This window comes from Streptomyces sp. NPDC051243, assembly GCF_044455405.1.
GTDB lineage: Bacteria > Actinomycetota > Actinomycetes > Streptomycetales > Streptomycetaceae > Streptomyces.
The window spans coordinates 113,069-167,450 of the sequence record NZ_JBITES010000022.1; the positions used below are offsets into that span (position 1 = coordinate 113,069).

38 protein-coding genes, 1 tRNA gene and 1 pseudogene (1 of these 40 only partly in view) are annotated in these 54,382 nt (G+C 72.4%); 22 read left to right on the forward strand and 18 right to left on the reverse strand.

All coding sequences use genetic code 11. The features are described from left to right. The 8 genes from ACIBAG_RS41145 to ACIBAG_RS41180 all read right to left on the reverse strand — a co-directional run. Window positions 1-383, reverse strand: the start of a protein-coding gene (locus tag ACIBAG_RS41145; protein ID WP_399112722.1) for a trypsin-like serine protease. The gene continues 1,429 nt to the left of window position 1, outside the view; 383 of the gene's 1,812 nt are visible here — the first part of the coding sequence; the start codon lies at window positions 381-383; its stop codon lies beyond the left edge, outside the window. 134 nt (window positions 384-517) lie between these two features. After that, on the reverse strand, window positions 518-2,515 hold the full coding sequence (gene rho / locus ACIBAG_RS41150; RefSeq protein ID WP_399112657.1) for a transcription termination factor Rho: 1,998 nt from the start codon (window positions 2,513-2,515) through the stop codon (window positions 518-520). A 408-nt stretch (window positions 2,516-2,923) separates the two neighbouring features. After that, the gene (gene thrB / locus ACIBAG_RS41155; protein ID WP_399112659.1) at window positions 2,924-3,841 is read right to left on the reverse strand and encodes a homoserine kinase; all 918 of its coding nucleotides are present in this window, start codon (window positions 3,839-3,841) and stop codon (window positions 2,924-2,926) included. Between the two features lie 441 nt (window positions 3,842-4,282). Further along, complete coding sequence (gene thrC / locus ACIBAG_RS41160; protein ID WP_399112660.1) at window positions 4,283-5,341, reverse strand: threonine synthase; 1,059 nt, start codon at window positions 5,339-5,341, stop codon at window positions 4,283-4,285. Between the two features lie 6 nt (window positions 5,342-5,347). Then, window positions 5,348-6,637 (reverse strand): homoserine dehydrogenase, encoded by a 1,290-nt coding sequence (locus tag ACIBAG_RS41165; protein WP_399112724.1) that lies wholly within the window; start codon window positions 6,635-6,637, stop codon window positions 5,348-5,350. Between the two features lie 160 nt (window positions 6,638-6,797). Continuing rightward, window positions 6,798-8,189, reverse strand: a complete 1,392-nt coding sequence (gene lysA, locus ACIBAG_RS41170) for a diaminopimelate decarboxylase (protein WP_399112661.1) — start codon at window positions 8,187-8,189, stop codon at window positions 6,798-6,800. 20 nt (window positions 8,190-8,209) lie between these two features. After that, window positions 8,210-9,256, reverse strand: coding sequence for an ArgS-related anticodon-binding protein NrtL (gene nrtL / locus ACIBAG_RS41175; protein ID WP_399112663.1), 1,047 nt, complete (start codon window positions 9,254-9,256; stop codon window positions 8,210-8,212). A gap of 216 nt (window positions 9,257-9,472) precedes the next feature. Next, complete coding sequence (locus ACIBAG_RS41180) at window positions 9,473-9,940, reverse strand: response regulator (RefSeq protein ID WP_399112664.1); 468 nt, start codon at window positions 9,938-9,940, stop codon at window positions 9,473-9,475. Between the two features lie 204 nt (window positions 9,941-10,144). Here ACIBAG_RS41180 and ACIBAG_RS41185 point away from each other — a divergent pair. Beyond that, window positions 10,145-10,216, forward strand: a tRNA-Arg gene (locus ACIBAG_RS41185). 299 nt (window positions 10,217-10,515) lie between these two features. Next, window positions 10,516-12,300 carry a trypsin-like serine protease gene (locus tag ACIBAG_RS41190; RefSeq protein WP_399112725.1) on the forward strand — a complete coding sequence of 595 codons (1,785 nt, stop codon included), beginning with the start codon at window positions 10,516-10,518 and terminating at the stop codon, window positions 12,298-12,300. A 52-nt stretch (window positions 12,301-12,352) separates the two neighbouring features. Here ACIBAG_RS41190 and ACIBAG_RS41195 read toward each other — a convergent pair whose 3' ends face one another. The 5 genes from ACIBAG_RS41195 to ACIBAG_RS41215 all read right to left on the reverse strand — a co-directional run bounded on the left by ACIBAG_RS41195 (window position 12,353) and on the right by ACIBAG_RS41215 (window position 15,173). After that, window positions 12,353-12,877, reverse strand: coding sequence for a hypothetical protein (locus tag ACIBAG_RS41195; RefSeq protein WP_399112665.1), 525 nt, complete (start codon window positions 12,875-12,877; stop codon window positions 12,353-12,355). A gap of 156 nt (window positions 12,878-13,033) precedes the next feature. Next, the gene (locus ACIBAG_RS41200; RefSeq protein ID WP_399112666.1) at window positions 13,034-13,672 is read right to left on the reverse strand and encodes a TetR/AcrR family transcriptional regulator; all 639 of its coding nucleotides are present in this window, start codon (window positions 13,670-13,672) and stop codon (window positions 13,034-13,036) included. A gap of 163 nt (window positions 13,673-13,835) precedes the next feature. Beyond that, window positions 13,836-14,063, reverse strand: coding sequence for a hypothetical protein (locus tag ACIBAG_RS41205; RefSeq protein WP_399112668.1), 228 nt, complete (start codon window positions 14,061-14,063; stop codon window positions 13,836-13,838). Next, the gene (locus ACIBAG_RS41210) at window positions 14,060-14,410 is read right to left on the reverse strand and encodes a hypothetical protein (protein WP_399112671.1); all 351 of its coding nucleotides are present in this window, start codon (window positions 14,408-14,410) and stop codon (window positions 14,060-14,062) included. The genes ACIBAG_RS41205 and ACIBAG_RS41210 overlap by 4 nt, the downstream gene beginning before the upstream one ends. A gap of 241 nt (window positions 14,411-14,651) precedes the next feature. After that, window positions 14,652-15,173: an ATP-binding protein gene (locus ACIBAG_RS41215; RefSeq protein WP_399112673.1), complete on the reverse strand. Its 522-nt coding sequence runs from the start codon at window positions 15,171-15,173 to the stop codon at window positions 14,652-14,654. Between the two features lie 260 nt (window positions 15,174-15,433). On the opposite strand from ACIBAG_RS41215, the gene ACIBAG_RS41220 reads away from it, so the two are divergent. Then, window positions 15,434-15,664, forward strand: coding sequence for a DUF397 domain-containing protein (locus tag ACIBAG_RS41220; protein ID WP_037639776.1), 231 nt, complete (start codon window positions 15,434-15,436; stop codon window positions 15,662-15,664). A gap of 147 nt (window positions 15,665-15,811) precedes the next feature. After that, a complete protein-coding gene (locus ACIBAG_RS41225) occupies window positions 15,812-16,732 on the forward strand; it encodes a helix-turn-helix domain-containing protein (RefSeq protein WP_399112675.1) in 921 nt (306 codons plus the stop codon). A 6-nt stretch (window positions 16,733-16,738) separates the two neighbouring features. On the opposite strand, the gene ACIBAG_RS41230 is transcribed toward ACIBAG_RS41225, so the two are convergent. Continuing rightward, entirely contained in the window at window positions 16,739-17,557 is an 819-nt protein-coding gene (locus ACIBAG_RS41230; RefSeq protein WP_399112676.1) for an SAM-dependent methyltransferase, read from the reverse strand. 192 nt (window positions 17,558-17,749) lie between these two features. On the opposite strand from ACIBAG_RS41230, the gene ACIBAG_RS41235 reads away from it, so the two are divergent. The 10 genes and pseudogenes from ACIBAG_RS41235 to ACIBAG_RS41280 form a co-directional block, all read left to right on the forward strand. Further along, window positions 17,750-19,297 (forward strand): MFS transporter, encoded by a 1,548-nt coding sequence (locus ACIBAG_RS41235; protein ID WP_399112678.1) that lies wholly within the window; start codon window positions 17,750-17,752, stop codon window positions 19,295-19,297. A gap of 2 nt (window positions 19,298-19,299) precedes the next feature. Then, window positions 19,300-19,506 (forward strand): MbtH family protein, encoded by a 207-nt coding sequence (locus ACIBAG_RS41240; RefSeq protein ID WP_399112679.1) that lies wholly within the window; start codon window positions 19,300-19,302, stop codon window positions 19,504-19,506. Then, window positions 19,499-23,089: an amino acid adenylation domain-containing protein gene (locus ACIBAG_RS41245; RefSeq protein WP_399112681.1), complete on the forward strand. Its 3,591-nt coding sequence runs from the start codon at window positions 19,499-19,501 to the stop codon at window positions 23,087-23,089. Before ACIBAG_RS41240 ends, ACIBAG_RS41245 begins: the two co-directional genes overlap by 8 nt. Beyond that, a complete protein-coding gene (locus ACIBAG_RS41250; protein WP_399112682.1) occupies window positions 23,080-24,147 on the forward strand; it encodes a MupA/Atu3671 family FMN-dependent luciferase-like monooxygenase in 1,068 nt (355 codons plus the stop codon). Before ACIBAG_RS41245 ends, ACIBAG_RS41250 begins: the two co-directional genes overlap by 10 nt. After that, the gene (locus tag ACIBAG_RS41255) at window positions 24,144-28,874 is read left to right on the forward strand and encodes an amino acid adenylation domain-containing protein (protein WP_399112684.1); all 4,731 of its coding nucleotides are present in this window, start codon (window positions 24,144-24,146) and stop codon (window positions 28,872-28,874) included. Before ACIBAG_RS41250 ends, ACIBAG_RS41255 begins: the two co-directional genes overlap by 4 nt. Then, complete coding sequence (locus ACIBAG_RS41260; protein WP_399112686.1) at window positions 28,874-32,740, forward strand: amino acid adenylation domain-containing protein; 3,867 nt, start codon at window positions 28,874-28,876, stop codon at window positions 32,738-32,740. Before ACIBAG_RS41255 ends, ACIBAG_RS41260 begins: the two co-directional genes overlap by 1 nt. After that, window positions 32,730-35,945: an amino acid adenylation domain-containing protein gene (locus tag ACIBAG_RS41265; RefSeq protein WP_399112688.1), complete on the forward strand. Its 3,216-nt coding sequence runs from the start codon at window positions 32,730-32,732 to the stop codon at window positions 35,943-35,945. The genes ACIBAG_RS41260 and ACIBAG_RS41265 overlap by 11 nt, the downstream gene beginning before the upstream one ends. Then, window positions 35,942-38,005 carry a beta-ketoacyl synthase N-terminal-like domain-containing protein gene (locus tag ACIBAG_RS41270; protein ID WP_399112690.1) on the forward strand — a complete coding sequence of 688 codons (2,064 nt, stop codon included), beginning with the start codon at window positions 35,942-35,944 and terminating at the stop codon, window positions 38,003-38,005. The genes ACIBAG_RS41265 and ACIBAG_RS41270 overlap by 4 nt, the downstream gene beginning before the upstream one ends. Then, window positions 38,002-38,754 carry a thioesterase II family protein gene (locus tag ACIBAG_RS41275; RefSeq protein WP_399112691.1) on the forward strand — a complete coding sequence of 251 codons (753 nt, stop codon included), beginning with the start codon at window positions 38,002-38,004 and terminating at the stop codon, window positions 38,752-38,754. The genes ACIBAG_RS41270 and ACIBAG_RS41275 overlap by 4 nt, the downstream gene beginning before the upstream one ends. A 132-nt stretch (window positions 38,755-38,886) precedes the next feature. Further along, window positions 38,887-40,143: pseudogene (locus ACIBAG_RS41280) on the forward strand (beta-ketoacyl-[acyl-carrier-protein] synthase family protein); the annotation flags it as partial. 12 nt (window positions 40,144-40,155) lie between these two features. Here the strand turns inward: ACIBAG_RS41280 and ACIBAG_RS41285 are convergent. Further along, the gene (locus ACIBAG_RS41285) at window positions 40,156-41,223 is read right to left on the reverse strand and encodes a Ku protein (RefSeq protein ID WP_399112693.1); all 1,068 of its coding nucleotides are present in this window, start codon (window positions 41,221-41,223) and stop codon (window positions 40,156-40,158) included. Window positions 41,224-41,294: 71 nt separating this feature from the next. On the opposite strand from ACIBAG_RS41285, the gene ligD reads away from it, so the two are divergent. Next, complete coding sequence (ligD, locus tag ACIBAG_RS41290) at window positions 41,295-42,176, forward strand: non-homologous end-joining DNA ligase (RefSeq protein WP_399112694.1); 882 nt, start codon at window positions 41,295-41,297, stop codon at window positions 42,174-42,176. 572 nt (window positions 42,177-42,748) lie between these two features. On the opposite strand, the gene ACIBAG_RS41295 is transcribed toward ligD, so the two are convergent. Beyond that, the gene (locus ACIBAG_RS41295) at window positions 42,749-43,558 is read right to left on the reverse strand and encodes a nuclease-related domain-containing protein (RefSeq protein WP_399112695.1); all 810 of its coding nucleotides are present in this window, start codon (window positions 43,556-43,558) and stop codon (window positions 42,749-42,751) included. A gap of 114 nt (window positions 43,559-43,672) precedes the next feature. Here ACIBAG_RS41295 and ACIBAG_RS41300 point away from each other — a divergent pair, with 114 nt between their 5' ends. The 5 genes from ACIBAG_RS41300 (at window position 43,673) to ACIBAG_RS41320 (ending at window position 49,256) form a co-directional block, all read left to right on the forward strand. Continuing rightward, window positions 43,673-44,179 (forward strand): dual specificity protein phosphatase family protein, encoded by a 507-nt coding sequence (locus ACIBAG_RS41300; protein WP_399112697.1) that lies wholly within the window; start codon window positions 43,673-43,675, stop codon window positions 44,177-44,179. A 93-nt stretch (window positions 44,180-44,272) separates the two neighbouring features. Further along, a complete protein-coding gene (locus tag ACIBAG_RS41305) occupies window positions 44,273-45,025 on the forward strand; it encodes a hypothetical protein (protein ID WP_399112698.1) in 753 nt (250 codons plus the stop codon). Beyond that, window positions 45,022-46,296, forward strand: coding sequence for an ATP-binding protein (locus tag ACIBAG_RS41310; protein ID WP_399112700.1), 1,275 nt, complete (start codon window positions 45,022-45,024; stop codon window positions 46,294-46,296). Before ACIBAG_RS41305 ends, ACIBAG_RS41310 begins: the two co-directional genes overlap by 4 nt. A 51-nt stretch (window positions 46,297-46,347) precedes the next feature. Then, window positions 46,348-47,781 (forward strand): FtsW/RodA/SpoVE family cell cycle protein, encoded by a 1,434-nt coding sequence (locus tag ACIBAG_RS41315; protein ID WP_399112702.1) that lies wholly within the window; start codon window positions 46,348-46,350, stop codon window positions 47,779-47,781. Next, entirely contained in the window at window positions 47,778-49,256 is a 1,479-nt protein-coding gene (locus ACIBAG_RS41320) for a penicillin-binding transpeptidase domain-containing protein (protein ID WP_399112704.1), read from the forward strand. The genes ACIBAG_RS41315 and ACIBAG_RS41320 overlap by 4 nt, the downstream gene beginning before the upstream one ends. On the opposite strand, the gene ACIBAG_RS41325 is transcribed toward ACIBAG_RS41320, so the two are convergent. Then, window positions 49,233-51,206 (reverse strand): nitrate- and nitrite sensing domain-containing protein, encoded by a 1,974-nt coding sequence (locus tag ACIBAG_RS41325; protein WP_399112705.1) that lies wholly within the window; start codon window positions 51,204-51,206, stop codon window positions 49,233-49,235. The two genes, ACIBAG_RS41320 and ACIBAG_RS41325, sit on opposite strands and share 24 nt — an antisense overlap. A gap of 168 nt (window positions 51,207-51,374) precedes the next feature. Between ACIBAG_RS41325 and ACIBAG_RS41330 the strand changes: the two genes are divergently transcribed. Further along, entirely contained in the window at window positions 51,375-51,893 is a 519-nt protein-coding gene (locus ACIBAG_RS41330; protein WP_399112707.1) for a DUF3291 domain-containing protein, read from the forward strand. 58 nt (window positions 51,894-51,951) lie between these two features. Here ACIBAG_RS41330 and ACIBAG_RS41335 read toward each other — a convergent pair whose 3' ends face one another. Then, the gene (locus ACIBAG_RS41335; protein ID WP_399112709.1) at window positions 51,952-53,058 is read right to left on the reverse strand and encodes a ferritin-like domain-containing protein; all 1,107 of its coding nucleotides are present in this window, start codon (window positions 53,056-53,058) and stop codon (window positions 51,952-51,954) included. A gap of 89 nt (window positions 53,059-53,147) precedes the next feature. On the opposite strand from ACIBAG_RS41335, the gene ACIBAG_RS41340 reads away from it, so the two are divergent. Beyond that, window positions 53,148-54,086, forward strand: coding sequence for a diiron oxygenase (locus ACIBAG_RS41340; RefSeq protein WP_399112711.1), 939 nt, complete (start codon window positions 53,148-53,150; stop codon window positions 54,084-54,086). The last annotated feature ends 296 nt before the right edge of the window (window positions 54,087-54,382 follow it).

Below are 54,382 nucleotides of genomic sequence, written 5' to 3' on the forward strand. Positions count from 1 at the left end.
TCGGCCTCGTCGGTGGTGCCCTGGTCGTCGTAGTACCAGAGCTGCGCCATCCACGGCGCCGAGGTGATGGTCGTCGTGGTGCCGCCGATGACCATGGGGCTCGCGGTGGAGTCGTCGGAGGTGCCGCTGGTGCTCGCGCTGTACGACGACTTCTGCGCCGTCTCCCCCGCGGTGTCGTCACCTTCGACGGCGCCGGCGACGCGCCGCTCCAGCTCGGCGAGCGAGGCGGAGCTGGTGGCCGGCTTCACGGTGGGCTCGGGCAGCGCGGTCGCGGCCCCCGCGGACGTGGTCAGCAGGGCGGCGGCGACGGCCGCGGCGACACCGACGGCGGCGACGGGCAGCCCGAAACGTATCCGGCGTCTGTGACGACCGTTGCCGGACATGGTGGTGGTCAAGAAAGTCCCCCCAGGGATGCATGAGTAGGAAGGGGCACACGGATGCCCCTGCTCCTCTCAGCGCCAAAAGGCCGCCGTACGTCACTGAGTGACGTACGGCGGCCTTTGCCGGGTGACTTGCGTCAGTCGCCGTTGCCCGGCGTCGGCGTCGTCTTCTGAATCTGCATCAGGAACTCGACGTTCGACTTGGTCTGCTTCATCTTGTCGAGCAGCAGCTCGATCGCCTGCTGCTGGTCGAGCGCGTGCAGCACCCGGCGCAGCTTCCATACGACGGCCAGCTCTTCGTTGCCGAGCAGGATCTCTTCCTTACGCGTACCGGACGCGTCGACGTCCACCGCCGGGAAGATGCGCTTGTCGGCGAGCTTCCGGTCGAGCTTGAGCTCCATGTTGCCGGTGCCCTTGAACTCCTCGAAGATCACCTCGTCCATGCGGGACCCGGTGTCGACCAGAGCCGTCGCCAGGATGGTGAGCGAGCCACCGTCCTCGATGTTCCGCGCGGCACCGAAGAAGCGCTTCGGCGGGTACAGCGCGGTCGAGTCGACACCACCGGACAGGATGCGGCCGGAGGCGGGCGCGGCCAGGTTGTACGCACGGCCCAGACGCGTGATCGAGTCGAGCAGCACGACGACGTCGTGGCCCAGCTCCACCAGCCGCTTGGCACGCTCGATGGCGAGCTCGGCGACCGTCGTGTGGTCCTCGGCCGGGCGGTCGAAGGTCGAGGAGATGACCTCGCCCTTGACCGACCGCTGCATGTCGGTGACCTCTTCCGGACGCTCGTCGACGAGGACGACCATCAGGTGGCACTCGGGGTTGTTGTGGGTGATCGCGTTGGCGATCGCCTGCATGATCATGGTCTTACCGGTCTTCGGCGGGGCCACGATCAGACCGCGCTGGCCCTTACCGATCGGCGACACGAGGTCGATGATGCGGGTGGTCAGCACGCCCGGGTCGGTCTCCAGACGGAGCCGGTCCTGCGGGTACAGCGGGGTCAGCTTGTTGAACTCCGGGCGGCCGCGGCCGTGTTCGGGCGCCATGCCGTTGACGGAGTCGAGACGGACCAGCGCGTTGAACTTCTCGCGCCGCTCGCCTTCCTTGGGCTGACGGACCGCACCGGTGATGTGGTCACCCTTGCGCAGGCCGTTCTTGCGGACCTGGGCGAGGGAGACGTACACGTCGTTCGGACCGGGCAGGTAGCCCGACGTACGGATGAAGGCGTAGTTGTCGAGGATGTCCAGGATGCCCGCGACCGGGATCAGGACGTCGTCCTCGGCGATCTGCGGCTCCTGCACGTCGTCGCGGCCACGACGGCCCCGGCGGTCGCGGTAGCGCCCGCGACGGCCACGACGGCCGCCCTCGAAGTCGTCGTCGTCCTGCTGCTGGCGGTCACGGTCCTGACGGCCGCCGCCCTGCTGCTGACCCTGCTGCTGGCCGCGCTGGCCGCCCTGCTGGTCGTCGCCCTTGCGGCGGTCGCCGCGGTCGCCGCGGTCACCGCGGTCACGGTCGCGGCCACGCTCACGGCGGTCGCGACGGCGGCCCTCGCCGCCCTCACCGGCGTCACCCTTGGCCTCGCCCTGCTGGGCCTGCGGCTGCGCGGGCGTCTCGGCCTTCGGCTCGCTCTTGGCCTCGGCGGCGACCGTCTCGGGGGCGGCCGCGGGGGCGCCCGCCTCGGCGGTGGCGCGGCGACGGCGGCGCTCGGCCGGCGCGTCCTCGCTGGCCGGCTGGCCGGGGATCTCGATCTGCTGCTGGGCCACGGCCTTCTCGGCGGGGGCCTCAGCCGCCTTCTCCGCCTTCTTCTCGGCGTCGTCGCCGGTACGGGCCTTGGAGGTGGCGCGGCGCTTGGGCTTGGTCTCGGTGGCGGCCTCCGCCTTCGGAGCGGCGGCACCTCCCCCGGCCTGCGCCTCCTTGATGACCTCGATCAGCTGGCTCTTGCGCATGCGCGCGGTGCCCCTGATGCCGAGGCCGGATGCGACCTGCTGCAGCTCGGCCAGCACCATGCCCTCGAGGCCGGTACCGCGGCGCCGCCGGGAGCCGGCACCGGTGGCAGGCGCGGAGGCGTCCGTGGCGGGCGCGGCAGCGGTCTCCTCGACACGTGCGCCCATCAGATCGGTGGTGTCGCTCACGAAGGGTCCTTCCCTGGAGCGGACGTCGGCCTGTCTGGCTCGGCGACCGGTTGTGCTGTCCGGCTTCGGTCCTTGGTGTGTGGACCGTGCCGGGGCGGTGGTCCGCCAAAGCGGCGGAGGAAATATCTGGTGATGACGCTTCCCAGAGCTGTGGCACTCAGTGTCTGTGTCACTCGGCTCGGTCGCGCCGGTTCCGGAGCGTGCCCGGCAAGTCGCTCAGCGCCCGCGTACGAGGTACTGCCCGCGTACGTCGTACGGAACACAGTGCGGCTTGGGAGGCTCCCGGAAGAATGTCTGTCCCGGACGGGGACACGAAGCACCTCGCCATGGTGGGGTCGGGTGCAGACTTGAGGTTAACACTACCGGATCCAACAAACATTCCCCCTCTCGAAATCCGGCAACCGTGTGTCAGGTCGCAAGCGGCAGCACGCTCGCTCCCTGGGCGTCCAGCTCGAGCCGGTTCGCGGCCCAGCCGTCGCCTGCCAGATGGGCGACCTTGTCGGCGCTGTCGTCGTCGACCAACGCCAGAACGGTGGGACCCGCGCCGGAGATGACCGCCGGGACTCCGTCGGCCCGCAGCCGCTCCACCAGGGCCGCGCTCTCCGGCATCGCGGGCGCGCGGTACTCCTGGTGCAGACGGTCCTCGGTGGCGGGCAGCAGCAGCTCGGGGCGCCTGGTCAGGGCCTCGACGAGCAGGGCGGCACGGCCCGCGTTGGTGGCGGCGTCGACGTGCGGCACGGTGCGCGGCAGCAGGCCGCGCGCGGTCTCGGTGAGGACCGGCTTTCCGGGCACGAAAACCACCGGAACGATGGAATCGGCGGGATCCATCCTGATCGCGCGGGCGGCGCCGCCCTCCATCCAGGACAGGGTGAATCCGCCGAGCAGACAGGCCGCGACGTTGTCGGGGTGGCCCTCGATCTCGGTGGCGAGCTCGAGCAGGGCCGTGTCGTCGAGCTTGGCCTCGCCGCCTATGGTCACGGCGCGCGCGGCGACGATGCCGGCGCTGATGGCGGCCGAGGAGGAGCCGAGGCCACGGCCGTGCGGGATGCGGTTGGCGCAGACGATCTCCAGGCCGCGGGGCTGGCCGCCCAGCAGATCGAAGGCGGTGCGCAGGGACCGTACGAGAAGGTGGCTTTCGTCACGCGGGAGCGTCTCGCTGCCCTCACCCGCGATGTCGATGTGCAGCCCGGAGTCGGCCACCCGGACGACGACGTCGTCGTAGAGCCCCAGCGACAGGCCGAGGGCGTCGAAGCCCGGGCCGAGGTTGGCGCTGGTGGCGGGGACGCGCACCCGGACGGCGGCGGCGCGGAAGGCTGGACCGGCCATCGCTCGATGACTCTCCTTGAGCTGCGTGATTGTCGAAGACATTCGATGACGTACGACGGACCCTGGAGCCGCGTCCGGCCGTGAGGCCGGCGGACGTCCCCCTGCCGCTCGCGGGCCGCGGAGACGGCGCGGCCACCTGCCCCATGCGGAGGCATATGCGGCGGGCGGGTTCAGTACAGCCTATCGAAGGTAGGTTCTGTGGCGACATAGGGCGCACAGGAGGCGCACGATGCGTGTCGTAAGCCCCCTGTGCACCCCCCGTAGGGAAGTTCCCCAGGTGAGCGCCCTCTGACTCGCTGACGCGAGCCTACTGCGACGGGGTGTGGTGTCGCTACGACGGGGTGCGGCGCCGCCACTGCGAGCGGGTGGGCGCCGCTCCGACGGGGTGCGGCACCCTCGTTCGCTCCGTTGCTCCGTTGCTCCGTTCGCCCCGTTCGCCCTTTACGCCAGCCCGAGCCGCTCGGCCGCCGTCGCCGCGTCGACCGGGACGGTGACGGGCTGCGGGGCGCCGGCGACGGCCCAGTCGGGGTCCTTGAGGCCGTTGCCGGTGACGGTGCACACGATGCGCTGGCCCGGGTCGACCTTGCCCTGCTCGGCGGCCTTCAGCAGACCGGCCACGGACGCGGCGGAGGCGGGCTCCACGAAGACGCCCTCCTGCGCGGCCAACAGCCGGTAGGCGCGCAGGATTTCACGGTCCGTCACCTCGTCGATGAACCCGCCGGACTCGTCCTTCGCGGCCAGCGCGAACTGCCAGGACGCCGGGTTGCCGATGCGGATGGCGGTGGCGATGGTCGACGGGTCCTTGACGACCTCGCCGCGCACGATGGGCGCCGAGCCGGAGGCCTGGAAACCCCACATGCGGGGGGTCTGCTTCGAGACACCGTCGGCGGCGTACTCCTTGTAGCCCTTCCAGTACGCGGTGATGTTGCCCGCGTTGCCCACCGGCAGGACGTGGACGTCGGGGGCGTCGCCCAGCATGTCCACGATCTCGAAGGCGGCCGTCTTCTGCCCCTCGATACGCACCGGATTGACCGAATTGACCAGCGCCACGGGGTAGTTGTCGCTCAGGTCGCGGGCGAGCGTGAGGCAGTCGTCGAAGTTGCCGTCGACCTGGAGGATCTTCGCGCCGTGCACGAGCGCCTGGCCCATCTTGCCGAGCGCGATCTTGCCCTGCGGGACGAGAACGGCCGAAACCATACCCGCGCGCACGGCGTAAGCGGCGGCGGAGGCGGAGGTGTTACCGGTGGAGGCGCAAATAACAGCCTTCGCCCCCTCCTCCTTGGCCTTGCTGATGGCCATGGTCATGCCGCGGTCCTTGAAGGACCCGGTGGGGTTGGCGCCTTCCACCTTGAGGTGGACCTCGCAGCCCGTGCGCTCGGAGAGCACCTGCGCGGGCACGAGGGGCGTGCCGCCCTCGCGGAGCGTCACGACCGGCGTGGTGTCGGAGACGGGCAGCCGGTCCCGGTACTCCTCGATGATTCCGCGCCACTGGTGGGTCATTGCTGGTTACTCTCCTTCAACCCGCATGATGCTGGCGACACCCCGCACGGTGTCGAGCTTGCGCAGCGCCTCCACGGTCCCGCCGAGGGCCGCGTCGGACGCTCGGTGGGTGACGACGACGAGGGAGGCCTCGCCGTCCTTGCCCTGCTGGCGAACCGTATCGATCGAGACACCGTGCTCCGCGAACACGGTGGCCACCTGGGCGAGAACACCCGGTTTGTCCGCCACGTCGAGGCTGATGTGATAGCGCGTGACGACGTCACCCATCGGCGAGACGGGCAGGGCGGCGTACGCCGACTCGCCGGGCCCCGTTGCCCCGCTGAGCCGGTTGCGGCAGACGGCGACGAGGTCGCCGAGCACGGCCGAGGCGGTCGGGGAACCGCCCGCGCCCGGGCCGTAGAACATGAGCTGACCGGAGGCGTCCGACTCGACGAACACGGCGTTGTACGCGCCGCGCACGGAGGCGAGCGGATGGGTCAGCGGAATCATCGCGGGGTGCACGCGCGCGGTGACCGACTGGCCGTCCCCGGCCCGCTCGCAGATGGCGAGCAGCTTGATGGTGCAGCCCATCTCCTTGGCGGAGGCGAAGTCGGCCGCGGTCACCTCGGTCATGCCCTCGCGGTAGACGTCGTCGAGGCGCACGCGCGTGTGGAAGGCGATACCGGCGAGGATGGCGGCCTTGGCGGCGGCGTCGAACCCTTCGACGTCGGCGGTGGGGTCGGCCTCGGCGTACCCCAGGGCGGTGGCTTCGTCGAGGGCCTCCTGGTACCCGGCCCCGGTCGAGTCCATCTTGTCGAGGATGAAGTTGGTCGTCCCGTTGACGATGCCGAGCACCCGGTTGACCTTGTCACCGGCGAGGGACTCGCGCAGCGGCCGGATCAGCGGGATGGCACCGGCGACGGCGGCCTCGTAGTAAAGATCCTTGTCGTTCGCCTCCGCCGCGGCGTGCAGGGCGGCGCCGTCCTGGGCGAGGAGCGCCTTGTTGGCGGACACGACGGAGGCGCCGTGCTCGAAGGCGGTGGTGATGAGGGTGCGGGCGGGCTCGATGCCCCCGATGACCTCGACCACGACGTCGATGTCGCCGCGTTTGACGAGGGCGGTGGCATCGGTGGTGACGAGGGCCGGGTCGATGCCCTCGCGGACCTTTCCGGGCCGCCGTACGGCCACCCCCGCGAGCTCCACGGGAGCGCCGATCCGGGCGGCGAGGTCGTCGGCGTGCGTCGTCATGATGCGCGCCACCTCTGAGCCGACAACTCCACAGCCCAGCAGCGCCACCTTCAGCGGACGCGTACGCATCATCCGACCTCGTTTCCTCATACCGTCTACGGTTGCACCAGTCTCACTCACCGGACGGGAGTTTCTGCCCTTCGTCCGGATCGTGAGACATCTATTTCATTTGTACGGGGGTGGAAGACAGGAGATCTTCCACCCTGCGCTTTTCCCGGGGCCTCGGGAACTAGCCGACGTCGAGACGCAGGAGGTCCTCCTCCGTCTCCCGGCGGACGATCACCCGGGACTCGCCGTCGTTCACGGCGACGACGGGCGGCCGGAGCACGTGGTTGTAGTTGCTGGCCATGGAGCGGCAGTAGGCGCCCGTGGCCGGTACGGCGATGAGGTCACCCGGTGCCAGGTCGGCGGGAAGGAACGCGTCCTTCACCACGATGTCGCCGCTCTCGCAGTGCTTGCCGACGACGCGCGCGAGCATGGGCTCGGCCTCGCTCGTCCGGGACACGAGGGCGACGCTGTACTCCGCGTCGTACAACGCCGTACGGATGTTGTCGGACATGCCGCCGTCGACGGAGACGTAGGTACGCAGCCCGACGAGGGGCTTGATGGTGCCGACCTCGTAGAGCGTGAAGGCGGTCGGGCCGACGATGGCGCGCCCGGGCTCGACGGAGATACGGGGCGTGCGCAGCTTGGCGGCCTCACACTCACGGGTGACGATCTCGGTCAGCGCCTTGGCGATCTCGTGCGGCTCACGGGGGTCGTCGTCACTCGTGTACGCGATCCCGAGCCCGCCGCCGAGGTCGATCTCCGGCAGCTCGACACCGTGCTCGTCGCGGATGTCCTTGAGCAGCCCGACGACGCGGTGCGCGGCGACCTCGAAGCCGGACATGTCGAAGATCTGCGACCCGATGTGGCTGTGAATCCCGATGAGCTCGAGCCCGTCGAGCTGAAGCGCCCGCCGCACGGCTTCCGCGGCCTGCCCCCCGGCGAGCGGAATGCCGAACTTCTGGTCCTCGTGGGCGGTGGCGATGAACTCGTGCGTGTGCGCTTCCACCCCGACGGTGATACGGATCTGGACGCGCTGCCGCTTGCCCAGGGACTGGGCGACATGGGCGACCCGCACGATCTCCTGGAAGGAGTCGAGAACGATACGCCCGACGCCGTTCTCGATGGCCCGGGTGATCTCTTCGGTGGACTTGTTGTTGCCGTGGAAGGCGATGCGGTCGGCGGGCATGCCGGCGGAGAGGGCGGTGGTGAGCTCGCCCCCGGAGCACACATCCAGGTTGAGCCCCTCCTCGTGCAGCCACCGCACGATGGCGCGGGAGAGGAACGCCTTGCCGGCGTAGAAGACGTCGGCGTCGGCCCCGAAGGCGCCGCGCCAGGCCCGGGCCCGGGCACGGAAGTCGGCCTCGTCGAGGATGTAGGCGGGCGTGCCGTGCTGCTCGGCGAGGGTCTTCACGTCGACACCGCCGACGGTGACCGTGCCTTCGGCGTTACGGGCGACCGTCTGGGCCCACACCTTGGGGTCGAGGTCGTTGAGGTCGGCGGGCGGGGCGGCGTAGTGGCCCTCGGGGAGGACGTCGGCGTGACGGGGCCCGGCGGGGTGTGCGGAACGGCTCATCGTTCTTCTCTTCGGCTCTCTCAGAGGTGTTCGGGTGCGTCGATGCCGAGCAGGGACAGGCCACCGGCCAGCACCGTCCCGGCGGCTTCGGCAAGGGCGAGCCGGGCACGGTGGGCGGCCGAGGGTTTCTCCGCGCCTCGGGGGAGGACGGCGGGCAGCAGGGGGAGGACGGCATCGGCGACGGTGACGAGGTGCCGGGCGAGACGGTCGGGGGTGCGGTGCGCGGCCGCCCGGGCGAGGACACGGGGGTGGTCGGCGAGCGCGACGTCGAGCTCACGGGTGCCGGGTACGGCGCCGGGTTCGGCGCCGAATCCCAGTTCGGCGGCGTTGCGCCGCAGGCCCCGGGTGCGAGCGTGGGCGTAGCGGACGCGGAAGAGGGGGTTGCTCTCGCGCTGGACCAGGTGGTCGTCGGTGATCCGGGGCCGGTCGTGGGCGGCGGGGTGGAGAAGGGCCCAGCGAGCGGCGTCGCGGCCGAGCGGGAGGGGGTCGGCGGGGGCCGGGACGGGTCGTACGTTGACGTCGAGGGGGGCGGGTGCGCCGGGCCGCCCATGCGCATCGACGCGCACGCCGAGCACGGTCTCCCACTCCGCCTCGGGCGGGGCCTCACAACTGGTGCGGACCACCGCGCCCTGGGAGCGCAGCAGCCGGGCGACGACAGCCATGACGACGACGGCGCGTACCTCGTGCGGACTGTGCAGCTGGACGACCTGCCCTGTGGGCCTGTCGGCGAACCCGTATCGCGGTCCGCGCCGCAGGATCTCCGCGACGAGCGCGGTGGGCGCGGTGTCACCCAGGCTGATGTTGATGAACCCCGGCCCGGTGACGACCACGTCACGTACGCCGTCGCTGTCGGCGAGCCGCGTCCTGAGGATCTCGGCGACGCGCAGGGGCGGCTGTCCGGCCGGGCGGGCGAGCTGGAGGGCGATGTTGGTGGCGTAGTCGCCACACCCACCGGGCCCGGGAGCGGTCACGACGGCCCGCTCCGGCACGGCGACCTGCAACTCCCCGTCATCGACAGCACGACGCACCGCGCGCAGCACGGTACGGGAGAGCTCGACGGGGGTCACGGGACAAGCGTATGGGAGGAGGGGGGTGGGTATGCGAACGGGTTTGGCGAGGGTCCCGCGATGTGGACGGGCGTGGGCGGGGTACGGCGGGTACGGCGGGCTCGGCAGGTAGGGCGGGCTGGGGCGTGGAGTGCCGAAGGTGCCCTCATGGGATTTGTCGGCATTCGGCTGGTGTGCCCACATCGGGTGTGCCCTCGAGATGTACCAGCGAGGGTGTCAGCCGCCGGCGCGCCCGGCGGCCTCCTCGGCCCCGAAGACGCCCCCGAGCACGGCATCGTCAGCGCCCCGGACGTCGACCCGCCCCTCCCCTCGCCCGTCGCCCCGGCCCCCCAGCTCCCGGCTCCGCTCGATCAATTGCCGCACAACGCCGATGAGTTCGGTGGGCTCGAAGGGCTTGGCGAGGAAGGCGTCGACGCCGACATCGAGGCCGCTGTCGACTTCGTGCTGGGCGCAGGCGCTGATGATGGCGAGGGGGAGGTCGCGGGTACGTGGGTCGGAACGCAGCCGAGCGGCGGTACGCAGCCCGTCCAGCCGGGGCATGACCACATCCAGGGTGATCACATCGGGCCGTACCTGATGAACGACTTCCAGACACTCGGCACCATCGGCCGCGGTCACGACCTCAAGCCCCTCCAGCTCGAGATTGACCCTGATCAGCTGCCGGATGACCTTGTTGTCGTCCACAACAAGCACCCGGCCCGAAGCGCCTGGCACAACTCGAGAGTAGGTCCAGACCGGCCACCGCGTCCGGGTTTTCCCCACTTCCACCCCCTGCGGGGGGAGCCACCCCAGGTGACGCCGGGTGCCACCGCCCGGAAACCCGTTCATGAACACCGCCCTGAAGCTGGTAGGGTTCTACCCGTCGCCGCCAAGCAAGGCGCCCGACACGCCCCCGTAGCTCAGGGGATAGAGCAACGGCCTCCGGAGCCGTGTGCGCAGGTTCGAATCCTGCCGGGGGCACTCGCCCGACCACCTGGGAAATTTCCTAGCTGTCGCGGGCGGATGCCGACACGAGAGAGCGGGACCCAGTTTCACCGGGTCCCGCTCTCTACTTATTGGGCCGACCTCCGTCATCAGTGACGGAGGTCGGCTTTTCGGCGCTGAGAGGGAGGGATGCGTCCGGTGTCCCTTCCGTCTCATGCTCCTCTGGGGGGACTCCCTTGACCACGACACCGTCCGGCGGCCGTCACAGACGTCGGATACGCATCGCTCTGCCCGTCGCCGCCGCCGGTGTCGCCGTGGCCGTCGCCGCCGCGGTGATGACGTCCTCCGCCGGTGCGGTCGGCGCCGCCGTGCCGACCCCGGCGGTCAAGCCGGCCATCGACTCGCCCTCGCTCTCCGCTCTGAAGAAGCGCATCGCGGGCGCCCTCGCCGACCACGCCACCGCGGGTGCGGCGACCGAGAATCCGACGACCGAGACGTCGTCGCCGGGCTCAAGTCCGACCACCTCGAGCGTCGAACCGATGATCATCGGTGGCAGCGAGACCACGATCAGCACGGCCCCCTGGATGGCCCAGCTCTGGTACTACGACGACAGGAACACCGTCGACACCAGCGACGACGTGGACTTCTTCTGCGGCGGTGCGGTCGTGGCGCCGACGAAGATCCTGACCGCCGCCCGCTGCCTCAGGGACGACAACAGGGACTACAACTGGCAGGCCCACGGCGCCGTCGTCACGGGTACCGACCAGCAGCCCACCACCGACTCCACCGGCACCACCGACCTGCACGGCGGGCAGGCCACGGCCGTGCTGCGCCAGTGGTGGCAGCCGGGGTACGACCCGGTGGACAAGGAGATCGGGAAGAACGAGAGCGACCTCGGCATGCTCACCCTGGCCGTCCCGGTCAAGGCCACGCCGATCCGCATGGTCACCTACGGCGACACCAACTCGTACGCCGCCGGCACCCAGGCCAAGGTCTACGGCTGGGGCCGTACCAGCTCCACCAGCCAGGACACCTCCCGGACGCTGCGCACGGCCACGCTGACCCTGCAGTCCGACAGCACCTGCTCCGGCGTCTACGACACGGCGTTCGTCGCGGGGCGCATGGTCTGCGCGGGCACCCAGAGCGGGAGCGACACCGGGACCAGCGCGATGTGCGACGGTGACTTCGGCGGCCCGCTCGTGGTGGGCGGCAGGATCGTCGGCGTGGCCTCCTGGGGCCATTTCACCGGGTGTGCGGCGCAGGGCTACTACAGCGTCTTCACCAAGATGAGTACGTACGCCGGTTCCGCCTATCGCCAGATCGACGACACGAACCTGAGCACCTTCAACAACAAGGCCGACGGCAAGGCCGACATCTTTGTCCGGGCCTCCTCCACGAAGACGGGATACGAGAAGGACTCCAGCGGCAGCTCCTTCGGCGCCCGCGTCTCCTGGGGCAACTGGAGCGGCGCCAACCTGGTCCTGCAGACGGACCTCGACCGGGACGGCTACCAGGACCTGATCTACCGGGTCAGCTCCACGGGTGACGTGTACTGGAAGCACTTCGTGCTCAACAGCGCCCGCACGGGCGGCTCGTGGGCCGACACGAAGATCTTCACCGGTTGGAAGACCCGCACCCGGATCATCGTGCCGGGCGACGTCACCGGCGACTACCTGCCCGACCTCCTGTCGGTGGACTCCGGCGGGACACTGTGGACCTACCCGGGCAAGGGCAACGGCACCTTCGGCTCGCGTTTCTCGGTCCGCACCGGCTGGAACCAGTACAACTCCGTCCGCGGCCACGGCGATTTCACCGGCGACGGCAGGGCCGACCTGCTCGCCCGCCAGTCCAGCACCGGCGACCTGTACCTCTACAAGGGCACCGGCAAGGCCGGATCCGAGGCCTTCTCCTCCCGGATCAAGGTGCGCAGCGCCTGGACCGGCTACAACGCCTTCGACGCGGTCGGCGACGTCAGCGGCGACGGACTGGCCGACTTCCTGGCCCGCACGCCCGGCGGCACGCTCTACCTGTACAAGGGCACCGGCAAGGCGACCACCGAGATCTTTGCCGCACGAGTCTCGGTCGGCACCGGTTTCCAGCAGTACGACATCTGGGGCTGAGGGGGCGGGTGGGAACGCTCACGTACGGATGCCGGAGCCCCCGGGTGGCCGTTCAGGTGCCGAGGCTGCGGATGGTTTCCTCCACCAGACGGTTGCCCTTGCCCGCGAACCACGACGTGTACGGCGACAGCTTGGCGACCGCCGCGCCCAGCCAGTCGGGGTCACCGAGGCGGTCCAGGGCCTTGGCCTCGGTGAGCTGGTCGAACAGGGCCTTCAGCACGATGACGTGGCCGGCCGTGTAGCGGCCCTCGTGATGCGTGTACCGCGCCGACCACAGGTCGTACGGATGGCGAACGATGCCCTGCAGGGAACAGCCGTCCCGGCCCATGTCGGCCGCGGGCGCGAAGGCTCCGACAAAGCCTCCGAAGCGGGTGACGTGCCACCTCACATACGCGGCTCGCACCCTCAACTCCATGAACCGGGACCATGGGACGGCGAGCAGGGCCGCCGTCTCTGCTCGCCGGTGGTGTTCCAGGCCCTCGGGCGTGAGCACGATGGACAGGCCCTCCTTGCGCGTCGGGTCCCCGATCACCCACCGGTCCCCGATCAGCTCCAGCGGCCCCAGGCGCTGCCCCATGGCCTCTCCCTCTGTCCTGCCATCCGTCCGACGAGGAACATAACCGACATCGGACCCACCCACCGGCAATACGTCCTCGGCGGCGTGCGGTAGCCGGGTGAGGCGGGGACGCGAGCCTTTGGCCGGTCGGTCCTGGACAGCCTCCGTTCCGGCCGTCTACGAAGTGCGGCGCCGGCTTTCGGCGGCGACCGCCTCGACCGCCGCGCACGCCTCCTTCTCCGGCACTCCGGCCGCGATGAGCGTGGCGACGGCCACCCGGGTGCCGTCGTCCTCCAGCGTTCCCGCGTTGACCTGTTCCAGCAGGGCGATGGTCATCGACTCCAGGCCCGCGCTGAGCACGGCGGCCGGCAGGTGGGTGTGGAGGAGACCGTCCTGCCGGCCTCGCTCCAGGATGGCGGTGGCCGCGCCACGGGCCGGTTGGAGGATCTCGGCGACGCGCTCCGCGCCCAGGTCGTGCCGGGCCAGCGCGAGGAGCATCCGGTAGCGGTCGCCCACGGGCCAGATCGACAGCACGAAGTGGGCCAGCGCATGACCGGCCGGCTCCGACGGCCTCACCCCGGCGGCGATCGCGCCCTCGAGACTCTCGGCGGCCTCCTCGGCCAGCGCCTCCAGGAGCGCCGCGCGTCGGGGGAAGTGACCGAAGAGCGTGCGGCGTACGACCCCGGAGGCCCGCGCCGGCTCCTCCAGCGTGATGTCCGGGTTCCGCCCCAGCTCCTGTCGTGCCGTGGCCAGGATGCGCGCCCGGTTGGAACGGGAGTTGCGTCGCTGCGGCTCGCGGGCGACGGGCTTGGACACGGGAGGAACCTCGAGGGATCGGGAGGCGTACGAGCGAACGGGGGCCGGCCTCAAGGGACGGTGTTCCAATCTGGCATGCGAGGTCAGGACGCGATCCGTTACGAGGCGCATCCGCTCGGTGCGCGCCACCCACCGCACCGAGGCCGACATCGCTCGCTGCCGCCTACCCGAAGGCGCTGGGAGACTGCTGCCCCGTCGGTCCGTGCCACGGTCTCGGTTCCCCATCGCCCAGCAGTTCCGTCGCCTGGTTCTGGGTGTGTGCGGCCGCTATCTGCGCCTCCGCCACGGCGTCTCCACGTTCGCGCACCAGGTCTTCATAGATCGGCAGGTGATCTTTTTCGGCGGGACTGCGCGTCACAATGCCGATCCTTCCATTGGTCGTCTTCTTCAAGCCCGGTTCAGTCGGGCCGCGATTCCATGCCCGAGCAACAAATACAACACGGCCGGGAGACCGTAATTGAGGAGAACCCGCAATCCCTCTGTGTCCATCGTGAAAATGTCCCGTGCCCATCCCGCGAGCCAGTCGGCCGTACCACGGACGAGCTCCACGAAGGCGTTGCCCTGATTGGCGTCGAGCAGGAACAGGACGATCCACAGTGCGAGTACACCGGCCGCGACGTCGGCGATCGTGCAGATCGTGAGGGCCGCTCTGCGTGCGGCGGCCTGGTTGCGCTGGGCGCGGTCGTGGCCTGAGGGCTGGTCGTACGTCTGGTATCCGGAAACCGGGTCGGTGTTCACAAGAAATCCGATCTGACGCGTCACTGGGGCCGTGGGTCACCGCGGGGACCGAATTCGGCCATTGGCTGTGACCCGCTTCTCCCTCGTTCTGCGCCACCCGATCGCGACCGCGTTACACCGCCGCCGCGGGCATACCAAATATGGCGGCCTATTCAGGCACTTACCCACATGTCCGTGCGCGAGGACACATGTGAGGACACATTTGCGGACGCAGGGCGGCAACGGCCGGAGGGCCGGCGGCTCAGGCCCCGCGGCCCGTCGGGAGCATCGCCCAGACCGTCTTGCCCATGGGCTGCCGCCGGGTCCAACCCCAGTGTTCGGACAGTGCGTCGATGATGCGCAGTCCCCGGCCGTGCTCGTCGAGGGGGTCGCTCGCGTGCGGGTACACGGGTGGGTTGTCGCAGGGGTCGGTCACGGCGCAGACCAGGTGGGCGGGGCGGCGGATGCTGAGCCGCAGCCAGATCTCGGCGTCGCCATGGGCGGGGAGGTGGGCCGGGGAGTGGCGAGATGAGCGGGCCGCGGAGTGCGACACGCCGTGCAGTGCGGCGTTCGCGGCGAGTTCGGTGACCACCACGAGGGCGTCGGCGCCGCAGTGGTCGAGCCCCCAGTCGCCGAGGGTGCGACGGACGAAGTCGCGGGCCCGGCCGCAGTCCCGTTCGGCTCCGGTGAGGCGCAGGGCGGCCGCGCGGGGCGGGATGCGCGGGGGCTCGGGTTTGGTCGGATGACGTCGGCCCGGGGCGCCCGGGTGCGCTTCCGGCGTCACGCTCAGTCCCGTGGGTGACGCAGCGCTACCGGGCAGTCGAAGCCCTTCGTATGCAGGTAAGGACACAACGTCTCCCTGATACACGGTCAGGACGAGGCGGCTGCGCAGCAGTTGACGCCACAGCTATTATCCACGCCGACGGCGCCTCCGTGCAATTTCACGGGAAATTGCGCGCGGTGCCGACGCAGAGCACGTGGTGCGGTCCGGGCCCGCCGGGGCTGTCGGCGTACGCGTGGCGGAACGTGAGCAAGGAGAGTGCAGTGCCAACAGCACCGAACGGCGTACGGGCAAGCTCGTTGGGCGTCCGCTGGATCAAGAGCCGGCACAGCAATGCCGAGGGCAACTGCGTCGAGGTGGCCTCCCTGGGCGACGGCAGCATCGCGATGCGCAACTCCCGCCATCCCGACGGGCCTGCCCTCGTCTACACGCCCGCCGAGATCGCCGCCTTCCTGGCGGGCGCTAAGGAGGGAGAGTTCGACCACCTGGTCTGACCCACCCCACCTGCACGCGATCTCGCAGGGAGTCAGAACGCTGCGACCGTAAGGAAGTTGACTCATCCATTTACCGCGGTTCCGGCGGCGTGAGGCGGCGGGATGCGATAATGCGGTCTGTCGTACGCCGGTCCACGGGGAGTCAGGATGTCCGCCGAGTCACCTCGCATCTCCCGCCTCGAACCGTATCTGTCCCGCACCGAGCCCGCGCCGACGCTGCTGAAGATGCTGGTCGGCGTCCAGCTGGCAGGTATTCGCGAGGACGTCGGCCTGTCCCAGGACCAGGCGGCGCGCGCGGTCGGGTTCAGCCCGGCGAAGCTGTCGCGCATCGAGGCGGGCAAGGGCCGCCGGCCGCCCACGGAAGGTGATGTCCGCGAGCTGCTGAAGCTGTACCGGGCCGACGACTACGAGGCCTCGCTGCTGCTGCAGTTGCTGCGACGGGCCGGCGAGCCGGGGTGGTGGCAGCGCTATGACAAGCGGCTGATGCCGGAGTGGTTCGACCGGCTGGTCGGGCTGCAGGAGGCCGCGACGGCCATCCGTACCTTTGAACTCCAGTACGTCCCCGGCCTGTTGCAGACCGAGGCCTACACCCGGGCCGTGGTGGAGCGCGGGCTGCCCTCGGCGCCGGCCCGTGAGGTGCAGCGGCGGGTGGAGCTGCGGATGCGCAGGCGGGAGCTGCTGAACCGGCCGGACGCGCCCCGGCTGTGGGCGATCGTCGACGAGTCGGTGCTGCTGCGGGTGCTGGGCAGCCGTGAGGTGATGCGCGAGCAGCTCGAGTACCTGGAGGAGATGGCCAGGCTCCCCCATGTGACCGTGCAGATCGTCCCGCTGGACGTGACCAACGCGTCCGCGCCCGCCATCCCCGTCACCTATCTGCGCTTCGGCGGTGTCGATCTGCCGGACATCGTCTATCTGGAGCACATCAAGAGCGCCGCCTTCCTGGAGGACCAGGACGAGACGGAGGAGTACCGGATCGCCCTGGACCGGCTGGGTGACGAGGCCCTCAACCCGCGCGAGTCGCTTCAGCGGCTGCGCGAGACGAAGGCCCGGTACCTCCCGGCGACCTGAGTCCTCCTACGGCAGTCGGCCCACACCGCCGTACTCGATCCACTCCTGGGTGAGCTGGCGCGGCGCCACCTCGGTGTCGGGGCGCCAGGTGGAGACCTCCACCAGGCCCGGCTCGAGGATCTCCAGACCCTCGAAGCACTCCGCGACGTCCTTCTCCTCGCGCACCCGGCCCCAGTGCCCCTGCGTCGCCTGGTCCATGAAGTCGGTGACGAACTTGCGGACCTCGGGGTCCTCGCTAACCAGCTGGCACATCACCATGTAGCTGCCGGGCGCGAGCCGTTCGCGCACCCGGCGGGCCACCGCGAGCGGGCCGTCGGTCTCGCTGTCGGGGATGCAGTGGAACACCGAGTTGAACAGCACGGCCACCGGCCGGGAGAAGTCGATCAGGCGCTCGGTGTCGGCGTGCGAGAAGATGCCGTCGGTGTCGCGCATGTCGGCGTGGATGACGGCGGTGTTCTCGTTCTGCTCCAGCAGGGCGCGGCCGTGGACCAGCACCATCGGGTCGTTGTCGACGTACACCACCCGCGAGGACGCGTCGACGGCCTGGGCGACCTGGTGGACGTTGTTCTGGGTGGGCAGGCCGGAGCCGTGGTCGAGGAACTGCCGGATGCCGTAGTCCTCGGCCAGCGTCCGGACCACCCGCTGCAGGAAGCGACGGTTGTTCAGCGCGAGGGCGCGGGTGCTGGGGACGACCTTGTCCAGCTGTTCGCAGGCGGCGCGGTCGGAGGCGTAGTTGTCCTTGCCGCCGAGGTAGTAGTCGTACATGCGCGCTGCGGTCGGAACCGTGGCGTCGATCGACGTGGACAGCTGCTTTCCAGGCTCCATCGTTCCCCCAGGGGCAGGCCGGCCGAGGAGATCACCTCACCGACAACCCATCCTAGGGAAACGGCAGTTGGTGAGGCCAGTCCATCCGTCAACCACGGGGCAACTCGGACGCCTTTCGTGATCAAGGCTGTGCGCTGCGCCGTTTCGAACTAAGGTTCCTGACCGGAAGCCACATTCGACGGGGGTACGCACGTGGCCGATTCGGCGCGCTCGCTGGACGACACCGCGCGAGACGGGGGAAAGCCAGGCCGGTTCACCGGCATGGGGCCCTTCATGCTCGTCTGGAGCGGGCAGGCGGTGTCCCTGGTCGGCAACTCCGTCCTGCGGTTCGCCTTCGTCTACGAGACCTGGTCGGCCACCGGCCGGGCCACGGCGCTGACCACGCTGTCGCTGTGCGCGCTGCTCCCCCAGGTGCTGCTGAGCCCGCTCGCCGGGGCCCTCGTCGACCGGCTCCGCCGGCGTAGCGCGCTGCAGCTCGCGGACGGTGGCGGGCTGCTGATCGTGGCGCTGCTGAGCGTGCTGCACTTCACCGGCGGGCTGCGCACCTGGGAGGTCTACGCGGCCGTCATGCTGCTCGGCTGTGCGGCCGCCTTCCAGTTCCCGGCGCTGGGCGCCGCCGTGCCGCTGCTGGTCGACAAGGGGCAACTCCAGCGGGCCAACAGCCTGTTGGCGAGCGCCAAGAGTACGGCGGACGTCGGCGGGCCCGCGCTGGGCGGCCTGCTGGTGGCGTTCTCCGGGCTCGGTGTCATCCTCGTCGCCGACCTGGTGAGCTTCGCTCTCGCGCTGGCCGCGATACGGGTCGTTCGGCTGCGCGGGGACACCGGTCCCGGCACGAAGCCGGCGGGCGGTCCCCGCAAGAAGCTCGTCACGGAAGCCGTCGAGGGGATGCGGTTCCTCTTCCGGTATCCGAGCCTGCGCGATCTGATGCTGGCGTTCTGCGTCGTCAACCTGGTCATGGTCTTCGGCTTCGCCGCCGTACAGCCCATGGTGCTGGCGCGGTCCGGCGGTGAGACCGCGGCGCTGGCGAGCGTCAACACCGCGATCGGGGTCGGCGGGGTCGCGGGCGGGCTGCTGATGGCGGCCTGGAGCGGGCCGAGGAACCGGGCCCGGGGCATGCTGCTCGGGATCATCGGCATGTGCCTGTCGGCCCAGGTGGCCATGGCGCTCGCGGGCGGAGTCGTCGGCTGGTGTGCGGCGATCCTGGTGGGCGCGGCGCTGATGCCGATGATCAACGGTGTGATGCAGGCGATCGTGCAGACCAAGGTTCCGCGCGAGTGGCACGGGCGGGTCTTCGGCGCCGTGATGTTCCTGTCGCAGATCTCCGTCCCGCTGGCGACCGGGGTCTCCGGGCCGCTCGCCGACCATGTCTTCGAACCGCTGGCCGCGGACGGCACCGGGATCTTCGTGGTACTGGGTCCGCTGGTGGGCGACGGGCCGGGCAGCGGCATGGCGGCCATGCTGCTCCTCGCGGGCCTGTGCGGTATCGCGGTCGGGGTGCTGAGCATGACCCGGCGCACGGTGCGGGAGATCGACACGCTGCTGCCGGACGTCGCCGACGAATCCCTCGACGGCTCCCCCGACGACACCCTTGACGACGCTCCCGACGACATCCTTGACGACTCCGGGCGCCCCGGCGATCCCGACGACCCGGAGAAGCCTGACGACCCCGCCGATCCCGGCGACCCCGACACCCCCGACAACCCCGACAACCCGGGGAACAAAGAACTCGTGGAGGGCTGACCATGACCACCAATCCGTTCGAGGACGAGAACGGCACCTACCTCGTACTCACCAACGCCCAGGGCCAGTTCTCGCTGTGGCCCGACGGGATCGCCGTGCCGGACGGGTGGGAAGTGGCGCTGACCGCGAGCAGCCGCGCGGAGTGCCTCGCCCATGTCGAGGAGCGCTGGACGGACATATGTCCCGCACGCACGGCCGCAGATGCCTGAGAAGGGGGCGACGGGGGCGTTGCACGGGGTGCATGAACTCTTCGCGCAGCAGGCTCGGCGGACACCGGCGGCGACCGCGCTGGTGTACGGCGAACAGCGGCTGAGCTACGGCGAACTGGACCGGCGCGCCGACCGGTTCGCGGGACTCCTGCGGCGGCGCGGCGTGCGGCCGGGCGCCGTGGTGGGCGTGTATCTGGAGCGGTCCACCGAGATGGTGGTGGCGCTGCTGGGCATCCTCAAGGCCGGTGCCGGTTACGTGATGCTCGACCCGGATTTCCCGGCGGAGCGGCTGCGGGGCATGGCGGCGGACGCGGGGGTGGCCGCGGTGGTGTCCCGGCGTGATACCCGACTTCCCTTGGTCTCGGCCGAGTTGGTCGCGGCGGAGGACGCCGGGGAGGCCGAGCCCTTCGAGCCCGGCACTGTGCGCGTACGGCCGCAGGACCCGGCCTGCGTGATGTTCACCTCCGGCTCCACGGGCCGCCCGAAGGGCATCGTCGCCCCGCACGCCGCGATCACCGGCACCCTCACCGGGCAGGACTTCGCCTCCTTCGGGACCGGCGCGGTGTGGCTGCAGTGCTCCCCGGTGTCCTGGGACGCGTTCGCGATGGAGCTGTGGGGCCCGCTGCTCGGCGGCGGCCTGTGCGTGCTGCACCCGGGGCAGCGCCCCGACCCGGTGGTGATGGCCGGCCTGGTCGACAGGCACGCCGTCACATCCGTCTACCTCTCCGCCTCCCTGTTCCACGTGATCGTCGACGAGTACCCGCGGGCGCTGGCCGGCGTACGCGAACTCATCGTCGGAGGCGAACCGCTGTCGCCCGCGCACGCGGCCCGCGCCCTGGAGCGCCACCCCGGGCTGCGGCTGAGCAACGGCTACGGCCCGGTCGAGGGCATGGTGTTCCTGACCGTCCATCCGGTCACCGCCGAGGAGGTGCGGGACGGCGGGCCGGTGCCGATCGGCCGTCCGCTGGCCGGGAAACGGCTCCGGGTGCTCGACGAGCGGCTGCGGCCCGTCGCGGACGGGGAGACCGGTGAGCTGTACGCCGCGGGGGCGGGCGTCGCCCTCGGGTACTGCGGTCGTCCCGGGCTGACCGCCGAGCGGTTCGTGGCCGACCCGTACGGGCCCGCCGGGGAGCTGATGTACCGCACCGGGGACCTGGTGCGGCGCCGGGCGGACGGGGTGCTGGAGTATCTGGGGCGGGCCGACGCCCAGGTGAAGATCCGCGGGTTCCGGGTGGAGCCGGGCGAGGTGGAGACGGTGTTGGCGGGCCATCCGGGCGTCGTCCGGGCCGCCGTCGTGGCGCGTCCCGACGCCACGGGTGAGAAGCGACTGGTCGCGTACGTGGTCCCGCGCGAAGGGCATCAACCGGCACTCGATGAGGGCGAGTTGCGTGAGTACGCCGCTCGCGTGCTGGCCGACTACCTGGTCCCGGCCGCCTTCGTGCTCCTGGACGCCCTGCCCCTGACCCCCAACGGCAAGCTGGACCGCGCCGCCCTGCCGGAGCCCGGGCCGCTCACCGGCTCGCTCGCCTCGGCGACCGGACGGCAGCCGTCCGGCGCGGTCGAGGAGACGCTGTGCGGGCTGTTCTCCGAGGTGCTGGGGGTGGCGTCCGTCGGCCCCGACGACGACTTCTTCGGCCTGGGCGGCAACTCGCTGACGGCGGCGCGGCTGCTGGGCCGGATCCAGCTGACGCTGGGCGCGCGGGTCGGCGTACGGACGCTGTTCGAGTGCCGGACGCCGGGGGCGCTGGCGCCGCAGGTGGAGAAGGCCGAGCAGGACGACCGGGTCGCCGCGTCCGCCCTTCCCCCGGACCGCGACGCACCCGCCCCTCTCCCGGGCCGCGACGCGCTGCCCCTGTCGTACGCCCAGCGCCGCCTGTGGTTCCTGGACCGGGTCGACGCGGGCACCGCCTACACGCTGCCCGTGCTGGTGCGGCTGAGCGGCGAGATCGATCCCGAGGCCCTGCGGGCGGCGCTCGGGGACGTGGCCGCCCGGCAGACGGCGTTGCGCACCGTGTTCGTGGCGAGGGGCGGCGAGCCGGCGCAGCGGGTGCTGAAGGGTGCCGAAGCGGTGCCTCGGCTGAGGCAGGTCGAGGTCACGGCCGACGAGTTGACGGGGGCCGTGTCGGCGGCCGCCCGGCACCGCTTCGACCTCGCCGCCGAACTCCTCCTGCACGCCGTGCTGTTCACCGTCCGGGACCGGCCGCGCGAGCACGCCCTCCTCCTCGTCCTGCACCACATCGCGGGTGACGGCTGGTCCCTGCCCCCGCTGTTCCGGGACCTGTCGCGTGCCTACGCCGCCCGGGCCGCCGGCCGCGTCCCGGAGCTCATCCCGCTGCCCGTGCCGTACGCCGACTTCGCCCGGAGCCAGCAGGAGCGGCTCGGCTCGGCGGACGATCCCGGCTCCCTCGCCGCAGCCCAACTCGCCTACTGGCGCAAGGCTTTGGCGGGACTTCCGGCCGGTGGCCCGCTGCTCCCCCGCCGTCCCGGACGGTCCGCCGTGCCGGGGCGGGAGGCCGCCACCGTCGTACGGCGGCTGGACGCGGGCGCGCACACCCGGATCGTCGATGCGGCGCGGGCGGAGGGGGCGACGCTGTTCATGGCCCTGCACGCCGCGCTCGCCTGCGCGCTGGTGCGGGCCGGCGCGGGCGAGGATCTCGCGGTCGGCTCGCCGATCGCCGGGCGCGGCGGCGACGGCACGGTCGAGGACGTCGTCGGGTTCTTCGTCAACATGCTGGTGCTGCGCACCGACGCCTCCGGTGATCCCACCGCCCGGCAGCTGCTCGCCCGTACCCGGGAGACGGCACTGGACGCCTTCGTCCACCAGGACGTGCCGTTCGAGGAGGTCGTGGACGCGCTGGGTCCCGTACGGCCGCCCGGGCGGCAGCCGTTCACCGAGGTGGTGCTGGCGTTGCAGAACAACGCCCGGGCCGAGGTGGAGCTGCCCGGCGCCGAGTCCGGGGTGGAGCCGCTGCGTACCGGTACGGCCCGGTTCGAGCTGCTCGTCGACGTCACCGACGACCACGGGCCGTCGGGCGCGCCGGACGGGATGACGCTGGTCTTCGAGTACCGGACGTCGTGTCTGGAGCCGGAGTTCGTCGATTGGCTGGCGGACGCGGTCGTCGCGGCACTGCGCGCGGCGGCCGCCGAGCCGGACGTACCGCTGTCCCGGCTTCCGCTGCCCGAACCTCCCCGGCGCGCGGACGCGGCCCGGGACGCGGTCCTCACCCCCGAGCGCACCGCGGGCGGCCCGGCGGACTCCGCCCTGCACCGGGAGATCGCCGCCGTCTGGTCGGAGGTGCTGGGCGTGCGGCACATCGGTCCCGACGACGACTTCTTCCGGCTCGGCGGCAACTCCCTGCGCGCGGTACGGGTCGCCGCCCGCCTCACCGGCGCCGGGCGCACGGTGACGGCCGCCCAGTTGTTCACCTCGCCCACCGTCGCCGCCCTCGCCGCCGAGCTGGAGCGGGCACCCGCCGGGGCGAGCGCGGCACCGGCCCCCATTCCGCGCCGACCGCGCGTTCCCCGGCAGCCCGGCCGCGACAGCCGTACCGACACGAGTGAGAAGGAGGTGCCATGGACCTGAGCGTGATGTTCTTCGGCGCCGACACCCCCGCCGGCGCCCGCGACACCGACGCGCCGCGGCACAGCGAGGCCTACGACGACATCCTCGCCGTCGCCCGCACCGCGGACCGGCTCGGCTTCCACGCGATCTGGACGCCCGAGCGGCACTTCCAGCAGGTGGGGCAGGTGTTCCCGAGCCCTCCGGTGCTCAGCGCGGCGCTGGCGGTGGCCACCGAGCGGATCAACATCCGGGCGGGCAGCGTGATCCTGCCGCTGCACCATCCGCTGCGGATCGCGGAGGACTGGGCGGTCGTCGACAACCTCTCGCACGGCCGGATCGGGCTGTCGGCCGCGACCGGCTGGCACTCCGCCGACTTCGTCCTCGCGCCCGGCAACTACGAGGGCCGCCGCGAGCGGACCATGCGGGACATCCCGTTGCTGCGCCGCCTGTGGGCGGGCGAGCCCGCCGAGTTCTCCGACGGCACCGGCACCTCGGTCTCCGTCCTGCCGCAGCCCCGGCCCGTGCAGGACACCCTGCCCCTGTGGCTCACCACCTCCGGCAACCCGGCGACCTGGGAGGCGGCCGGAAGCCTGCGCACCGGGGTCCTCGGGGCGACCGTCGGGCAGAGCCGGGAGGAGCTGGCCGAGAAGATCGACCGCTACCGGGCCGCCTGCGCCGCCGCCCCCGACCAGCGGGGAACCGACGCGCACGGCCGGGTGACGCTGATGGCGCACACGTACGTCGGCGCGGACGACGAGGAGGCGCGGCGGCTGACCGCCGAACCGCTCAAGCGGTATCTGCGGTCGTACGTCCGGCAGACCACGGCCAACCGCACGGCCGACAGGGCGACGGCGGAGCTCACCGAGGAACAGACCGCGCTGCTCGCCGAGTTCGCCTTCCACCGGTATCTGACCTGGGGCAGCCTGCTCGGCTCCGCCGAGACCTGCCGGAAGATGCTCGCCGATCTGCGCGAGCTGGGCTGTGACGAGGTCGCCTGCTTCGTGGACTTCGGCCTCGGCCGCGAGGAGGTGCTGGCCGGGCTGCACCGGCTGGCCGAGCTTCGGGAGGACGTGGCGTGACCGCCTCTTCGGGTGCGTCGATGGCGGACCGTTTCAGCGCGCTCAGCGGTGAGCAGCGGGTGCGGCTGATGCGCCGGCTGGTGGAGTCCGGGCAGGTGGGGCTGGTCCCGGCGGTCGTACCGCCGCGCGACGGGGACGGGCCGGTGCGGCTCAGTCCGGCGCAGGAGGACCTGTGGGTGTACGAGTCGCTGTATCCCGGCACTCCGGCCCTGAACCTGTGCTGTGCCTATCACTTCGACGAGACGGTGGAGCCGGTCGACCCGGACCGTCTGGAGACGGCGCTGACGCTGGTCCGGGCGCACCATGACGTCCTGCGGGCCCGCATCGAGGGCGAACCGGGCGCGATCGGCGTCACCTTCCCGCCCGAGGAGCGCTTCCGGCTGGAGCGGGAGGATCTGCGCGGCACCGGCATCACCATCGCCGAGGCCTTCGAGACGTTCCGGCGCCGGCCCTTCGACCTGGCCGGAGAGCCACTGATGCGGGCCCGGTTCGTCACGGTGGACGACCGGCGGACCACGCTGATGCTGAGCCTGCACCACGTCATCGCCGACTGGTGGTCCTTCGACGTGCTCCAGGCCGAGTTCGCCGAGGCCCACCGCGCGTTGCGCGCCGGTACGGAGCCGACGCTGACCCGGCCCCGCATCCAGTACGCCGACTTCGCGTCCTGGCAGGGCGAGCTGGAGGAGGCCGGCGTCTTCGAGGCGCGGCTGGCCTTCTGGCGCCGCTACCTCGCCGATCCGCCGGGCGCGCTCACCGTGCCGGGCAGCGGAAACGGCGTCGCGGAGGGCATCGCTCAGGTTCCGTTCAAGGTCGACGCCCCGACCGCCCGGGCCGTACGGGCACTGGCGCGCGAACGCGGCGCCTCCGTCTACGTCGTCCTGATGGCGGCCTTCGCGGTCCTGGCCCACCGCCTCACCGGCGCCGACGACATGGTGCTGGGCACGCCGACCGCCAACCGGACCGCCAAGGGCCTGGAGCGGGTCATCGGGTACGTCATGAACGCCATTCCGACCCGCTGGCGGATCCGGCCCGGGGACTCCTTCGCCGACGTGCTGGCCAGGTTCGCCGCGGACTTCCCCGAGCTGATGGCCAACGCGGACGTGCCGGTCGGCCGGATCGTCTCCGCGGTCGCGCCCGACCGCAGCGCCGGGCGCTCCCCGCTGTTCCAGTGGGTGTTCATGCACCTCACCCAGCAGCGCAGCGTGGCCGCGCTGCGGGAGTTCAGCGAGCCCGAGCGGATCCACACCGGCGGCGAGCACGACCTGGTCGGCATCGTCCGGGACGCCGACGACGGCACGATGGACGGCAGCTTCGAGATCCGTACGGCACTCTTCGGCGCGGACGCCGTGCGGCACTGGACGGAGGCGTATCTGGAGCTGCTGCGGCGGTTCACGGCCGATCCTGAGGTGCCGCTCGCCGAGGTCGGGCTGGTGCCGGATGCCGACCGGCGCCGAGTGGCGGAGCTCGGATCCGGCGGGCCCGCGCCCGAGCCGCTGACCCTGCCCGACCTGGTGGCCCGGCAGGCGGCTCGCACGCCTGACGCGCCCGCGCTGGAATCCGAGGGCCTGCGGCTGACGTACGCCGAACTGGTCGGCCGAGTGGACAGGTTGGCGGCTCACCTCGTCCGGTTCGGGGCGGGACCCGGCCGCATCGTGGCCCTCGCGCTGGGCCGAACTGCCGCGATGGCGCCCGCGCTGTTGGCGGTGCAGCGGACTGGTGCCGCCTATCTGCCGGTGGACCCGGACTATCCGGCCGAGCGGGTTCGGCTTGCGCTTGAGGATGCGGCCCCAGTGCTGCTGGTCGTGGGTGGGCGGGGGGTGCCGCTCGAGACAGATGTGCCGGTGTTGGTGCTGAGCGACTCGTTGGAAGTGCCACTTGATGCCGTCGATCGTCTGCCGCACCATCGTGGCTTGTCGCGCCCGCGCGGCGGTAGCCGCAAATCGATGACAGCCCCGCGCCCCTTGAGGGCGTTGTCGAACCCGGCATCCCCCGCCTACGTCATCCACACCTCCGGCTCCACCGGCCGCCCCAAGGGCGTCGTCGTCCCGCACACCGGACTGGCCGCCCTCGCGCAGGGGCTCGTGGACGCCATGGCGCTGAGCCCGGACACCAGGGTCCTGCAGCTCGGCTCGCCCGCCTTCGACATCTCCGTCGGCGAGATGTGCATGGCGTTCGGCTCGGGCGGGACGCTGGTCGTGCCGCCCGAGGGGCCGCTTGCCGGGCAGGAGTTGGCGGACGTGCTGACCGGGCTGCGGATCACCTCCGCCCTGCTGCCGCCCTCAGTGCTGGCGACCGTGCCCACCGGGGAGTACCCGCAGCTGCGGTCGCTGGCCGTCGGTGCGGAGGCGTGCCCGCCGGAGCTGGTGGCCCGCTGGGCCGTCGGTGGGCGGCGGTTCCACAACGCGTACGGGCCCACCGAGTACACCGTCGCTGCCACGGTCTCCGGCCCGCTCACCGGCGACGGCACGGCCCCGCCCGTCGGCGCCCCGCTCCCGGGCACGCGCGCGTATGTCCTCGACGAGCGCCTGCGACCGGTGCCGGCCGGGGTGTGCGGTGAGTTGTATCTGGCGGGGCCGGGAGTGGCGTACGGCTATCTGGGCCGGGCGGGGCAGACCGCCGAGCGGTTCGTCGCCGACCCGTACGGGGCGCCGGGCGAGCGCATGTACCGCACCGGGGACCTGGCCCGCCGCCGGGACGACGGGCAGCTGGAGTACCTGGGCCGCTCCGACGACCAGGTGAAGATCAGGGGTCAGCGGATCGAGCCGGGCGAGATCGCGGCCGTCCTCACCGGGCATCCCTCGGTGGAGCGGGCGGTGGCGGTCGTACGGGAGGACCGGCCGGGCAGGCCGCGGCTCGTCGCGTACGTCGTCGGCGGCGGTACGGGGTCCGAGCCCGCGCCGGACGCGCTGCTGGCGTACGCCGCCGGACGGCTGCCGGCCGCCATGGTGCCGGCCGACGTGGTGGTGCTGGACGGGCTGCCGTTGGCGCCCAACGGCAAGCTGGACCGGGCGGCGCTGCCCGCGCCGGGCGACCGGCCGAGCGGCTCCGGGCGGGCGCCTGAAGGGGGCCGCGAGGTCACCCTGTGCGCGCTGTTCGAGGCGGTGCTGGGCGTCGAACGGGTCTGTGCCGACGACGACTTCTTCCGGCTGGGCGGCGACAGCATCATGGCGATCCAGCTCGCCGGGCGGGCTTCGGGGGCGGGGCTCGGCATCACGCCGCGTGACGTCTTCACGGCCCGCACGCCCGCCGCGCTCGCCCTGACGGCGCGGGAGGCGGCGGACCTCGGGGAGGACGAGGGTACGGACTCCGGCACGGGGCGCTTCCCGCTCACCCCGGTGATGCGCTGGTGGCTCGAACAGGCCGGGGACCCGACGGCGTTCACCCAGTCGATGGTCTTCCCGGTGCCGCCGGACGTGGACCTCGCGCGCGTGGAGGCGGCGGTGCGCGGGCTGGTCGAGCGGCACGGTGCGCTGCGGATGCGCCTGGTGGAGGGGGAGCTGGAGGTCCCCGGGGACGACGTCACCGATGTGGAGGTCGACCGCCTCGACGTGCCCTTCGGTGCCGATCCGCGGGAACTGGCCGAGGAGTTGGCGGCGTCCGTGCGGCTCGATCCGGAGCAGGGGGAGATGCTGCGGGCCGCCTGGCTGGACGCCGGGTCCGGACGGCCGGGGCTGCTGTTGCTGACGGTGCACCATCTGGCCGTGGACGGGGTGTCCTGGCGGTTGCTGGGGCCGGAGCTCGCGGCCGGGCTGGCCGGGGAGCGGCTGCCGGAGCCGCCCGGCACGTCCTTCGCGCGCTGGGCCCGGCTGCTGGCGTGGGAGGCGGCGCGGCCCGAGTTGGCCGACACGGAGTCGGCCTGGTGGGAGCGGACTTTGAGCGGCCCGGACGCGCGGATCGCGGGCGGGCGGGGTGCCGGGGCGCGCCGGGCGGTGCTCAGCGTCGAGCTGACGCCCGAGGTCACCGAGGCGGCCCTGTCCGAGGTGACCGAGGCCTTCCACTGCGGCCCGGACGCCGTGCTGCTGACGGCGCTGGCCGCGGCGGCGGTACGGCAGCGCGGTGCGGGCACGGGCCTGCTGGTCCACCTGGAGGGACACGGCCGTGAGACGCTCTCCCGGCCCGCCGACGTCTCGCGCACCGTCGGCTGGTTCACCACCCAGTACCCGGTGCGCCTGGACGCGGGCGCCGCGCTGGGCCCCGGCTTCTGGGAGCCGGCGCGGGACGCGGCCGGTGAGGCGCTCAAGCAGGTCAAGGAGCAGGTGCGGGCGGTCCCGTCGGGCGGCCTCGGCTGGGGTCTGCTGCGGCACCTCAACCCGGACACCGCGCCGAAGCTGGCCGCGCTGCCCGTCCCCGACCTGCGCTTCAACTACCTGGGCCGGTTCTCCGGCGGCGACACGGCCGACGGCGAGCTGCTCGGCATGTCCGCCGAGGCGCTGCCGCTCGGGCACGCGGTGGAGGTGGACGCGCTGGTCGTGGAGCGGGACGGCGGGCGGCTGTGTCTGAGCGCCGGGTTCTCGTACGGGCGCGGGGTGCTCGGCGAGCAGGAGGTGCTGGAGCTGGCCCGGCTGTGGTGCGAGGCGATCGAGGTGCTGGTCGAGCACGCCCGCCGGGACGGCACGGGCGGCCACACCAGCTCCGACTTCCCGCTGGTGGAGCTGTCGTCGGACCAGCTGGCCCTGCTGGAGGGCGACTTGGCGTTCGACGACCCGGACGACGAGGGGGACGGCTGATGGGCGGCCGTATCGCGGACGTACTGCCGCTCTCCCCCGCCCAGGAAGGTCTGCTCTTCCACTCCCTGCGCGACCCCGAGCGCCCCGACCCGTATCTGGTGCAGGCCCGGTTCCGGATCGCGCCCGGCGTCACGGCGGAGGCGTTGCGGGCCGGGCTGGCCGCGCTGCTGGAGCGGCACCCGAATCTGCGGGCGTGCTTTCGGCACGAGCAGGTCGAGCGGCCGGTGCAGGTGATTCCGCGTGCGGTGAGGGTGCCGTGGACGCAGACCGACCACACGGGGCGCACGCCGGACGAGACGGAGGCGGAGATCGCCCGGCTCATGGCCGAGGACCGCGAGCGCCGGTTCGATCCGGCCCGGCCTCCGCTGGTGCGGGCCACGCTGGTCCGGCACGACGGGGGCGGGGACCTCCTGCTGACCGTCCACCACATCCTGCTGGACGGCTGGTCGCTGCCGCTGCTCGCGCGGGATCTGGAGGCGCTGACGGCGGGGGCCGCCGAGCCGCCGCCCGCCGTGCCCTTCAAGCAGTACCTGGTCTGGCTGAACGGCCAGGACCAGGCGCGTGCGGAGGCCGCCTGGCGTGACGCCCTGGACGGGCTGTCGCGCCCCGCGCTGCTGTCTCCGGCCGGGCCCGACGGCCCGCAGGACACGGTCGACCTGGAGCTGACCCCGGAGCTGACCTCGGCGATCACCCGGCGGGCCACGCAGGCCGGCGTCACCGTCAACACCGTGGCGCAGACCGCCTGGGCCCTGGTGCTGGCCCGGCTGACCGGCGCCGAGGACCTGGTGTTCGGCGCGGTCGTCTCCGGGCGGCCGCACGATCTGCCCGGCGTCGAGCGGATGGTGGGGCTGTTCATCAACACCCTGCCGGTGCGGATCCGGCTGCGCTCCGGAGAGGGCGTCGACGAGCTGCTCGCCCGCGTGCAGGACGAGCAGCTGCGGCTGGCGGCGTATCACCACGTGCGGCTGTCGCAGGTGCAGCGGGCGGCCGGAGTGGGCGAACTCTTCGACACGGTCCTGGCGTTCGAGAACTTCCCACGGCCGGAAGGCCCCGCACCTGCCGTCGAGCTGGTCGGGACGCGGGACGCGACGCACTACCCGGTGACGGTCGCCGTCGTCGCCGGGGAACGGATGCTGCTGCGGGTGAGCTGCCGCCGGGGCATCCCGGCGGCCACGGTCGCCGCCCGCCTGGAGCGCGCCTTCGAGGCGCTGACGTCCGCGCACGGCACCCCGGCCGACCGGCTCGACGTCCTTCCCCGGGAGGAGCGGCGGCACCTGCTCCACCTGGCGGAGGGCTCGGTGCGGCCGCTGCCGGAGACGCTGAGCATCACCGGGCGGTTCGCCGAGCAGGCGGCCCGTACGCCACAGGCACCGGCCGTCGAGTCGGACGGCGAGGTGCTGACGTACGGCGGTCTCGACGCGGCCTCCGACCGGCTGGCGGGGCGGCTGCGCGAGGCGGGCGTGCGGCCCGGCGACACGGTCGCGCTGCCGCTTGCCCGGTCCGTCGCCATGGTCGTGGCGCAGCTGGCGGTGCTGAAGGCGGGCGCGTGCTGTCTGCCGCTGGATCCGGGGGCGCCGGCCGGGCGGCTGGCGGCGCTGGTGGGGGCGGCGGGCGTGGGGGTGGCGATCGCGACCACGGACGTACGACTACCCGGACACGTACGGCTGTTGAACCCCGGACCGGCGGACCTCGCCGCACCGCCGACCGCGACCGTGCACCCCGAATCGGCCGCCTACGTGATGTACACCTCCGGCTCGACGGGCGAACCCAAAGGCATCGTCACCCCCCACCGGGCCGTCGTCGAACTGGCCGCCGACTCCCGTTTCGCGAGCGGCGCCCACGAGCGCGTCCTCCTCCACAGTCCGCACACCTTCGACGCCGCCACCTACGAGACCTGGGTGCCCCTGCTGAACGGCGGCACGGTCGTCGTCGCCCCGCCCGGTCCCGTCACTCCCGACCTGCTCAAGCGGCTGCTGCCCGAGGCGCGGGTCACCGCGCTGTGGCTCACCGCCGAACTCCTGCGCACCGTCGCCGAGATCGCGCCCGAGGTGCTGGGCGGGGTGCGCGAGGTGTGGGCGGGCGGCGACGTCCTGGCGGCGGAGGCGGTCCGGCGCGTGCGGGAGCGGTGCCCCGGCACACGGGTGGTCAACGGGTACGGCCCCACCGAGACGACGGTGTTCGCCACCGCCCACCGGGTGACCGGCGAGGTCGGCGGTTCCGTGCCCGTCGGACGCCCCCTCGACAACACCCGCGCCTACGTCCTCGACCGCCTCCTGCGCCTTGTGCCGGACGGCGCGGTGGGCGAGTTGTACGTCGCCGGGGCGGGGCTCGCCCACGGCTATCTGAACCGTCCGGGCGGGACCGCCGAGCGCTTCGTCGCCGACCCGTACGGGCCGCCCGGCACGCGCATGTACCGCACCGGCGACCTGGTGCGCCGTCTCCCGGACGGGGAGCTGGAGTTCATCGGCCGGTCCGACGACCAGGTCAAGGTGCGTGGCTTCCGGATCGAGCCCGGCGAGGTGGAGGCGGCCCTGGCCGGCTGCCCCGGCGTGGAGCGGGCCGTGGTCGCCGCGCGCCCGGGGCCGGACGGCGGCAGGAGGCTCGTCGCGTATGTCGTGGGCGGCGACCTGGCCCTCGTACGGGAGCACGCGGCGCGCACCCTGCCCGCCCATCTGATGCCGTCGGCGTGGGCGCGGCTGGACGCCGTACCGCTGACCGCGCACGGCAAGGTCGACCGGGCCGCGCTGCCCGAGCCCGAGCCGGAGCACGGGCGCCGGGGCCACGGCAGGATCGCCCGGCCGGGCCGTGAGCAGCGGCTGTGCGCACTGTTCGGCCAGGTCCTCGGGGTGGACGCCTTGGGCCCCGACGCCGACTTCTTCGCACACGGCGGCCACTCGCTGCTCGCCCTGCGCCTGACCGCGCGAATCGAGGCGGAGCTCGGTACCCGGCTGTCGCCCGCCACGCTGTTCGAGGCGCCGACACCGGCAGCGCTCACCGCGCGCCTCACGACAGGGCCGGTGCAGGACGAGGAGGGCGAGGAGGGCGAGGAGGGCGAGGACGCGTACGCCCCGCTGCTCACCCTGCGGGGCGAGGGCGACCTTGCCCCGCTGTTCTGCCTGCACCCCGGCTTGGGCCTCGGCTGGGCGTACGCGGCGCTGCTGCCGCACCTCGCCCCCGGCCGGCCGGTGTACGCGTTGCAGACGCCGGTACTGCACGGCGAACGACTCCCGCAGTCGCTCGCGGAGTTGGCCGAGCGTTACGTGCCGCGCATCCGGGCGGTGCGACCGCACGGACCGTATCTGCTGCTGGGCCGTTCCTTCGGCGGGCCCTTCGCGCACGAACTCGCCGTACGGCTGCGTGCGGCCGGCGAGGAGGTCGCGCTGGTCGCCGTCCTGGACTCGATGCCCAAGCCGGCCGAGGTGGCGCGGGTGCCGCTGGACCCGGCGGTCGTGGAACAGGTGGCGCTGGGCAACCTGCTGCGCAACGCGCTGCCCGGCGTTCCGGCCGGTCCCGGGCCGCTGGAGCGGGCGGAGGTCGTCGCACGCGTCCACGCGCACAGCGCGCTCTTCGCCGACCTCGACGAACGGCGGCTCGGCACGCTGGTCGACGCCATGGAGCGGTACATCGGGATGGCCCGCTCCTGGCGGCCGTCGCCGTACGACGGCCGGGTGACCCTCTTCTCGGCGACCCGCGCCTCGGAGGCGACGACCGAGGAGAAGCGCGAGGCGTGGCAGGCCTGCGCGGCGGGGGTGGACGTGTACGAACTGGACTGCGAGCACAGCGATGTGCTCACCCCGGGGCACATCGGCGAGATCGCCGCGGCCGTGGAGAACGCGATACAGGGGGAACGAACCGTTGGACGCTGAAACAGAGCCCGAGGTCGGGGAGTACGAGTTCCCGGCCTCCGACGCCCAGAGCCGGCTGCTGGTCCTGGACCGGATGAACCCGGGCACCGCGCAGTACAACGTGCCCGCCGCCTACGCCGTGCACGGCCCCTTCGACGTGGCCGCGTTCGGCCGCGCGCTGGACAGCCTGGTCGCGCGGCACGAGTCGCTGCGCACGGTGGTGCGGACGGCGCCGGACGGTACGGCCGTACAGATCGTCGCGGCCTCGGCACGCGCCGCGGTGACGGTCGAACGGGCCGTCCCGGCGGCGGACGTGGACGCCCGGATGCACGCCGAGGCCGCCCGCCCCTTCGCCCCCGAGACCGGCCCGCTCCTGCGCTGCACGGTCTACGCCCTCGCCGACGGCAGCCACCGCGTTCTGCTGGTGGCCCACCATCTGGTCTGCGACGGCTGGTCACTGGGCGTGCTGCTGCGCGAACTGTCCACCGCCTACGAGAACGAGACCAAGAACCTGGCGCACGCCCTCCCCGACCTGCCCCTGCAGTTCGGTGACTTCGCGGCCTGGCAGCGGGAGCGCCAGGCGAACGGGGAGTACACGCGCTCCGTGTCCCACTGGGCCGACCGGCTGCGCGGCGCCCCCGAGACGGTCCCGCTCCCGCTGGACCGGCCGCGCGGGGCGGTCCGCACGGCGGCGGGCGGCACCGAACGGTTCACCCTGCCGGCCGCGGTGCGTGAGCGGATCGCCGAAACCGCCCGGGCGCGCGGCGGTACGCCGTTCATGGCGGTGTTCGCCGCATACGCCGCGTTCGTCAGCCGCCTGTCCGGCGCCGAGGACCTGGTGATCGGCTTCCCCGTCTCCGGCCGGGACCGCCCCGAGCTCCAGGACCTGGTCGGCATGCTGACCAACACCCTGGCCCTGCGTGTCGACCTGTCCGGCGACCCGTCGTACCACGAGCTCATCGACCGCCTGCGCACGGCGCTGCTGGAGTCCCAGCCGTACCAGGACGCCCCCTTCGAGGCGGTCGTGAACGCGGTCGCCCCGGCCCGCGAGATCAGCCACGACCCGGTCGTCCAGGTGGTCTTCGGCTACGACGACGACACCGAGCTGAGCCTGCGGCTGGCGGGGGCGGAGGTCGAGCGGGTTCATGTGGGATTGGACACCGCGAAGTTCGACTTCCATCTACAGGTGGAGCGGTGGGGGGAGGATCTCGCCGCGTATCTGATCTACCGCAGTGCGTTGTTCGAGGCGGAGACGGTACGGCGGTGGGTGCGGTGCTTCGAGACGCTGCTGGAGGGGTTGCTGGACCGGCCGGACTCGCCGGTGTCGAACATCGACATGCTCCCGGCGGACGAGCATGAACGTTTGATCGCCCTGGGCACCAACGCGCCCCAACAAAGCGCGGCACCCCCCGAGGCGCGCCTGGTCCCAGACCTCGTGGCGGACCGCGCAGCCGAACAGCCGGATGCCACCGCCCTCGTCTGCGGCAACCTACGCCTCACCTACCGCGAACTCCTCACCCGCGCCGACACCCTCGCAGCCCGACTGCAGACACACGGCGTACGCCGGGGAGACCGAGTCGGCCTGCTCCTCCCCCGTGGCCCGGAGATGGCCGTCGCCGCCCTCGCGGTCCTGCGCGCAGGCGCCGCGTACGTACCGCTGGACCCGGCGCACCCCACCGCCCGCCTGACCTACATGGTCACCGACTCCGGCACGTCACTGCTGCTGACGGCGGCGAGGACAACGGGCCTGGCCGGCACGGACGTACCGGAACTCCGCGTGGACGGGGACACGGACGCCCCGGCTCCGGCCACCCCCGTACCCTGCGCCCCCGGCGACCTCGCCTACGTCCTGTACACCTCCGGCTCCACCGGCGTCCCCAAGGGCGTGGCGGTCGAGCACCGCGCCCTGCTGAACCTCGCGGTGAACGTACGCCCCGTGTTCCCGGTGACCGAGACGGACCGCGTCCTGCAGTTCGTGTCGTTCGGCTTCGACGTGGCCGTGTCCGACCTGTTCTTCCCCTGGGTCGCGGGCGCCGAGCTGCACATCGCGCAGGAGGACGAGCGCCTCGGCGAGGCGCTCCAGGCACGGCTCAGGGACTCCCGTATCACCTACGTCTTCCTGCCGCCGTCCGCCGCGATGACCCTGCCCCGCACGCCGGGCGCCCTGCCCGAGCTGCGCACCCTCGCGGTCGGCGGCGAGGCGTGTCCGGCGGAACTGGTCGAGCGGCTCGGTGAGGCGGGCCGCCGGATCGTCAACGCGTACGGCCCCAGCGAGGCCACGGTGTACTCCACCACCGCCGAGCTGCGGCCGGGCGAGCCCGTGGTGATCGGCCACGCCGTCCCCGGCTCCCGCGCGTACGTCCTGGACCGCCGGCTGCGCCCGGTCCCGGTCGGTGTGACCGGCGAGCTCTACGTCGCCGGCGCCACCCTGGCCCGCGGCTACATCGGGCAGCCCGGGATGACCGCCGAGCGATTCGTCGCCGATCCGTACGGTCCGCCCGGCAGCCGTATGTACCGCACCGGCGACCTGTGCCGTGTCGACGCGCACGGCGTCCTGCACTACCTCGGCCGGGGCGACTCGCAGGTGAAGCTGCGCGGCTACCGGATCGAGCTCGGCGAGATCGAGGCCCTGCTGGCGGGTCATCCGGAGGTCACGGTCGCCGCGGCGGCGGTGCGCGGGGAGGGTGCCGAGCAGCGGCTGGTGGCGTACCTGGTGGCCACCGCCCAGGTGCCGGACGCGGCGCTGCGGGCCCACCTGGCCGGGCGGCTCCCCGGCTACATGGTCCCGGAGATCTTCGTACGCCTGCCGGAGCTGCCCCTGAACCGCTCCGGCAAGATCGACCGGTCCCGGCTGCCCGAACCGCCTTCGTCACGCCCCGAGTTGAGCGAGTCGTACGCCGCTCCGAGGAGCGCGGCGGAGCGGCGCGTGGCCGGGGTCTGGCAGCGGGTGCTGACCCTGGACCGGGTCGGCGTGCACGACAACTTCTTCGATCTGGGCGGCAATTCGGTACGCCTGCTGGCCGTGCTGGCGGCGCTCCAGGAGCACCCCGAGTACCGGGAGCTCACCCTGGTCGACCTGTTCCGCCACCCGACGGTCGCCGCGGTGGCGGCCCATCTCGACAGTACGGCCGAGCGGGCCGCACCCCGCGAGGAGGCCGCCCGGCGCGGCGAAGACCGCCGGGCGGCCCTGCACAAGCTCCGTTCCAGGAAAGGCACTACACGATGACGACCGAGGAAGCCGCACCGCACGACCTTGAGTCCGCGGTGGCCGTCGTGGGGATGAGCGGGCGCTTCCCCGGCGCCCCCGACCTCGACACGTACTGGGCCAACCTGCGCGACGGGGTCTGTTCCCTGTCCACCCTCACCGAGAAGGAACTGCTGTCCGACGGGGCGGACCCGGCGGAGCTGCGCAATCCCGCGTACGTGCCCGCGCAGGGCCGGCTCGAGGACGCGGACCGCTTCGAGGCGGACCTCTTCGGCTTCAACCGCACCGAGGCCGCGGCGCTCGACCCGCAGCACCGGGTGCTGCTGGAGACCGCCTGGTCGGCGCTGGAGGACGCGGGCCGCGCCCCGCTGACCGCGACACCCGCCGCTGCCGCGGCGGGCCCGTCCCGTACCGGCGTGTACGTGGGCGGCAGCCCGACGGAACACGCGCTGGCGGCCGGCACGGATGCGGCGCTCGCGGCGTCGATCGGCGCCCTTCAGGTCCGCATCCTCACCGACCGCGAGTTCCTGGCGCCCTGGATCTCCTACCGCCTGGGCCTGGACGGCCCGAGCATGACGGTCCAGACGGCCTGCTCGACCTCGCTGACGGCGGTCCACCTGGCCGTCCAGGCCCTGCTGCTCGGCGAGTGCGACACCGCGCTCGCGGGCGGCGTGGCCATCGGCAGTGTGCGCAGGCAGGGCTACGTCCACTACCAGGGCGGGATCTTCTCGCCCGACGGCCGCTGCCGCCCCTTCGACGAGAAGGCCGCCGGCACGGTGCCCGGCAGCGGAGTGGGCGTGCTGGTGCTGCGCCGGCTGGCGGACGCGCTGGCCGACGGCGACCCGGTGCGCGCGGTGATCCGGGGCACGGCGGTCACCAACGACGGTGCCGGGAAGGTCGGTTTCACCGCTCCGGGGGTCGACCAGCAGACGGCCGCGATCGCGGAGGCGTGGGCGGCGGCGGGGCTGGAGCCGTCGGCGGCGCAGTACCTGGAGGCGCACGGGACGGGGACGGAGCTGGGAGACCGGATCGAGCTGGAGGCGGCGAGCGCGGCCTTCGCGGACGGCGCCGGCATCGGCCTCGGCTCGGTGAAGTCGAACATCGGGCACGCGGACGCGGCGGCCGGGGCGGCGGCGCTGATCAAGACGATCCTGATGCTGGAGCACGCGACGCTGGCGCCCACGGTGGACGTCACCAGCCCGCTCGCCGCCCTCGACCGGTCGCCGCTGCGGCTGGTGACCGAGGCGGAGCAGTGGCCGAGCCGGGAGGGCCTGCCCCGGCTGGCGGGCGTGACGTCGGTGGGTATCGGCGGCACGAACGTGCATGTGGTGGTGCAGGAGGCGCCCCCGCGGCCGGCTCGGGCGGGTTCCGCGGGGCATCCGGCGGTCCTGCCGTTGTCGGCCCGTACCGAGGCTCAACTCGCCGTCCTCGCCGAACGGTTGGCGGCGCGCCTGCGGGCGGCGGACGCGCCCTCCCTGGCCGATGTCGCCCACACCCTGCGCACCGGCCGGGTCGCGATGCCCGTACGCGCGTACGTGGTGGCCGGCGAGGCACGGGAGGCGGCCGACAAGCTCACGGCACTGGCGGAAGGCCACCGGGACACGGCGTCCGACCCGCTCGGCGAGGCATGGCTGAGGGGCGAGGAGGTGACGTGGCCGGCCCCGGACGGTGCGGTACGGCGGGTGCGGATCCCGACGTACCCCTTCGCGGGCGAGAGCTACGGCGCGCTGACCCTGCGGAAGCCCGCGGGAGAGGAGACGCAGGCGCCCGGGGCCCCCTCGTCGCCCGCCCCGGACGACGCGCTGGAGGCCGAGGTGGCCGCGCTGGTGATCGAGGCGCTGGACCTCAACAGTGCCGCCGACCTCGCGCAGACGTACTTCGAGGCGGGCGGCGACTCGCTGACGGCCGTGCACCTGACCGGAAGGCTCCGTGACGAGCTGGGCATCGAGGTGCCGATCCAGCTGTTCCTCGAACCGGTCACACTGAAGGACATGACGACCCAGATCTGCGAGCTGAAGCGCAACGGTGCCGCGGACAGCGCCCTGGACGCGCTTCTGTCCGAGTTCGAGGCGGAGTCATGACCGTCCCGGACGTACGGACCCGGTGGTTCAGGGGCGTGCGCGCGCCCGGGGCGAAGGTCCGGCTGGTGTGCTTCCCGCACGCGGGCGGAGCGGCGGTCTCCTACCACGCCTGGGCGACGCTGACGCCCCCGGAGATCGAGGTCGTGTCCGTGCAGTACCCGGGCCGCCAGGACCGGCTGCGCGACCCGTGCCCGGCCACCCTGGAGGAGCTGGCGGACGCGATCACGGCGGCCCTGCGGGTCGAGCTCCCCAACGACCTGCCGTTGGCGTTCTTCGGCCACAGCATGGGGTCGTCGGTGGCGTACGAGGTGGCCCGCCGACTGCGGGACGTCCCCGGCCGCACCCTCACCCACCTGGTCGTGTCGGGCCGGCCCAGACCGCGCCTCCCGCAGGAGAAGGCACCCCGCCCGGTCCCGACCGACACCGAGATCCTGGACCGGGTACGCCTGCTGGATCCCGAGGGCGCGGCCGTCTACGAGCACCCCGACCTGCGGCCGATGATCATGCCGGCGCTGCGCGCGGACTTCGGGCTGCTGGCGGCGTACCGCCCGACTCACCTGCACCGGCTGGAAGTTCCCGTCACGGCATGCGGAGGCGACCGCGACCCCGTGTGCCCGGTCGAGGCACTCTCGTCGTGGTCGGACGTCACGACGGAGGGCCTGGAGGTCCGGGCGTTCCCGGGGAACCACTTCTATCTGAACTCCCGGAAGGAGGAGTTGCTCGCCTTCCTGACGTCACGGCTGCTGTGACCGAGCGCGTCGAACGGGACTGAACCGGCCGAATCGACCGAGCGCGTCGCACAGACGTGCAACGGCTGGGAGAACTGGGCATGTTCCCCTTTCAACTACCAGAGGGGACATGCAGAGATGAGCGAGTCCGCCGCGTCCGCGCCCCGCAAGGTCGTCGTCACCGGACTCGGGGCGGTCACACCGCTCGGGGTCGGGGCCGGGGAGTTGTGGCAGGGGCTGCTTGACGGGCGCCACGGAATACGGGAGTTGGCGGACGAGGAGTTCGCCGGGCTGCCCGTGCGGATCGCGGGGGTCGTCCCCGTGGACCCGGCCCAGTTGCTGCCCCGGCCGGTGGCGCGACGGATGAACCGTGCCGCGCGATTAGGGGTGCTGGCGGCTCGGGAGGCGTGGGCCGACGCCGGGTTCGCTCCCTCCGGCACCCGGGAGAGCGGGATCGATCCGGCGCGGGTGGGGGTGAGCCTCGGGGCCATCCTCGGGGACGCGTCCGTGCTGGTGGACGGGGACCGGAGGCTGCGGGAGAAGGGTCCGCGGGCCGTCTCGCCGCTCACCACTCCGATGACCGTGCCCTCGCAGGCCGCCTCCCAGGTCTCGCTCGATCTGCACATCACCGGTGAGGCCCGGACCGTGACGAGCGCCTGCGCGTCGGGGACCGAGGCGATAGGGCAGGCGATCGACCGCATACGGCACGGGCGCGTCGACGTGGCGCTGGCGGGCGGCGCCGAAGCGGTCGTCACACCGGCGATCATGGCGTCCTTCGCGGCGATGCGGGCGCTGGCCGACGGTGATCCCGCCGACGGTTCGCCCTCGCGGCCCTTCGCCAAGGACCGGAGCGGGTTCGTCAACGGCGAGGGTGCCGGGATCCTCGTACTGGAGGCCGAGGAGCACGCCCGGGCGCGTGGGGCACGGATCTACTGCGAGGCCGCGGGATGGGGTCTGTCCGCCGACGCCCACCACATGGCGGCACCCGACCCGTCCGGCAACGGCATCGCCCTCGCCCTGCGGCGCGCCCTGCGGGACGCCGGGGCCGGGGTCGGGGACGTGGTCCACGTGAACGCCCATGCCACGGCCACGGTCGAGGGCGACCTCGCGGAGGCGGGCGCCCTGCGGGCGGTGCTCGGACAGCGGTCCGTCCCGGTCACCGCGCTCAAGGGACATCTGGGGCATCTGCAGGGGGCCGCGGGCGGGGTCGAGGCCGTGGCGGCCGCACTGACACTGCGTCACGGGGTGGTGCCGCCGACCGTGGGGTGCGGGGAGGTCGACGACGCGATCGACCTGGACGTGGTGAGGGGGGCACCCCGGGCGCTGCCCGAGGACGGGGACCTGGTGCTCAGCAACTCGTTCGGGTTCGGCGGGCACAACGCGGTGCTGGCGTTGCGGCGGCTCGGCTGACGGGCGTGCGGCTCACGCCGTGCGCTTGCGCGACGCCGTCTTCTTCGCTGTCGTCTTCTTGGCCGAGGTCTTCTTCGCCGTACTCTTCGCCGTGCTCTTAGCCGTGCTCTTCGCCGTCGTCTTCTTCGCCCCCTCGGCCGTCTTCGAGGTCGACTTCCTGGCCGAGGACGCCGTCTTCTTCGCCGCCGTCTTCTTCGTCGCCGTCGACTTCTTGCCGGCCGTCTGCTTCGGAGCCGCCCGGGCCGTCTTGCGCTGCGGCAGCCGTCTGACCTCCCCCTCCGCCTCCTCCCGCGCCGGCTCCTCGCCGCGCGACTCCTTGGCCGCCCGGACACTGCTCTCCAGGGCCGCCATCAGATCGAGGACCTTGCCGCCCCCCGCCGGTTCGGGGGCCTCGGGCGGGGCCTCGCCGGCGGCCTTCGCCGCGACGACCTCCTCCACGGCCTCGCGGTACTCGTCGTGCAGTTCGGCGAGGTCGATCTCGCCGAGGGTGTCCATCAGGGCGTCCGCGAGGTCCAGCTCCTTGTCGTTGACCTTGACCTTCGTGTCCGGCGCGACGCCCTCGGGTTCGCGCACCTCGTCCGGCCACAGCAGCCCGTGCATGGCGATGGCGTCGCCGACCACCCGCAGCATGCCCAGCCGCTCACGGCCACGCAGCGCGAACTTCGCGATCGCCACCTTCTGACTGCGCTTGAGCGCCTCCCGCAGCAAGGTGTACGGCTTGGCGGCCGGCGCCCCGCCCACCGCGAGGTAGTACGCGCTGTCCATGTGCAGCGGGTCGATCCGGTCGGCCGGCACGAAGGCCACGATCTCGATGGTCTTCGCGGTCGGCAGCGGCAGATGGGCCAGGTCCTCGTCCGTGATCGGGATGATCGTGCCGTCCGCGTCCTCGTACCCCTTGCCGATCTCCGCCTGGCCGACCTCGCGGTCCTCCAGTTCGCAGACCTTGCGGTAGCGGATGCGGCCGCCGTCCTCCAGATGGATCTGGCGGAAGGAGATGGAGTGGCTCTCGGTCGCGTTCACCACCTTGATCGGGATGCTGACCAGGCCGAACGAGATGGCGCCGTTCCAGATGGATCGCACGTGCAGCACCCTTTCGATCGGTTCGCGAGGATTACTCGGACATCCACCACGATTTCTGGAATTCTCATCGTATGACGCCGATCACAGAGGTGGAGGGGCGACGGCTAGCGCTCAGCAACCTGGAGAAGGTGCTGTATCCGGCGACCGGCTTCACCAAGGGCGAGGTGCTGCACTTCTACGCCACCACCGCCGACGTCCTGCTGCCGCATCTGCGGGATCGCCCGGTGTCCTTCCTCCGCTATCCCGACGGCCCGGACGGCCAGGTGTTCTTCACCAAGAACGTCCCCCCGGGCACCCCCGACTGGGTCACCACGGCCGAGGTACCCCGCGTCGAGGGGCCGGCCCGGATGGTGTTCGTGCAGGACCTCGCGAGCCTGATGTGGGCCGCCAACCTCGTCACCGAGTTCCATACACCCCAGTGGGTGATCGACGCGCCCGGCGAGGCCGACCGGCTGGTCTTCGACCTCGACCCCGGCTCGCCCGCGACCGTGGTCGAGTGCTGCGAGGTGGCCCTGTGGCTGCGGGAGCGGCTCTCGGCCGACGGCATCGAGGCGTACGCGAAGACCTCCGGTTCGAAGGGCCTGCACCTCACGGCGGCCATCCAGCCGGCCCCCTCCCAGCAGGCCACCGACTACGCCAAGGAACTCGCCGTGGAGGCCGAGAAGGCCATGCCCCGCCTCGCGATCCACCGGATGACGAAGAGCCTGCGCCCCGGAAAGGTCTTCGTCGACTGGAGCCAGAACGCCGCCCGCAAGACGACGGCCACGCCCTACACCCTGCGGGCCCGCCGCGAGCCGACGGTGTCGGCCCCGGTGACCTGGGAGGAGGTACAGGACTGCCGCTCCCCACGCAACCTGACCTTCCTCGCCCCGGACCTCGCTCCCCGCCTACAGGACTACGGCGACCTGCTCGCGCCGCTCCTGGACCCCAAGACCGCGGGGGCACTGCCCTGACCGACCCCAAGGCACGTCCGGCGCTTCCCGGCCCACCCGGCGTTCACGGACGACACCACACCATCCCAAACCCCCACCCACCCGCTGGGGGCTACGCATCCCGCTGGAGGCTACGCACCCCCCCCCACAGGGCCCCACAGCACAGCGCAACGGACCCACCTCTCGGCACACGAACCCACCTCTCGGCACACGGACCCACCTCTCGACACACGGGCTGACCCCTCGGCACGGGCCGACCCCTCCCCGCCGGCCGACATCACTCAGCCCGTCCGACATTCGAGGACGACACCACACCATCCCAAACCCCCACCCACCCGCTGGGGGCTACGCATCCCCCTGGAGGCTACGCACCCCACCCACAGGGCCCCACACCACAGCGCACGAACCCACCTCTCGGCACACGGACCCACCTCTCGACACACGGGCTGACCCCTCGGCACGGGCCGACCCCTCCCCGCCAGCCGACACCACTCAGCCCGTCCGGCGTTTGAGGACGAGGCCCCTTCAGGGCCGAAGCGGGGGTCTGGGGGCGGCAGCACCCAGCAGACGGGAACTGCAGCCGGCCCGCACGCTCAACCCACCGCAGCCCAGACCCGCCGGTCCCGAGCCATCGCGTGCAGCGCCTCCACATCCGCCGGTTTGAGCACCCCGCCCAGCCGTGCCAGCCCCTCCACCTCGGTGTCCCTGAGGACCCGGACCTCACGGAGCGGCCCGGGAATCGCCACGTCGGAGGGCTCGACCAGGGCGAGGACCGGGTGGACCTCGGCGGTCAGGGCGTAGGACGCGCGGTCGGCGTCGGCGCGGACGCGGCGCAGCAGCGGCTGGGGTTCGCGGCGGCCGAGGGAGACCATCGGGTCGGCGACCGTCACCTTCTGCTTACGGGCGTACAGGGCGTGCACCGCGAAGAGTCCGCCGGGCCCGATCACCAGGTGGTGGATGCGGTCACCGCCGGGCAGCGGGACGGAGTGCAGCGCGTGCCAGCCGGCGCCGTCGAGCCGGTCCAGGGCCTCGCCGATGGTCTGCTCGGCCGTCAGCGCACGCCGGCGCGGGTCGGGACGCCGCAGCCGGTGCGTGGGGCCGGGATCCCGGTCGAGGGACACCAGGAGCGCCTCGCCGGGCCGGTTCGGCGCCAGGTCGTCGTCCGGGTGGAGGGTCAGCCGGGCCAGCTCGGCCGGGGTGGGCACCGGCGGCGGGCCCACCGTCACCGGGCCGGTGACGAAGGGGCCGAGCACCTCCAGCACATCGTCCCTGCGGTCCTCGCTGAGCAGGTTGATCCGGGCCGCCTCACGGTCGTACCAGGCGATGTTCCGCCCGTCCCGGAGGCAGACGTAGAGCCGTTCCTGGCCGTGCCGCCAGGTCGGTATGACGCGCAGTCCGCTCATGCACCATCACCCCACTGACCATGGGAACAGGCAGGGTGCTGCGCGGGCAAGAACCCGGTTACCTTTGAGAGGAGTTGGGCAGACCCCCCGGGAGGGGCGGTTGGGGAGGCGCCGTTGCGTACCCGCAGGAAGCAACCCGACGTACCGGCTCCGGACAGCCCGTGGAGCGAGATCGTGCCCGGCCTGTGGATGGGCGGGCACGAGTTCCGGGGACGTTCGGGACAACTGGAGTTCGCGGTCGTACAGGACGAGTTCGATCTCGTACAGACGCTGCTACGGCTGCCCGGGCACGGGCCCGATCCCGGCGTCGAGCACCATGTGTGGCCGATTCCCGACGGTCCGCTGGACGGCACCCAGCTCGCGGGGGTGATACGGCTGGCGGAGGCGGCGTGCCAGGCGCTGGACGAGGGCCGCAGGGTCCTCGTCCGCTGTTACCACGGGTACAACCGCTCGGGTCTGGTCGTGGCCCACGCACTGACCCGCCGGAACCACTCCGTCGACCGGGCGATCCGGCTGATACGCTCCCGCCGCTCTCCGTGGGCGCTGCACAACGACCTGTTCGTCGAGTACCTCCGGGCCGGCCTGCCGACCGCCCGGCTCCTGGAAGAACTCGCCGAGTAGCCGTTTCGCCCGTCCGCCCACCGGGTGCGCAAAAAGGACTTCCGTACGAATAGGGTGTACGGACCGACAGCCATTTCCAGCCCCGGGAGAACCGTGCCCCGCAGTCGACCTACGCGCGTCGCCGCGCTCGGTGCCCTCGTCGCACTGCTGCTGGCGGCCGCCACGGCCTGCGGTGACGCGGGGGGCCTCCAGGGCGCGGGCCCGACCGAGACCGCGGTGAGCCCGGACAAGCTGTGGCCGCAGCTGACGCCGGCGTCCAGCCCCGCCTATGTGATCGGCGAGGTGAACAGGGAGGTCGTGAAGGGCATCACCGTTCCCCGGGGCGACATCCGCGACGTGGACCCGCTGGCGGTCGTCCGCAAGGAGATGGCGGAGAGCCCGGACAGCTACCAGGGTGACGACGCGATGTACGGCCGGACCGGCCGCCTGATGGCCGAGTGCGACAAGGGCGCCGGACGCGGCAGGTGCCCGGTGCTCCAGCCCTACTACCGGGACCTGACCGGCGACGGGCGCCCCGAGCTGACGCTGGGCTTCCGGCTGATGCCCGGCAACACGACCGCGGTGCGCGTCTACACCGTCGACAAGCACAGGCTCGTACAGCTGATGGAGTGGGACGACGCCGTCAGCGCCGTCGAGCTGGCCGGACGGTCGGTGATCATCCGCTCGCCGTCCGAGGTCGCCGGGTACGAGTACCGGCTGCAGTGGACCTGGGACGCCGAGCAGAGGGCGATGCTGCTCACCCACGACGAGATGCTGCGCACCGGTCCGCACAAGAAGTCGCCGCGCCCCTCGCCGTCGCGTTCGTCGTCGCCGTCCGGGGGCTCCCCCTCTGCGAGCACCCCATGAGGCTCGCGCTCCCCCGGTGGGCCGGCACGCTCGCCGTGAAGGCCGCCGTCTTCATCACGGTGATGTGCTGTGCGCTCGCCGCGCTGCTGGGCGTCCTCGTGCACGTCTCGGTGACGAACCAGACCGTCGGCCAGGCCCGCGACCGCGCGCTGTCCCGGCTGGCGGACGCGACGGCGAAGTTCGAGGCCGGGGACACCCTCGGACCGGACGCCCGGCTCGATCCGCCGGGGCTGCCCCGGTCACTGCGGGACCTGGCGCTGGCCGGGGACCGCGGCACGATGGTCGCCGATCACCGGGGGCGCCCCATGATGTGGGCGGCGGGCCCGGTCGACGGCGAGCGGGTGCTCGCCGTCGGGATCGACTACTCGCAGCAGGCCCGCACCATCGAGGGCCTGGACCGGGCGATCCTGTGGTCGTCGGGACTGGCGATCGGGGCGACGCTGCTGGTGGGCGCGTTCGCGGTGACCCGGGTGACACGACGGCTGCACGCCACGGCCCAGGTGGCCCGGCGGATCAGCGGGGGCGACCTGGACGCCCGGGTCGACGATCCCCGTACGAAGGAGCCGGGCCGGCCGCAGGACGAGGTGGCCGCGGTCGCCGCCGCGCTGGACTCCATGGCGTCGTCGCTGCAGAGCAAGCTGCTGTCGGAGCAGCGGTTCACGGCGGACGTGGCGCATGAGCTGCGGACACCGCTCACGGGGCTGCACGCGGCGGCCGAACTGCTGCCGCCGGGGCGGCCGACGGAGCTGGTTCGGGACCGGGTGGCCGCGTTGCGCACGCTGACCGAGGACCTGCTGGAGATCTCGCGCCTCGACACCGGGCGTGAGCGGCTGGAGCTGGACAGCGAGCCGCTCGCCGCGCTGGCCGAGCGGGTGGTCCGGGCGTCCGGAACCGAGACCGAGGTCGTCGTCGTGCGGGACCTCGTGGTGGAGACCGATCGGCGGCGGCTGGAGCGGGTGCTGGGCAACCTGGTGGCCAACGCGCACAAGCACGGACGCAGGCCCGTGGTTCTGACGGTGGACGGGCCGGTGGTCACCGTGCGGGATCATGGCGTGGGCTATCCGGAGTATCTCGTCGCGCATGGGCCGCAGCGGTTTCGTACGGAGGGTGGGTCCAAGGGGCACGGGCTGGGGCTGACCATCGCGCTGGGACAGGCGGAGGTACTCGGTGCGCGGCTGACGTTCGCCAACGCGGCGGACGGCGGGGCCGTCGCGACGCTGACGCTGCGCTGGCGGGACGCCGTAAACGCATACAGGCCCGCGCCGCGCTGACGCCGAGCCACGAGGAGCGCGCAAGACGGACTATTTGGGTAAGTTCCGGACATGACCAAGGCCGGAACCACCCTGGTGGCAGCGGACGCTCCCGCTCCCGCCGCACCGCTCCCCCGGCGTCGTGGCATCGAACTGGCCCTCATCGTCGTGGCCGTGCTGCTCTCCGTGTACGGCTACTGCGCGGTCGGCCTCGCCAAGCACGGCACCGTCCCGCCCGGCGCCGCCGGTTACGGCGCCGGGCTCGGCGTGCTCGCGCTGGTCGCGCATCTGGCGGTGCGGCTGCGCGCCCCCTGCGCCGACCCCCTGCTGCTGCCGATCGGCGTGCTGCTCAACGGCCTCGGGCTGGTCCTGATCTACCGGCTCGACCTGGAGACACCGGACGACCTGGCGGCACCCACCCAACTCGTGTGGTCCACGCTGGGGGTGGCGCTGTTCATCCTGGTCGTCCTGATGCTGCGAGACCATCGCGTGCTCCAGCGCTACGCCTACGTCTGTGTCGTCGCCGCCCTCGTGCTGCTCACCCTGCCGATCTTCTTCCCGTCCGTGAACGGCGCCCGCATCTGGATCCGGATCGCCGGATTCTCCATCCAGCCCGGCGAGTTCGCGAAGGTGCTGCTCGCGGTGTTCTTCGCGGCGTATCTGGCCGCCAACCGCAACGCGCTGGCGTACACGGGCCGCCGGGTCCTGGGGGTCGAGCGACTGCAGCTGCCGACCGGGCGCGTCCTCGGTCCGATCGTCGCGATCTGGCTGCTGAGCGTGGGCGTGCTGATCCTCGAACGGGACCTGGGCACCTCGCTGTTGTTCTTCGGCCTGTTCGTGGTCCTGCTGTACGTCGCGACCGGACGCACCGGCTGGATCGCGCTCGGCCTGCTGCTGGCGGCGCTCGGCGCGGTGGCCGTCGGCCAGTTGGAGCCGCATGTGCACAGCAGGGTCGAGGACTGGCAGCACCCGTTCGCGTCGATCGAGGCGGGCGAGGGCCCCAACCAGCTGTCCCAGTCGCTGTTCGCCTTCGCGGCGGGCGGCACCCTCGGCACGGGACTGGGCCTCGGCCACTCGATCCTGATCGGCTTCGCGGCCAAGTCGGACTTCATCCTGGCGACGGCCGGGGAGGAGCTGGGCCTGGCGGGACTGTCCGCGATCTTCCTCCTCTACGGCCTGCTGGTGGAGCGCGGCTATCGCGCGGGCCTGGCCCTGCGCGACCCCTTCGGCCGGCTGCTCGCGGTGGGGCTGGCCTCGATCGTGGCGCTCCAGGTGTTCGTGATCGCGGGCGGGGTGACGGGCCTGATCCCGCTGACCGGCATGGCGATGCCGTTCCTGGCGCAGGGCGGCTCGTCGGTGGTGACCAACTGGGCGATCGTGGCGCTGCTGATCCGGGTGAGCGACAAGGCGCGCAGCCGGTTCGGCGTGCCCAAGGACGACAAGGACGAGGAGGCGGCCGTGGTCACCACCGGACACGACGACCACCGTGCGGAGGCCACCCGATGACCCGGCACATCCGGCACGCCGCCTTCTTCTGCGCCCTGCTGCTGGCCGCGCTGCTCGTGAACGCCACCCGTATCCAGGTCGTCGAGGCGCCGTCCTACGCCGACAACATCGCCAACCGCCGCACCTCCATCTCCCGTTACGGGCAGCCGCGCGGCGACATCCTGGTCGGCGGCGAACCGGTCACCGGATCCCACGACACCGGCGAGCCCCTGCGCTACGAGCGGACGTACACGAACGGCCCGATGTACGCCCCCGTCACCGGCTTCGCCTCGCAGGTGTACGGCACGACCCTCCTGGAGCACGCCGAGGACGGCGTCCTGTCGGGCACGGACCCGCTGCTGTCGCCGTTCCCGCTGTGGAAGGGGACCGCCCGCGACCGCTACCCCGGCGGCGACGTGCTCACCACCCTGCACCCGGGCGCGCAGGAGGCGGCGTACGAGGGACTGGCCGGCCGCAAGGGCGCGGTCGCGGCCCTGGAGCCGGCCACCGGGCGGATCCTGGCCCTCGTGTCCGCGCCGTCGTACGACCCGTCCGTGCTGTCCGGGAACGGCTCGGCCGTGCCGCGGTCCTGGAAGTCGCTGAACCGCGATCCGGACCGGCCGATGCTCAACCGGGCGGTGCGCAAGACATATCCGCCGGGTTCGACGTTCAAGGTGGTGACCGCGGCGGCGGCCCTGGACGCGGGCGTGGTCGAGGACCTCGACAAGCCGACCCGCTCCCCGGATCCGTACCGCCTGCCGGGCACCAGGACCTCGCTGACGAACGCGGGCGGCGGCTGCCGGGACGTTTCGCTGCGCAAGGCGTTCGAGTGGTCGTGCAACACGGTGTTCGCCAAGCTGGGGGTCGAGGTGGGGGTGGAACGGATGGCGGCGACGGCGGAGGCCTTCGGGTTCAACGACGCGGACGTGCGGATCCCGTTCTCGGTCTCGGAGAGCACCTTCGACACCAAGGTGGACCGGGCGCAGCTCGCCCTGTCGTCGATCGGCCAGTACAACACGCGGGCCACGCCGCTGCAGATGGCGATGGTCGCGGCGGCGGTGGCGAACGGCGGCAAGGTGCGGACGCCGTATCTGGTGGAGCGAACGACCCGGGCGAGCGGCGCGACGGTGTCGACGGCGGCATCGCGGCCCGGGCGGCAGGCGATGCACCCCTCGACGAGCGTCCGTCTCAAGGAACTGATGGTCGACGTCGTACGGGAAGGCACCGGCTCGGGTGCCTGGATCCCGGGCGCGACGGTCGGCGGCAAGACCGGCACGGCCCAGCACGGCCTCGGCAACTCCGGGACGCCGTACGCCTGGTTCGTCTCCTGGGCGCAGGGCGACCGCGATCTGGAACCGAAGGTCGCGGTCGCCGTGGTGGTGGAGGACGCGGACGCGGACCGGGGCGAGATCAGCGGCGGCGGGGACGCGGCGCCGGTCGCGCGCGCGGTGATGGAGGCGGTGCTGAAGAAGTCACCCCCGCACCACGGCCGTTGACGTCGACTCCTGGATCAGGGTGGCGGGCAGGGCGACGTACGCCGTGACGCCCGTGCCCTGGGTGGGGCGCAGCTCGACCTGGGCGCCGAGGCGGGCGGCGAGGGCGCCTACGACATGGTGACCGAGGAACCGGGTCGGGGCGGCGTGCAGGGATTCGCCCTTTCCCGACAGGACGCGATTCGACTCGGCCATGCGCTCCGGTGTCATACCGATCCCCCGGTCGACGACGGCCAGGCAGTACTCGGCGCCGTCCCGCCAGCCGTAGACCTCCACGGGCTGCTTGGGCGGGCTGAACATCAGCGCGTTCTCCACCAACTCGGCGAGCAGATGGGACAGTTCGGCGACGCAGTGGCCGCGGACGCCGCACTGCTGGATGTCGACGGCGGCCACCCGCCGGTACTGCTCGACCTCCGACACGGCCGACCGCACGACGTCGGCGACGGCGACCGTGCCCTTCCAGGACCTCGCCGGCGACTCCTCTCCGGCGAGCACCAGCAGCGACTCGGCGTTGCGCCGCATCCGGGTGGCGAGGTGGTCGAGTTCGAAGAGCTCGGCGAGAGCGTCCGGGTCGAGCTCCTGGCTCTCCAGGGTGGTGATCAGCCCGAGCTGCCGGTTGAGCAGGCTCTGGTTGCGGCGGCCGAGGCTGGCCAGGGACTCGGTGCTGGTGCGGCGCAGGACGGCCTGCTGGGCGGCGAGTCCTACGGCGGTGTCCTCGACGTTGCGCAGGGCGGCGGCCAGCCGGCTGATCTCCCGTGCGCCGCCGGGAAGCCGGGTCCGTTCCGCCGCCCCGTCCTCGGCGGGCGGGAGGTCGGGGTCGGCCTCCTGGATCCGCCGTACGGCCTCGGGCAGCCGCCTCCCCGCTACAGCGTCCGCCTCGTCGGCGAGGGCGCCGAGGGGCCGGGTGATGGAGCGGGCCGAGAACACGGCGAGCGCGACGGCCACGCCGAGGATCAGCGCCCCGAGGGCGAGGAAGCCCCCGAGCTGCCGCGTGGCGGCGGAACCGGCGTCGGCGGCGCGCGCACGGACGTCGTCCCCCACATCCCGCTGCACGGCGTGCAGATCGTCGACGAGGATCGTCATGTCGGCCCACCAGCGGGCCGGAGCCACCGCGAGCGCTGACCCGTCGGCACCCCGCTCGGCCCGCGCCTCGTACCCGGCGACCCGACGCGCGGCGGCCGTGGCGAAGGCGTCATCGAGCGCGGATTCCTCATGCTCCCCCACGAGCTGCCGGAACTGACCGAGCGCGGCCACCCGCGTGGCCCGGACCTCCGTGAAGTCGAGGTACTCCCCGGACCGGAACCGACCGGCCGCGAACACCCCGTTGAGGGAGCCGCGTTCCAGGGCGACGGCCTCCGTGGCCCGGGCAAGGGCCTGCAGCGCCTGCACGCCCTGGGCGATGCGCCGGTCACCGTCCGGGGCGCCGGCCGACTCGGCGTCGACGAGGGCGGTGACGGCCTTGGTGTACGTCCGCAGGGTGGCGGCGCGGTCGGCGGTGCCGGCGTCGACGTCCTCGCGGGTCGCGGTGAGGGCGCCGAGCGGCACGTCGGCGGCCCGCAGGGCGGAGACCGCGGCGTCGGGCAGCGCCCCGCCCTCCTCGTCGAGCGCGGCGCGCAGGGCGTCCCGGGCCTCGTCGGTACGGCCGCGCTGGGCGACGACATCGTCGCGGTAGCCGTCCTCGCCGCCCAGCAGCCCGTTGGTCAGCCCGCGCTCGCGCTGCACCTCCCGCACGAGTCCCTGCGCCCGCAGCAGCACCCCGACATGTGCCTCGGTTCCCCGGGCGGTGGACCAGTCGGCGGCCCGGTCGGCGACGCCGAGCCCGATGAGGGCGAGCAGCAGACAGGTCGGCACGGCCAGGACGATGGCCATACGGCCGCGGATGGAGCTCCAGCCGGGAAGGGCGGCCGGGCGGCGGACGGTCGAGCGGAGGGTGGTCAGTACATTCCCCGTCATGCCCGTCGACGCTACGGGCGGGCCGGTCAGGGCGGGATTTCCCGCCCGTAAGACAGCGGTACACAGATACTCACCCGCCGGCCGCCCCGGCTGTGAAAGAGGGACATGTGCCCACGTACTGAGACGCACTCTGGCCCCGCGCCCCGGCCCCGACCTACCGTTCGGTCCATGACGACCTCAGCCACTCCGGAAGCCGCCTACGAACTCGCCCAGGTCAACATCGCCCGCCTCAAGGCCCCGCTGGACTCCCCGCAGTTGAAGGATTTCGTCGACAACCTCGAGCCCGTCAACGCCGACGCCGAGGCCGCCGACGGTTTCGTCTGGCGGTTGCAGGACGACTCCGGCGACGCGACGAACGTACCCGTCTTCGGTGACTCCTGGCTGATCATCAACCTGACGATGTGGCGCGACACGAACGCCCTGACCGCGTACATGTACCAGGGCCGCCACCGGGAGATGCTGGCCCGTCGGCGGGAGTGGTTCGAACGCGTGCAGGAGGCGATGACGGCCCTGTGGTGGGTTCCGGCGGGTCACCGTCCGACGGTCGCGGAGGCCGAGTCCCGCCTCCTGCACCTCCGCACGAACGGCCCGACCCCCTACGCCTTCACCCTGCGCACGTCCTTCCCGCCGCAGGGTGCGGAGCCGGTGCTGGGGGAGGTGCCGGAGGGGCTGGGGTGCTCGATCTAGGCCGGTCAGGACTGCGGTTCCCGGGGCTTCGAGGACGACTCGGAGCCCCGGAAGTCCGTCAGCCCTCCGCCCCCGCCTCGATCGCCCCCGCCACCTCCGCCACGCGCTCCCGCTCCTCCGCCGCGAACCGCTCGGCATCCAGCCGCTCCGCGATCTCCTCGTCCTGGGCCATCAGCAGGTCCAGGTTCGAGTCGCCCATCTCGAACACGCCCATGTCGACATAGGCCTGCTGGAGCCGCTTGCCCCACAGCCCGATGTCCTTGACGCAGGGGACGATGCGGGAGAACAGCAACTTCCGGAACAGGGCGAGGAATTCCGACCGCTCGCTGAACTCCTCGGCCTCGGCGGCCGGGATGCCGAAGTTCTTCAGCACCTCCACACCCCGCAGCCGGTCGCGCATCAGATAGCAGCCCTCGATGACGAACTCCTCGCGCTCACGGAGCTCGGCGTCGGTGAGCTGCCGGTAGTAGTCCCGCAGCGCCATCCGGCCGAAGGCGACGTGCCGGGCCTCGTCCTGCATGACGTACGCGAGGATCTGCTTGGGCAGCGGCTTGTCGGTCGTGTCGCGGATCATGCCGAAGGCGGCCAGCGCCAGCCCCTCGATCAGCACCTGCATGCCCAGATACGGCATGTCCCACCGACTGTCCCGCAGCGTGTCGCCCAGCAGGGCCTGCAGGTTGTCGTTGACCGGGTACAGCATCCCGATCTTCTCGTGCAGGAAGCGCCCGTAGATCTCCGCGTGCCGCGCCTCGTCCATCACCTGCGTCGCCGAGTAGAACTTCGCGTCGAGGTCGGGCACGGACTCCACGATCCTCGCGGCGCACACCATCGCGCCCTGCTCGCCGTGCAGGAACTGGCTGAACTGCCAGGAGGCGTAGTGCTGCCGCAGCTCCCCCTTGTCCTTCTCGCTCAGCCTGGCCCAGTACTTGGTGCCGTACAGGGACATGGACTCGTCAGGGGTGCCGAGGGGGTCGTACGGATCGACCTCGATCCCCCAGTCGATGCGCTTCAGCCCGTCCCACTGCTTGTCCTTGCCCTTCTGGTACAGGGCCAGCAGCCGGTCGCGCCCGTCGTCGTACTCCCAGCTGAAACGTGCCGAGCCGGTCGCCGGCACCTGCCAGAGAGGTTCTCCCGGATCCGTGGCGTACAGGTCGTAAGTCGGCATGCCCCGCAGGCTCACACGTAGTAGACGCGGGGTCAACAACTCTTGCGCAAGGGATTGACGACCTTGCTGACAGGCAGTCTCATAAGCTCATGACGACGCTGACGGAAGCCGATGCGCTCGCGGGGCTGCGCGATGCGCTCGGCCTGCTCAAGGACCGGGAGCAAGTGGCCCAGCGGCTGCTCGACTCCTCCGCCAAGCACTCCTTCGACCCGGACGAGGAACTGGACTGGGACGCGCCCTTCGAGGAGGGCAAGTGGTTCTGGCCCCCGGAACTGGTCTCGCTCTACGAAACCCCGATCTGGAAGCGGATGAGCGAGGAACAGCGCATCCTCCTCTCCCAGCACGAGGCCGCGGCCCTCGCCTCGCTCGGCATCTGGTTCGAGATCATCCTCATGCAGCTCCTGGTCCGCCACATCTACGACAAGGCGGCAACCAGCGCCCACGTCCGCTACGCACTCACCGAGATCGAGGACGAGTGCCGCCACTCCAAGATGTTCGCCCGCCTGATCTCCCACGGCGGGACCCCCTGGTACCCCGTGAGCCGCGCGCACCAGCACCTGGGCCGCCTCTTCAAGACGATCTCCACCACCCCCGGCTCCTTCACGGCCACCCTCCTCGGGGAGGAGGTCCTCGACTGGATGCAGCGCCTGACGTTCCCCGACGAGCGCGTCCAGCCCCTCATCCGCGGCGTCACCCGGATCCACGTGATCGAGGAGGCCCGCCACGTCCGCTACGCCCGCGAGGAACTGCGCCGCCAGATGGTGACGGCGCCGAAGTGGTCGCAGGAGTTCACTCGGGTCACCTCGGGCGAGTTCGCCCGCGTCTTCTCGGTCGCCTTCGTCAACCCCGAGGTCTACACGAACGTAGGCCTGGACAAGCGCGAGGCCCTGGCCCAGGTGAAGGCGAGCGGCCACCGCAGGGAGGTCATGCAGACGGGCGCCAAGCGCCTGACGGACTTCCTGGACGACATCGGAGTGCTGCGCGGCGTGGGCCGTCGCCTCTGGAAGTCGTCGGGCCTGCTGGCGTAGCCAAGCGCGTACCCCCACGGGCCCGCGGTCGCGTACGGCGCGAAGGGGACGGGTCGGGGGTGTCCGCCCGCAGTGGCCGGCGTAAAGGGACGGCACCTCCTGCCCGACCCCAACCGCCGGTCCGAGGACGGACACCCCCCGGCCCCGCCCCCCCCCCCCCCCCCCCCCCCCCACCCCAAAACCCCCCCCCCCCCCACCCCCCCCCCCCCCCCGACCCCCCCCCCCCCCCCCGCCCGGGCCCCCCCCCCCCCCCCCCCCCCCCCCCCCCCCCCCACCCCCCCCGGCCGCCCCCCCCC

Bases quoted from the DNA above. Each gene is read 5' to 3' on its own strand.
- ACIBAG_RS41230 (WP_399112676.1), bottom strand. From the start codon at position 17,557: ATGGAGCCTGGAAAGCAGCTGTCCACGTCGATCGACGCCACGGTTCCG.
- ACIBAG_RS41335 (WP_399112709.1), bottom strand. From the start codon at position 53,058: ATGCCGACTTACGACCTGTACGCCACGGATCCGGGAGAACCTCTCTGG.
- ACIBAG_RS41315 (WP_399112702.1), top strand. From the start codon at position 46,348: ATGACCAAGGCCGGAACCACCCTGGTGGCAGCGGACGCTCCCGCTCCC.
- ACIBAG_RS41240 (WP_399112679.1), top strand. From the start codon at position 19,300: ATGACCACCAATCCGTTCGAGGACGAGAACGGCACCTACCTCGTACTC.
- ACIBAG_RS41320 (WP_399112704.1), top strand. From the start codon at position 47,778: ATGACCCGGCACATCCGGCACGCCGCCTTCTTCTGCGCCCTGCTGCTG.
- ACIBAG_RS41245 (WP_399112681.1), top strand. From the start codon at position 19,499: ATGCCTGAGAAGGGGGCGACGGGGGCGTTGCACGGGGTGCATGAACTC.
- ACIBAG_RS41310 (WP_399112700.1), top strand. From the start codon at position 45,022: ATGAGGCTCGCGCTCCCCCGGTGGGCCGGCACGCTCGCCGTGAAGGCC.
- ACIBAG_RS41195 (WP_399112665.1), bottom strand. From the start codon at position 12,877: ATGGGGCAGCGCCTGGGGCCGCTGGAGCTGATCGGGGACCGGTGGGTG.
- ACIBAG_RS41275 (WP_399112691.1), top strand. From the start codon at position 38,002: ATGACCGTCCCGGACGTACGGACCCGGTGGTTCAGGGGCGTGCGCGCG.
- ACIBAG_RS41270 (WP_399112690.1), top strand. From the start codon at position 35,942: ATGACGACCGAGGAAGCCGCACCGCACGACCTTGAGTCCGCGGTGGCC.
- ACIBAG_RS41330 (WP_399112707.1), top strand. From the start codon at position 51,375: ATGACGACCTCAGCCACTCCGGAAGCCGCCTACGAACTCGCCCAGGTC.
- ACIBAG_RS41165 (WP_399112724.1), bottom strand. From the start codon at position 6,637: ATGCGTACGCGTCCGCTGAAGGTGGCGCTGCTGGGCTGTGGAGTTGTC.
- thrC (WP_399112660.1), bottom strand. From the start codon at position 5,341: ATGACCCACCAGTGGCGCGGAATCATCGAGGAGTACCGGGACCGGCTG.
- ACIBAG_RS41340 (WP_399112711.1), top strand. From the start codon at position 53,148: ATGACGACGCTGACGGAAGCCGATGCGCTCGCGGGGCTGCGCGATGCG.
- ACIBAG_RS41250 (WP_399112682.1), top strand. From the start codon at position 23,080: ATGGACCTGAGCGTGATGTTCTTCGGCGCCGACACCCCCGCCGGCGCC.
- lysA (WP_399112661.1), bottom strand. From the start codon at position 8,189: ATGAGCCGTTCCGCACACCCCGCCGGGCCCCGTCACGCCGACGTCCTC.
- ACIBAG_RS41190 (WP_399112725.1), top strand. From the start codon at position 10,516: ATGACGTCCTCCGCCGGTGCGGTCGGCGCCGCCGTGCCGACCCCGGCG.
- ligD (WP_399112694.1), top strand. From the start codon at position 41,295: ATGACGCCGATCACAGAGGTGGAGGGGCGACGGCTAGCGCTCAGCAAC.
- ACIBAG_RS41325 (WP_399112705.1), bottom strand. From the start codon at position 51,206: ATGACGGGGAATGTACTGACCACCCTCCGCTCGACCGTCCGCCGCCCG.
- ACIBAG_RS41225 (WP_399112675.1), top strand. From the start codon at position 15,812: ATGTCCGCCGAGTCACCTCGCATCTCCCGCCTCGAACCGTATCTGTCC.
- ACIBAG_RS41260 (WP_399112686.1), top strand. From the start codon at position 28,874: ATGGGCGGCCGTATCGCGGACGTACTGCCGCTCTCCCCCGCCCAGGAA.
- thrB (WP_399112659.1), bottom strand. From the start codon at position 3,841: ATGGCCGGTCCAGCCTTCCGCGCCGCCGCCGTCCGGGTGCGCGTCCCC.
- ACIBAG_RS41295 (WP_399112695.1), bottom strand. From the start codon at position 43,558: ATGAGCGGACTGCGCGTCATACCGACCTGGCGGCACGGCCAGGAACGG.